Source organism: Gemella sp. GL1, assembly GCF_013415365.1.
Classification (GTDB): Bacteria; Bacillota; Bacilli; order Staphylococcales; family Gemellaceae; genus Gemelliphila.
In genome coordinates this window covers 230,687-281,967 of sequence record NZ_JACBYB010000021.1, presented here as the reverse complement: position 1 = coordinate 281,967, position 51,281 = coordinate 230,687, and the positions used below count along the sequence as shown (strand labels likewise).

Here is a 51,281-nt window from a genome sequence, read left to right as displayed (position 1 = left end):
AGAGTAAAGGTTGTGTAATTTAATAAAGTCAAGATCTTTACTTTCTTGGAAAAGAGAATAGATATGAGCAAATTCATATAAATCAATACCTAATTTTTTAAGTACTAAAAGTAAATTATTTGCAGAAATATCGGATAAACCACGTTCAACTTTAGAGAGAAAGGATACAGTTAAAATATCTTGACAAACATATTCAAGAGCTAAATTTTTTGATTTTCTGAAATATCGTAAAGTTTTCCCTAACATAATTTCTCCTTATTTTTTATACTATATGACAATTTTCATTATAATAATATTATAGTGATATATTATATTTAATACAAGTTATAACTTTTATTAAATATAACTACGGAGGAAAAGGCTATGTTGAAAGAGAAAAAAGTATACTCAGCAAGTATAGCAGGTATCTCATTAGAAGGATAATGAGATTTAGAATTAGTGGAGTATGGGGCTAGGAATGGTTCTATGTTCCATAATTTATAATAAAAGAGAGGAATTAAGCTATATGGACATAATGAATATAAAACCCAAAGTTAAAAAAGCATACCCTGTTGTTTATATGAATAATTCAGTATGTGTAGGGGGATTTGGAAAAATAACAGAATATGCTGATGAAACAGGTGTATTACAACTATTGTTTGAATCTATGAACGGAGAAAATACAATCGGTGAAATTGTATCAATAATACAAAAAGAATACGATGAAAAATTTAGTGAAGAAGAAATTATAGATTCAATTAATGAAATAAGCAAGGAAGGTTTTATAGAAGATATAAATTTTATAGGGTCTGAAATCTTATCCGAATATGAATTATCAAGATATCATAGAAATATAAATTTCTTTTCTTCGTATGCTTCACTATTTGAGAATAAATATAAATATCAAAAAAAATTATCTGATGCCAAAGTTGGGATAATTGGATTAGGTGGTTTGGGGTCACATATTGTATATGATTTAGCAGGTTTAGGTATAGGAACAATCAAAGCAATAGAGTTTGACACAGTAGATATTTCAAATTTAAATAGGCAGATACTTTATAATTTTGAGGATTTAGGCAAAAGTAAAGCAGAATTAGCTAAAAAAAGAATTTATAACTTTAACCCTAAAATAAATTTTGAAGTAGTAGAAAAAAGGTGGAAAAGTCCGAAGATATTATTGAATGTTTTGAAGGATTTGATTTAATAATATTAGTAGCAGATAGACCGAAGGTAAAACTTGCATTGTGGGTTAATGAAGCTATTGTTTCTTTAAACATTCCGCTATTTTGTGCTGGATTAGAAGCACAAAGGGCATTACAGTATACAATAATTCCAGGTGTATCAGGATGCATAGAGTGTTGGAGAAGTACTGTTAAAGAAGAACATCCTGTTTCTTATGAAATGTTAGAAAAAAGAAAAAGTTTAAATTTAACAGGAGATAATACAGCTATAGCACCATTGGTATCAGTTATTACTGGAATTGTTTGTGCAGAAATTGTTAAATACTTAACTGGAATAGGAGAATTAACTACTGTAGGTAATTTAAAATTGATAGATATGGATACGATGACAACGAAAATATCAGAAACTTGGAATAAATCAAGTGATTGTACTATATGTTCATCAATAAATAGGTGAGTTTATGAATAAGAATTATAGATTATTATGGTCAGCTTTTTTGGTGTCGGATATAGGAGATTGGTTACAGAGAATAACTCTGCCTATATTAGTTTTAAATATAACTGGGTCAGCCTTTCACGCAGCAAGTTTATATGGAGTATCATTTTTACCTTGGTTATTTTTCTCTTTACTTGGTGGTATTTTTGCCGATAGGTATAACAAGGTTAAAGTACTGGTCGCAGGAAATATTATAGCGACAATTTTATCGCTAGGATTGGTAGTATCTTTCTTACAAGATGATATAAATTTATTTTACATCTATGTACTAACTTTTTTACTAAGTTCAGTAGAGCCTATAAGTCACCCATCTTTCAATAGTTTAATTCCTAAGATTGTAAGTAAGGACTATTTTGCTAAGGCAAATTCTAATTTACAGTTGGTAGATAATACCTTGAATTTTCTTGCACCACTTTTAAATGGATTTTTATTGTTATGGATTAATCCAATCTTGCTTTTAGTTGTCAATACAGGTAGTTTTTTAGTATCAGCAATCTTACTTATGTTTATTAAAATTACAGATAGTGGTAAAAATTTAGGGCAGAATGTATGGCAGTCGCTTAGAGAAGGTCTAGTATATGTTAAGGGAAATAAAGTAGTTTTATCTGGTTCTATATTATTTTTAGGAACTAATCTAGGAATACATATGTTTCAAGGAATTTTTGTTTACTATATTACAAAAATTTTAAATTACTCTACATTTTCTTATGGAATAATACTATCATCAGCAGGGCTAGGAGCAATACTAGGAGCCTTGTATGCACCTAAGGTTCTGGATAAATTTAAGTCGGGAAATCTAATTGTTTTTAGTACTATGCTTGCTGGTTTAGTAACAATTTTGCTAGTTATGAATAGTAATTTGGTTTTTATTAGTTTGCTTATGGCTATTATGAATTTTTGCGGAAATATAAATGTGATTAGTTACGTTACTCTAAGACAAAAAGTTGTACCCAAGGAAATTTTAGGAAGAGTAGTGAGTGTAACTAGAATGATTTCCTATGCAACAATTCCACTAGGTGCTTATTTAGGTGGTGTCTTAGCTGATAAAGGAATAGGTATAGAGATAGTTATTCTACTTGCAGGACTTATAAGACTATCGGCAGGAGTGTTTGGATATATAAGTCCGTTAAGAAAAGGTAATTAAAAAACTACTTTAGAGTTAATTTCTCTAAAGTAGTTTTTTTTATGTAAGAATTACAAAAATGTGATATAGTAAATAAAAATAAGTAGGAGGCATATGAGAATGAAAGATACAAGAGATTTTAGGGCATCATATAAATTAAATAGAGGCATAGAAGTTTCACATAAACTATTCAGTCTTGATAATACTTCATTAATTTGTCCAAAATATTCAGAGGAAGATTTAAATAAAATTTTAAAAGAAGAATATTTAATTAAAGCAGGAGAGAAATTTGATGACATTATTAATAAGATAGTTGAATATGCTCAAGGTTCATCTAAATTCACTTTTAGTGATGTAAAACAATATTTAAATGAAATTATTAGTATAGATGAATTTGAAACAAAAATAGAGAATAATTATTCATTATTGAAAATAAATAAAGAGGTAAAGCTATATAGAGCAGTACGACTTCTAAATAATAAAGGAGAGACAAATAAAGATTTTAACCCAATTGAATGGAGAAAAATAAATCCTAAACCATCTTTACAGAGATTAAATACAAAAGAAGAGCAAATGTTTTATTTAGCGGGTCATCCCAGAATTGCAATGGAAGAGGTTGGGATAGAAGCAAAAGATGAAAAATTTATTGTATATGAATATAAAATTCTTGATGATTTTTTTGTGATCCCCTTACAGATTAATCCATTTTTAGAAAATAGATTTTCAAATGAATTAAAACAGTATGGTGAAATTATAACAAAGATACTTAATGTAATATTTTCTGTAAAAAACAATATAAATGATCAGGCCTATATTATTTCTAATTATATAAAAGATACTTATTATTCTTTAAATAGACGTGATAAGTACGAAGGTTGGTCTTACGTATCAGTAGCATTTAAGGAAGCTATAAATTATAAACACGAGTATTCTGAAAAAAATATAGGATGGGCATGTGTAGCTTTGCCTAAAGATACATATGAAAAATATATTGATTTAAAAAATGTTACTTGTATAGCATACAATTATACTGCATTAGAATTTAGTAAATTAAAAAAACTGTAGGAAATGAAATGGAAATAGTTAAGGGAAAATTAGTGTAATATTTTTAATGTATGTAAACCTACTTTAGAGGTAAAACTCTAAGGTAGGTTTATTTTTTTATAAAAATATTACTTAAACCATAAAATTTGTCCTTTATCTATTAGGAGGATAGATAAATGGATAAAAGAATAATATTAAGACTAAGAGAGAAAGGTTTAAGTTACAAAGAAATATCAGAAAAACTAGCCCTGTCAATAAACACGGTAAAATCATATTGTAGAAGAAACAAAGAAAATGTAGTAGAAGAAAATACAGAATGTTTAGAATGTCACAGTGAACTGAAACAAACAAAAGGAAAAAAGAAAAGGTTTTGTTCAGACAAATGCAGGAATAAATGGTGGAATAAAAATCTAAATCTAGTAGATAAAAAAACATATTATCAATTTGAATGTACATATTGCAGTAAAGAATTTGAAGCCTATGGAAACAAACATAGAAAATACTGTAGTCATGCTTGTTATATAAACCATAGATTTGGAGAAAAAGATGAGTAGAGAAGAATATAAAAAAGAAATAATCTACCAAATCACGATGAAACAAGCAGACTTACTACTAAAAAACAAGGTACTAGATAAAGAAGACTATCAAGAATTTAAAGATAAAATGCTGAAAAAATATGAACCGAAATTAAGCAAATATATGAGCGAAACACTTGATAAATAAATGCTTTAGAGTGATATATAGTAATACAATAAAGGAGGATACAATATGAAAAAAATAAGATGCATACTGCAAATTCAAACAATAAAAAATGAAAAAATAAAAGTTGCAGCTTATGCAAGAGTATCTCACAATCAATTACTACAATCACTATCAAATCAGGTGAGCTACTACAACAAACTAATTCAAAACAATCCAGATTGGGAATATGCAGGAGTATATGTAGATCAAGCAATAAGCGGTAGAACAACAAAAAGACCAGAGTATCAAAGGTTAATAAAAGATGCAATAGAAGGTAAGATAAACATAATACTCACAAAATCAATATCAAGATTTGGGAGAGATACAGAAGAAACATTAAAAACAATAAGAAACCTAAAAGAAAAATATAAGTATAAGATTTGAAAAAGAAAACATCGATACACTAACTGCAGATGGAGAACTCTTAATAACCCTGCTTTCAGCCTTAGCCCAAGAAGAATCAAAATCAATAAGCGAAAACCTAAAGTGGAAAGTAAAAAAGAAATTTGAACAAGGATTGCCACACAATCCCCAACCACTACTAGGCTATAGATGGGATTATGAAACAAAAGAATACAAGATAAAAGAAGATGAGGCAGATATCGTAAGAGAAATATACAAGCATTATTTAGAAGGAAAAACAATAAAACAGATAATAGAAATACTAGACAAACAAGAGAGAAAAACAAGAAAAGGAAATAAATTCACAAAATCAGTAATACATAGAGTACTAGGACAAGAAGCTTATACAGGGAAACTAATACTACAAAAAACATACAGATCACCAGGAAAAGGAAGGACAATAGAAAATAAAGGAGAAAAAGCAAAATACATAGTAGAAAATGCACACGAAGCAATAATCACAAAAGAACAATACGAAAAAGTACAAGAAGAAAAAAATAAAAGAAACCTACATAACAAGAAAGGAGTAAAAAATGACTAGAAAAGTTATCACAATAGAACCAGCAAAAATAATAAGTCAGAAAAACATAATACCAAGCCTAACAAAAAGAAGAGTCGCAGGATATGCAAGGGTATCTACAGATAACGAAGATCAGGCGAGTTCTTACGAAACACAAATGAACTATTACAAAAACTACATAGAAAGTAGAAGTGATTGGGAATATGTGAAGATGTATTCAGACGAAGGGATAAGTGGAACAAACACAAAGAAAAGATTAGGATTTCAAGAAATGTTAGAAGATGCCTTAAAAGGAAAGATAGATCTAATCATCACAAAATCAGTAAGTAGATTCGCAAGAAACACAGTCGACTCCTTAACAACAGTAAGAAAGCTAAAAGAAGTAGGAGTAGAGATCTACTTTGAAAAAGAAAACATCTGGACACTTGACTCAAAAGGAGAACTACTAATAACAATAATGAGTTCCTTAGCCCAAGAAGAATCTAGGTCAATATCAGAAAACGTAACCTGGTCAAAAAGAAAACTAGCTGCAGAAGGGCAAGTACAATTCAATTACACACTGACACTAGGATTTAAACAAAAGCAAGACGGTGGATTTGAAATAGATGAAGAAGAAGCAAAAATAGTAAGATACATATTTGGAGAATACCTAAAAGGAGAGAATCCAAACAGCATAGCAAAGAAACTAACCGAAAAACAAATACCCACACCAGCAGGTAAGAAAATATGGAGTTACACAACAATAAAAAGAATACTGAGTAATGAGAAGTACAAAGGAGATGCACTACTTCAAAAATCATACACAGTTGATTTTCTAACAAAAACAAGAAAAGAAAATAAAGGGCAACTCCCACAATACTATGTAGAAAATAGCCATGAAGCAATAATAGATAAAACAACATTTGACTTAGTACAAGAAGAACTTAAAAGCAGGGCTAGAAGAATAAAGATAAGCTACGGAGGGAAAATAATATGTGGGGATTGTGGACATAGCTTTGGAAGACACACTTGGCACTCAACAAGTAAATATAAAAGACATATTTACAGATGTAGTTATAAATACAAGGGAAAAGAAAACTGCACAACACCGCATACAACACAAGAAGAAATAGAGGCTTGGATAGTAAAAGCAACAAACAAGTTAATTACAAACAAAAAAGAAATAATAGAAAACCTAAAAGTTCTAACAAACATAATAGAACAAAAACAAACGAAAACAACAGAAGAAATAGAAGAACTAGAACAAAAATTAGAAAATATAGAAATGAAGGTAGAAGAATTGGTAAGGCAAAATAGTAGAAAAATACAGGACCAAGAAGCCTACCAAGAGAAGTACAATAGGTTAGTAAACAAATATAGAAAACTAGAAGAAACTCACATAGAAAAACAAAACCAAAGAATAAAGCAAGAAGAACAGAAACTGCAGATAAAAATATTTATAGAAAAACTAAAAAAACAAAGTGAACTATTAGAAGAGTTCGATGAACAACTCTTTAACACCTTAGTAGAAAAGTTAGTAATAAAACAAGACAAAGAAATAGAAGTACAATTTAAAAGCGGACAAGTCGTATCAATTTAGATGCGACTTTTTTATTTAGTATGATATAATTAAATTGAGAAAGAAGGCGTAAAAAATGAAATTTGAAATAATCGAAATCAACGATACAGCAAGGCTTGAATCATATATATTAAACTCAGAAATTTCATATACATGATAAAAAAGACGAGTGGATGATAGATACTGATAATATATTTATAGTCGGTTTCTCTGTTGGTGGACATAGCAGCCACACTAGGAACAAGGTGGAATGACGATAGCTTACACAGTTTACTACCATTCAAAATAGAAAGAAGTTTATTAAAACCAAAAGGACTGATTTTATCATATCCACAACTAGATAGTGACAATGGAAACTACCTAAAAGAACAAGCAGGAGATAGTGAATTAATAAAACGTCAAATAGATGATATAAACACCTGCCTATATGGAACTACAGATCCAACAGAAGAACTGATAAAAAATAGAGATATAATAGGAAGAGTAGATAAAAACACTCCGCCTACATTTATATGGATGACACTGACAGATGTAGATGATACCCTAGTAAGGAAGATTATCCTGAATGTTAGTGTTTATGATGACCATTTTGTAATATGCTTTAAATCTGGAATTGAAATGGGAGTATGATTTAATACTAATATAAACCGTCAATTAAGAGTTAAGTTCTCTTGATTGGCGGTTTTTGCATTAACTTTTACATGATTTATACATGTTATATTATCAAAAATGCTGTTTATAAGATTATTGATAAGGAGTTGACCACATGAGTGATGTAATAAGCTGTTAGATGAAGCTATTAAAGAAACCGAAAACTTGTACGAAGGTGAAGTCTTTATTTTTAAGGATTTGTTTAAAGGATATGTATGGAACAGGATACCGAGAAAGGAAGGTACTAATGTCTTAGTAGATGTATTTTAGATATATTAAATAATATAAAAAGACCTGAATAAACGCTCATATAACTATTGACACAAGAGAAAAACAATAATATAATAAATATAAATTATATGAATGATTGTTCAAGTATTCAGATGAAATAATTTAAAAAGAGGTGATAATATAACTAAAAAATTTAATTCAATTGAAAGATGTGACTGCAATGTAATTCATGAGGATATTGTAAATCAAGTTAGAGATAAAAGGCCTCAAGAAGAAAGCCTTTATGATCTAGCAGAATTCTTTAAAGTATTTGGAGATTCAACACGAATCAGGATATTATGGGCTTTACATGAAGCTGAAATGTGTGTTTGTGATATCGCTGTATTACTTAACATGACACAATCAGCAATTTCCCATCAGCTGAGAGTCTTAAAACAAGCTAATTTAGTGAAAAACAGAAAAAAAGGCAAAGTAGTATATTATTCATTAGTTGATGATCATGTAAGAGAAATATTTGACAAAGGTCTAATTCATATCAACGAGAAGTAGTAATGCGGTAGAATAGAATATTTTTTGAAGATATTTGGGCATATATTTAAGTCTTCATTTCAAATGAGCAAGCTTCAAGAAAATTTGAAAAAGACTTTTATTATTCAAAATAAAATTACAAATAAAATTTAGGAGGACTTAATAATGAAAAAGAAATTTATACTTGAAGGTTTAGATTGTGCAAATTGTGCGGCAAAAATGGAAAAGGCTATTAATGAGCTTGATGGAGTGAAAGAAGCTACTGTTAACTTTATGACCACAAAACTCGTTATTGATGGTGAGGATGAAAAAATGCCAACAATAATAGAAGAGTCTGAAAAAATAGTTAAAAAAATCGAACCCGATACAACTATGAAAAAGGCTTAAAGGAGGCTATTTAGTATGACTAAACGACTATGGCGAATAATAATTGGTATAGCCGTGTTAGCTACAGCAGTATTGCTTAATTTAAATAACGAATGGTTACAGATTGCTCTCTTTATAATAAGTTACATTATTGTAGGTGGAGATGTTGTAAATAGAGCTGTAAAAAATATTTTTAAAGGTCAAGTTTTTGATGAAAACTTTTTAATGAGTATTGCAACAATTGGTGCATTTTTTATTGGTGAGTATCCTGAAGGTGTTGCAGTTATGCTGTTTTATCAAGTTGGAGAACTTTTTCAAAGCTATGCAGTTGGCAAGTCGAGGAAGTCAATTGCAAGCCTTATGGATATTCGACCAGATTATGCAAATGTTAAAAAAGGTGATGAACTTGTCAAAGTTGACCCAGATGAAGTACAAATTGGAGATATTATTGTAATTAAAGCAGGAGAAAAAATTCCTCTTGATGGCAAGGTAATTGAGGGAAGTTCAATGATTGATACATCAGCACTAACAGGCGAATCTGTTCCTCGCGAAGTAGCAGTTGGAAGTGATGTCCTAAGTGGGTGCATCAACATTAATGGGGTTATTAAAGCAGAAGTTACCAAGGAATTTGGAGAATCTACTGTAAGTAAAATTCTTGATTTAGTTGAAAATGCAAGTAGTAAAAAATCCAATTCTGAACAATTTATTACGAAGTTTGCGAGATATTATACACCAGTTGTGGTTATAATTGCAGTTTTTCTAGCTATTATACCGCCTCTTGTTATAGACGGGGCGACTTTTAGTGATTGGATATATAGAGCACTGACATTCCTAGTGGTATCCTGTCCGTGTGCTTTAGTTATTTCAATTCCTTTGAGTTTCTTCGGTGGAATAGGTGGAGCCTCAAAAAAAGGTATTTTAGTCAAGGGTAGTAACTATTTAGAGGCGTTAGCAGAAACTGAAATTGTTGTTTTTGATAAAACTGGAACACTAACGAAAGGTGTATTTAATGTACAGGAAATCCATCCAGAAGGAGTTTCCAAAGAAGAGCTACTAGAATTAACTGCATATGTGGAAAGCTATTCCAACCATCCGATTTCACTTTCACTGAAACGTGCATATAGTAAAGAAATAGACAATGGACGTATTTCAGATGTAGAAGAGATATCAGGTCATGGTGTTATTGCAACGGTGGATGGCAAAAAGGTAATGGCAGGTAATGTCAAACTTATGAAAATGATGGATATCCCTTATTTCAAGGGAGAGCTGATCGGTACTGTTGTACATGTTGCTGTTAATAACAAATATATAGGTTACATTGTAATTGCCGATGAGGTAAAAGAAGATTCAGCACAAGCAATCAAGGAACTTAAGGCAGCTAATATTAAACAAACAGTTATGTTGACAGGTGATAATAAAAGTGTTGGTTCAAAAGTTGCTAAAGAGCTTGGTCTTGATAAGGTTTATGCAGAACTGTTGCCAGCAGACAAAGTTGAGAAACTAGAAGAATTATTTTCGCAAAAATCTAAAAAAGGTAAACTTACTTTTGTTGGTGACGGAATCAATGATGCACCTGTATTAGCTCGTGCAGACATTGGAATAGCAATGGGTGGTGTAGGTTCTGATGCGGCCATTGAAGCTGCTGATATTGTAATTATGACTGATGAGCCATCGAAAATTGCTACTGCAATGAAGATTTCTAAAAAGACACTTAAAATTGCACATCAAAACATAGTATTTGCAATTGGAATAAAAATAATTGTTCTTATTTTGAGTGCTATTGGAATAACTACTATGTGGGCAGCTATATTTGCAGATGTAGGTGTAACTATCATTGCAGTATTAAATGCTTCTAGAGCTTTGAATGTAAAGAATCTATAAACTTTTTTCCTATTCACCCCTTGAATGATACCGATAATTGAGGATACAAACAAGGGGTATTTTTTAATTTAAAAACTATAAATGAAAATTGGTTGGGATTCACCTTGAATTAAATCGTATTAAAGATACTGATAAAAGATAGAGATATAATAGGAAGAGTAGATAAAAACACTCCGCCTACATTTATATGGATGACACTGACAGATAAAATAGTAAATCCAATATCAACAATGGAATATATAAAAGCACTTCATCAAGCAGGGATTAGTGGAGAATTACATTTATTTGAAACGGGGCAACATGGATTAGCAAGAGCAGATAATTTCGCATCCAAATCAGAAATTGAAATAAATAAAGATGTAGCACAATGGGTCTCATTAGCAACTACATGGATTAAAAAACAAATCACAAAATAATAAAAAACGCATAATAACAAGGTTTGTAGAGTGTCGTTAAAAGATGCACACCCCCTAGGAAAAAACTGGTAAAATGCACACCCCTAGGGTCAAAATGCACACCCCTAAAATTCAAAGGAGAAATTTGTATGATTAAACTAATAGCAACAGATGTTGATATTAATTTATTGATACAATATAACGAAAAAAATAGCGTTCGTATAAGGGGGTTGGACGGTTTTGTTTCATAGAAAGAGTAGAAAAAGTAACAGATAACAATTTTGATAGTACTTGTAATTTTGAAGAATTATTGAAATCGTTAATTAGTTTATTATTGTTAAAACGTATGTAATCGTTAAATGATATGTTTTCTTGTACTTGCCATATGGGGTGTGTGGTACTATTGACTAGAATTTAATAGAGATAAGTGATTTTCTAATGACCGTCAAAGACACAGCTGAACAGTTGGTTTTCATGTACCGCTATCTTCATAACTATTCTTGGTAGCGTGTCGGAGAAGTTCTATTTGCTGATGCAAGAACGGTAAGGAGATGAAATAAAAAGGCACTTGAAACGATAATAGTTCCAGAAAATCCGATTCGAATTATAAATAGTTCTTGAGAATTTCAGTTGTTTGATAAAAAGGATAGATAATGCTTGTACGTCATTCTATAAACTTATATGTTCCATGACATAAGTATGTACATAAATAAAAATTAACATTAATTACAATAATATCGTTGCTTACATTTATAAAAAGGACTTGACATATTTCGTTTACAATGGTAAACTCATTTTAGTTACAGTTGCTTACACTTGTAGATAACTAGGGAGAAAGGAGCGTGAGCACAATAGAACTTAATATTTATATCACAGATGCTGAATGGGAGGTCATGCGTGTAGTTTGGGCAAATGATCGAGTAACTAGTAAAAAAGTCATTTCTGTATTGCAAGAAAAAATGGACTGGACACAATCCACTATCAAAACGCTCTTAGGTCGATTAGTTGAAAAAGGCGTACTAAATACAGAGAAAGATGGTAGTAAGTTTATTTACACTGCCAATATTGTAGAGAAAGAAGCCGTAAGGGATTATGCAGAAGATATTTTTAACCGTATTTGCAAAAAGAAAGTAGGAAATGTGATAGGAAGCATCATTGAAGATCATGTCTTAAGCTTCGATGATATAGATCGACTAGAGAAAATATTAGAGATAAAAAAATCTTTCGCAGTAGAAGAAGTGCCTTGCAATTGTCCAGAAGGACAATGCGAGTGTCATTTACATCATCATTAACATTAGGAGGAATTTAAAATGAATAATGACAACAGATATTCGTCTCATAGTCACCATAATTATGACGACATGGATAATTTAAAACACGAGCATGGAATCACAGATGTACATGGAGACCATAAGGATCAACATCAAGTACATCATGCTGGGCATGATCACAGCGGGCACTGTGGGCATAACCACCATCATGGAAACTTTAAGGAACTTTTCTTAAAGTCATTGCCACTAGGAATCATTATTATGCTCTTATCTCCTATGTTTGGATTTGAACTACCATTCCAGTTTACTTTTCCATATTCTGATATTGTAGTAGCTATTTTATCTACTATATTAATTATTTATGGTGGTCGTCCATTCTATCAAGGCGCAGTTGACGAATTTAAACAAAAAGAACCTGGAATGATGGCTCTAGTTTCTTTAGGTATAAGTGTTTCATATTTATACAGTATTTATGCTGTTATCATTACCTACGTAACGGGTGAACACGTGATGGACTTTTTCTTTGAATTTGCTTCATTATTATTAATTATGTTATTAGGTCACTGGATTGAGATGAAAGCTATTGGAGAAGCAGGAGACGCACAAACAGCATTGGCTAAGTTGGTACCAAAAGATGCTCACGTTGTGTTAGAAGACGATTCAATTGAAACACGTCCAGTTGCTGACTTACAGGTAGGTGATTTAATTCGTGTTCAAGCCGGAGAAAATGTGCCAGCAGACGGAACTATTGAGCGTGGCGAATCACGTGTAAATGAAGCTCTTTTGACTGGAGAATCAAAAGCAGTTAAAAAAGGTCCTGGCGATGAAGTAATCGGAGGCTCAACAAATGGAGAAGGAGTTCTTTATATTAAAGTGAATGAAACAGGTGATCAATCCTTCATCTCTCAAGTTCAGAATTTAATCAGCCAAGCTCAAAGTCAGCCTTCCAGGGCAGAAAATATTGCTCAAAAGGTTGCAGGGTGGCTCTTCTATATTGCGGTCATTGTCGCACTAATAGCTTTTGTAGTGTGGATGGTTATTGGAGATATCCCAACGGCAGTTATCTTTACTATCACGACATTAGTTATAGCTTGTCCACACGCATTAGGTCTGGCTATTCCATTGGTTACCGCCCGTAGCACAAGCTTAGGAGCCAGTCGTGGGTTACTAGTGAAAGACCGCCAAGCCTTAGAAATAGCTCCAGATGCAGATGTGATGATTTTAGATAAAACAGGTACTTTAACAACTGGTGAGTTTAAAGTATTAGACATTGAACTTTTTAATAACAAATATAATAAGGAGGAAATCATTGCCTTGCTTGCAGGTATTGAAGGAGGATCTAGCCACCCTATTGCTCAATCAATTATAAGTTTCGCTAAGCAGCAAGGTATACGTCCAGCATCTTTTGATTCGATTGATGTGATTTCCGGTGCTGGAGTAGAGGGTAAAGCAGGTGAGCACCGTTACCAATTAATCAGTCAAAAAGCTTACGGACGTAATCTTGTTATGGATATTCCAAAAGGAGCAACTCTTAGTGTTTTAGTAGAAAACGATGATGCCATTGGTGCTGTAGCTTTAGGGGACGAATTAAAACCAACGAGTAAAGAGTTAATTAAAGCTCTTAAAAAGAACAATATTCAACCAATTATGGCAACAGGTGATAATGAAAAAGCGGCTCAAGGCGCGGCAGAAGATTTAGGGATTGAATATAGATCAAATCAATCTCCACAAGACAAATATGAGTTAGTTAAAACACTTAAAGATGAAGGAAAGAAAGTTATCATGGTAGGTGATGGTGTTAATGATGCTCCTTCTCTTGCCTTGGCAGATGTTGGTATAGCTGTAGGTGCTGGAACTCAAGTTGCATTGGATTCAGCTGATGTCATATTGACTCAATCCGATCCAGGAGATATTGAATCATTCATTGAATTAGCACACAAAACAACTCGTAAAATGAAACAAAACCTATTTTGGGGAGCTGGTTATAACTTTATAGCTATCCCTTTAGCTGCAGGAATTTTGGCTCCTATTGGCATCACATTTAGCCCTGCATTAGGAGCAATTCTAATGTCTGTGTCAACAGTCATCGTCGCCATTAATGCTATTTTATTAAATTTAGATCCCAAAAATAACGGTTAACAGATCGAATGATTGAAACCCATTAAAGTATCAAGATACAATAGTTTTACAGGATACAAAAAATAAATGTGTAGTTCTTTTAACAGATGAAGGACAAAGATCAAAAGACTTATTAAAATAGATTATTAAAATTTTTAGTCAGCATAAGTCATATCAATAAGATATGGCTTTTTTATTTTTACTTCAAAGAAATAATAATCAATAATTTACTTATTTAATATGTTATAATGAAGTGGAGAGAATACTAATTTTAAAAAAGGAGAAAATTGTATGATTAAAGTAGTAGTAACAGACATAGATGATACATTATTAGATAGTAAGGGTCAGCTTAGCTCAAAAACAAAAGAAGTGATTGAGAAATGTATAGAAAAAGATATTAAAGTAATCTTAGCATCTGGGAGACCAGATTTCGGTATGATGCATTTAGTAAAGGAATTGAGTTTGGATAAGTATGATAATTATTTATTATCCTATAACGGTGCTAAATTATCTAACTTAGCTACTGGAGAAGTTATTTATGATAAGATGCTTGATACAGATAGACTTAAATTTCTAATTAAAAAATCGCAAGAATATGGACTAGATATCTTAACTTACCAAGGAGATGTGGTTTTAACTAATAAATTAAATCCATATGCAGAGTGGGAGGCAAATGCCTTAAGAGTAGATTTAAAAGTAGAAGAAAACTTATTAGACAAAATTAAGGAAAAAGCGGCCAAGGTAATTATGCTTGATAATCCAGAAACAGCTAAAGAAAATAAGGAAAAAGTAAATTTAGATATTGGAGATGAATATGAAGTTGCTATGTCAAAGCCTTTCTTTATAGAAGTTAATGATAAGGGGATTTCTAAAGGTGCAGCCCTAGAGTTCTTATGTAAGAAATTAGGAATTGATAGGTCTGAGATGATAGCCTTAGGTGACGGACTTAATGATTTATCAATGATTGAATTTGCGGGTCTAGGTGTAGCTATGGCTAATGCTAATCAGCAGTTAAAATCAAAAGCGGATTATATTAGTAAAACTAATGATGAAGATGGTTTTGCTTATGCAGTAGAAAAATTTGTTTTAAATGAGTTGTAATTTATTGAAAATTCTGGTCTTAATCTTGAAAAAATAGTTAATATAAGGTAGAATATAAGGCACTATTAAAATTAAATATCTATAGTTAGGAGAAATCGTGGAAAAATTTCATTTTATAGGAATTAAGGGTTCTGGGATGAGTGCATTAGCTCAAGTTTTACATGACTTAGGGCATCTTGTACAAGGTTCAGATGTGGACACTTACTTCTTTACACAAAAAAAATTAGAAGATAGAAATATAAAGATATTATCACATTCAGAAAAAAATATTGAAGAAGGATTTACTGTAGTTTTAGGTAATGCTTTTAACGAAGAACATATAGAATATATTAAGGCTAAAGAACTGGGTTTAACGATTTATACTTACAGTCAATTACTAGGAATACTATCTGAAAAAATTAAGTCGGTAGCTGTAACAGGAGCTCATGGGAAAACTACAACAACTACAATGGCTACAACAGTATTTAAAGATAATATTGGAACAGCCTATTTAATTGGAGATGGATCAGGATTCTCTGTTAAGGATCCAGATATGTTTGTATTTGAAGCCTGTGAGTACAGAAGACATTTTTTAAAGTACAAACCAACATATGCAATTGTTACTAATATTGATTTCGATCACCCAGATTATTTTTCGGATGAAAGAGATGTGTTTGATGCCTTCCAATCTTTTGCTAATCAGGTCAAAGAAGCTGTAGTTTTCTGTGGTGATGATAGATTAGCCTCAGAATTAACTTCTAAATCTGCTAAATTAGTTTCTTATGGTTTTAATGATGGTAACGATTATCAAATTAAAAATCTGAGATCTAATTCAGAAGGTTCAAATTTTGATATCTACAGAAAAGATGAATTACTAGGTAATTTCCAAATGCCAATTTTTGGATTGCATGAAGTGTCAAATGCAGCAGCGGTTATTGCGGTAGGGGATCTAGCAGGCTTAGAAGCTGAAGCTATGAAAAAATCAGTGCTTACTTATCAAAAAGCGGCTAGAAGATACACAGAATATACATATAAGGATAATATTATTGTAGATGACTATGCCCACCATCCAAGAGAAATTGTTGCTACTTTAGACACCTCAAGAAGAAAATATTCTGATAAGGAAGTAGTTGCAATCTTCCAGCCGCATACATTTACTAGAACAGAGGCCCTATTAACAGATTTTGCAGAAGCTTTAGAAGGTGCAGATAAAATTTATCTATATCCGATTTTTGGATCTGCTAGAGAAGAGAAGGGGAATGTAAGTATCGAGGATTTAGCAGAAGCAATTGGCAAGCCGACATCCTTAGTAACAGGAACAGAAGACTTTGAAGAATTAGCAAAAATTGAAAATTCTGTAATTTTATTTATGGGTGCTGGAGATATTAATAAATATCAGAGAAAATTTTTAGATTACTTGGAAGTAAAATAGGAGGATGATAGATTTATGTCAGGAATAAATTGGTCAATACTAGCATATGCAGGAGTATTCTTAATAGGAGTAGGAGTTCTAATTATTGCAGTTGGAGTTTTTAAAACATTAGCAAGTGTAAGGAGAACCTTAGCTTATGCAGAAGAAATAGGTAATGATTTCAAGGATATAGCAGATGATGCTATGAAATTAGCAAATGATTTAAATGGTACGCTTAAGAAGGTTGAAGGAAATGTAGAGCCGATTTTACAAGAATCGAATATTTTATTACAAAATACCAATATTCTTGCTGAAGATATTCAAGGAAAATCTAAAAAATTAGATCCAATCTTTGATTCTACAGATTCAGTAGTTGCAACAATAGCAACAATCAACGACTCAATTGTTAGTATGAAGAATAATGCGGTTAATTTAAAAGATTCTACGGAAGAGAAAATTAGTAACCTTAAAGCCAAGGCTGATGAAAGAATTGTTAGCTTGAAAAATAAAACAGGTCAACTATCAGAGAAAGTTGCAAATTCTAAAGCAAATTCTTTTGTCAAAAAAGTTATAAAGAAAGAAACTGATTTATTAGATGAAGTTACTGAGAAAAAAGTAACTTCAAAGGCTGATGTGGAAGGAAAACTTAGCAACTTAGCATCCAACTCTAAAGAGAAAGCTAATGAACTTTTAAATAAATTCTTAAAAAAATAAGAAGTTAGTGCATAATGCACTAGCTTCTTATTTTTTGTATATTATTTATTATCTTGTTTAAGATATAAGCGGATATTATACTTAGAATTATTACTAAGCAAGCATATATAAAGTCGTCTTTATTATCCTTTCCTAAGATATCTGGTAAGAAATAAATGAACATACCATGTATCAAATATAATTCTAATGAGATATTGCCTATAAAATTAAAGATTTTATTTTTGAAATTTAATTTTAAGGCAAGTAGGATAAAGAAAATAACAAATATTATATTTTTTATGTTTGCTATAAATCCATAATTATAAATATTGTCTTTAATTTCAAATGTCATCAAAATATCTATATAATTGTGGCCTAGATAGATAAGTATAGTAAATAAAATTAATAAAAATTTATATTTATCATTAATTATATTATCTAGATCATCTTTATATATTCCCCAGAAAATTCCTAAGGGAAAAGCAAGCAGGGAATTGTATTCCCAATAACCTATTTCTAAGTACATCATAATGGAAATTACAAGACACACAAGAAATAGATTTAAGAAAGCGGCAATATGTATAGATTTTATAAATCTGAATGAAAGATAGAATGTAAGGTACATTACTATAATTCCTTGTAAAAACCAACCACTAATAATTATTGATTCATGTTTGGTAATTATAGATAGTAGTTCTTCTTTGCTAGTATATTTATTGTAAATAAAATACCAGAATAAAAAGTATAATATACTGAATAATATGTATGGAATAAATAATTTAGCTAACCTTTTCTTTAAAAAATTATCCATATAGTTTTCTTGTCTTTTATATTGGGTTATTAAACTGTAAGCTGATAAGAAGAAGAAAAAGGCTACGGCATATTCACCTACGTATAAAAAGTTATCAAATATTTCACTTTGAGAAATTCTTTGACTTATATGGTGAAAGATAATAAATAAAGCAAAGAATCCTCTTAAATAATTTGTATTTTGTGTATCTAAATAATCTAGGTTAATATGTTTATAGTTCATTACTACTAGTGAAAAAAGTAGTAATATTAGAAGATCGATTAAAACAATCTCAGTCATAATTTTTCTCCTTTCGATATTCTATCTTAATTATATCTTATGGACATATTGTTGACAAGTTAGAGTTAATTTTATAAAATTAAGTTATATTATCATAGGAGGTTTCTACACTAGTTTGTAGGAAAAGAATGTATATGGCAAAGAAAATTTTAGTAACGGGTGGAGCAGGGTACATAGGTTCTCATACTTGTCTTGAGTTATTAAATTCAGGATATGAAGTAGTGGTTGTAGATAATCTGTATAACTCTAATGAAGAGTCTTTAGATGTAGTAAAAAGATTAACAGAGAAAGAATTAAAATTCTATAATGCTGACATTCGTGATGCAGAGGCTTTAGATAAGATTTTTAAAGCAGAAGGTCAGGTTTATGGAGTGATTCATTTTGCAGGACTAAAAGCAGTAGGAGAGTCTGTTCAAAAACCCCTAGCTTATTATGAAAACAATGTAGCAGGGACGGTAAACTTATGCCAGGTTATGGCTGAGAATAATTGTAAGAATATAATATTCTCGTCTTCAGCAACTGTATATGGAGATCCACATGTACTTCCTATTAAAGAAGATTTTCCCTTATCAGCGACTAATCCATATGGGCGTACTAAGTTGATGCTTGAAGAAGTTTTAGGAGATTTATATAAGTCTGATAATGAGTGGAACATAGTAATCTTACGTTATTTCAATCCGATAGGGGCTCATGAATCAGGGGACTTAGGAGAAGATCCGAATGGAATTCCTAATAACCTAGTACCTTATGTTTCTCAAGTAGCAGTTGGAAAATTAGAAAAAGTTAATGTATTTGGTGATGATTATGATACTCATGACGGAACGGGTGTTCGTGATTATATTCACGTAGTCGATTTGGCCCAAGGTCATGTTGCTTCTATTAAGAGATTAGAGCCTAATACAGGCTTATCAATCTATAATCTTGGAACTGGAAATGGATATTCAGTTCTTGATGTGATCAAAAATATGAATAAAGCAGTAGGTAGAGAATTACCTTATGTCATATCTCCGAGAAGAAGTGGTGATATTGCTGCTTGTTACGCTGATGCATCAAAAGCAAAAGCAGAACTAGCTTGGGAAGCTAAATTTGATATTGAACGTATGTGTCAGGATACTTGGCGTTGGCAAAGTAAAAATCCAAATGGATTTAAGAAATAGTAATTAGTTAGAGATAGCCATAAAGCTATCTCTAAAATCTTGTATAAAGGAATATTGTAATGAAATTTATTGATAATATTACAGTTGACAAATATGATGAGTTTGTAAACTCTGCCCCCAATGCGAATATTTTGCAGTCATCTAAATGGGTAGATGTGAAAAAAGAGTGGAATTATAAACGACTTGCTGTTTTAGACGACAATGACAAAGTTATCGCAACAGCACAATTATTAATTAGAAGTGGATTATGGTATTTAAACCGTGGACCAATAATGGACTATTCTAATATAGAACTATTAGAATTTTTCTTAGATAATATCAAAGCATATGCTAGAAAAAATAAGGCAAAAATGCTTAAGATAGATATACCTGAACCTATAAGAAATGCCCAACTTCAAAATTTTAGAAAAAGTGAAGAAGATTCTAAAAAAATGGCTATTTTATCAGCTTTTGAAAAGGCAAAATTTAAGCATAAAGGTTTTACTTCTTATATGAGTGATACTATACAGCCACGTTTTGAAGTTGTTAAGGTATTATCCGATAACTTTATTAATGAACTACCCAAAGATACTCGTAGACTTATTAGAGATGCAGATAAGAAGTTTGTTGTTTCAAGAAGAATCGGTCTAGAAAATCTTGATGATTTTGTTTATGCAATAGAGTGTACAGAAAAAAGAAAGGGTATTTCTTTGAGAAATAAAGAATACTTTGAAAATATGATGAAGGTTTTTGGAGAAGATATTATTCTTTATGTTTCTTATATTGATTTAGATTTAGCCTTAAATGTTTGTAAAGAACGTATTGAAGATTTAAACAAGCAGATAGAGGAAGTTAAAGAAAAGTCACCCAAGAAAGTTCATCAACTCAAAGAACAAGTTGTAAGTAATGAAAAATTAATTGAAGTCTTCAGCAAGTTTGAAAAACAAGGGGATAGGAAAGAGCAAATCATTAGTGGATCTTTTACTGTTCGTTGTGGAAATTATGCGGAGATGATATATGCTGGAATGGATGAACAATTTTTAAAACTTCCAGCTCAATATAAGGTTTATGCAGACTCTATGACAGTGGCTAGAGAGATGGGTGTTGAATTTTTCTCGAGTGGAGGAATTGAAAATTCTTTAGAGGATAGTTTACTATTATTCAAATCAAAGTTTAATCCAAATGTTGTAGAGCACTATGGGGAGTTTGATTATGCTATTAGTAGGTCTTATCAATTTATGTATGATTATGCTCTACCTTTAAGAAGAAAAGTTTTAAAAACTATGAGAAATATTTTCAAGAAGAACTAAGTCTTAGACTAGTTCTTTTTTTGCGTTGTAAAGTAAGTGAAAACTTGTTATAATTATAGCAATAATATTGTGAATGGAGTGTGAAATTAGTGTTTAACCATCTAGAAATTGAAAAAAAATGGCAAAAATATTGGGAAGAAAATAAAACTTTTAAAACAGAAGATGATTTTTCTAATCCTAAAAAATTCTATGCTTTAGATATGTTTCCATATCCATCAGGTGCTGGACTTCATGTTGGGCATCCAGAAGGATATACGGCTACTGATATCTTAAGTCGTTATAAGAGAGCTAAAGGATATAATGTTCTTCATCCAATGGGTTGGGATGCTTTTGGTTTGCCTGCTGAGCAATATGCACTAGATACAGGAAATGATCCAAGAGAATTTACTCAACAGAATATTGATACTTTTCGACGTCAAATTAAGTCCTTAGGATTTTCTTACGATTGGGACAGAGAAGTGAATACAACTGATCCAAATTATTATAAGTGGACACAGTGGATTTTTATCCAGCTTTATAATAAGGGCTTAGCCTATGTTGATGAGGTACCAGTAAACTGGTGTCAAGCGCTAGGAACAGTTCTTTCTAATGAAGAGGTAGTTGATGGAGTTTCAGAACGTGGAGGCTTCCCTGTTGAGAGGCGACCTATGCGTCAGTGGGTTTTAAAAATTACTGACTATGCAGAAAAATTATTAGAAGATCTTGAGGATTTAGACTGGCCAGAGAGTCTTAAAGCAATGCAAAGGAATTGGATTGGAAAATCTGAAGGAGCAGAAGTAACTTTTAAAATTGAAAATATGAATGAAGAGGTAAAAGTATTTACTACAAGACCTGATACCTTATTTGGAGTTACTTACTGCGTTCTTGCACCAGAACATCCACTTGTGGAAAAAATTACAACAGCAGACTGTAGAGAGCAAGTAGATGCTTATATTGATGAAGTTAAGAAAAAATCTGATTTAGATAGAACAGATTTAAACAAGAATAAGACAGGAGTATTTACGGGTGCTTATGCAATCAATCCAATAAATGGATTAGAAATTCCAGTCTTTATTGGAGATTATGTGCTTTATTCTTATGGAACAGGGGCAGTTATGGCCGTACCTGCTCATGATGAAAGAGATTTTGAATTTGCGACCAAATACAAGCTACCAATCCTTCCAGTAATTTTCCCTAAAGAATTAGCAGAAGCTTTAGCTAAACAGTCTGATGAAGATTTTATTAATTCATTAAGTGAAGAAGAACTGAATAAGTTTATGGAGGAAGGTGCAGCGGCTGAGAAAGATTTTAACGAAAAGTTACCATACACAGATCCAGGTTACATAGGAACACTTACTATTAGCACGCAAACTGAAATGACTGACAAAGAAATTGAGGATCTACATAAAAAATATCTATTATTATCAAGTGAAGAAGCTAAAAAAATATTTGTAGCTGATTTAGAAAAAGATGGCCATGCTGTTAAAAAAGTTACTTACAAATTACGTGACTGGTTATTTTCACGTCAAAGATACTGGGGAGAGCCAATTCCAGTGATTCATTGGGAAGATGGAACAATGACAACAGTTCCTAAAAATGAATTGCCATTATTACTTCCAGAAACTGATAATATAAGACCATCTGGTACTGGAGAGTCTCCATTGGCTAATCTTACAGATTGGATAGAGCTTGTAGATCCGGTAACTGGTATGAAAGGTAAAAGAGAAACTAATACTATGCCACAATGGGCTGGATCTTGTTGGTACTATTTACGTTATATTGATCCAAACAATAAAGATGTATTTGCAGATCCAGAGAAATTAAAATACTGGCTACCAGTAGACATCTATATTGGAGGAGCAGAGCATGCAGTCCTTCACTTGCTATATGCTAGATTTTGGCACAAGGTACTATATGATTTAGGATTAGTTCCAACTAAGGAACCTTTCCAAAAATTATTTAACCAAGGTATGATTCTTGCAGAAGGAAAAGATGGGCGTCCAGAAAAAATGTCTAAATCTAAAGGGAATGTAGTAAACCCAGATGCAATTGTTACAGGATATGGTGCTGATACATTACGTGTTTACGAGATGTTTATGGGACCCCTAGATGCTTCTATTGCTTGGTCTACAAATGGTCTGGAAGGTTCTAGAAGATTCTTAGATAGAGTCTATCGTTTACTAGTTAACGAAGAGACAAATCAAGTTTCTGATAAAGTTCAAGATAAAGAAAATCCGGAATTAGAAGTAACTTATAATTTCACTGTTAAGAAAGTTGGAGAGGATATTGAAAACCTACAATTCAACACAGCAATTTCTCAATTAATGGTATTCGTGAATGATGCTAACAAGGCAGAATTTTTACCAAGAAAATATGCTTTAGGATTTATCCAATTAATTGCACCATTTGCTCCGCACTTAGGGGAAGAATTATGGTCAATTTATGGAAATCAAGATACATTATCTTATGAGCCATGGCCAACTTACGATGAGTCTAAACTTGTAAGTGACAGTGTTGAAATAGTAGTTCAAGTATTAGGGAAAGTAAAAGCTAAGATTAAACTAAGAAAAGATTTATCAAAGGATGAGTTAGAGAAAGAGGCATTAGCACATGAAGATGTCCAAGTACTTATTCAAGGAAAAGACTTAGTTAAAGTTATAGCAGTACCAAATAGATTAGTAAACTTGGTTGTAAAATAAGAGGTTGCTTATGATGGAAGAATTAATTTTAAATATAGTGAAGGAAATAGTAGAATATAAGGATGAAGTAAAAGTGGACAAGTATATAAAAAATGCGAGAGAACACTATGTACTATCACTTCATCCCGATGATGTAGGGCGTGTCATTGGAAAAAAAGGAATGACAATTAACGCAATAAGAACAGTTATCAATTCTACAAATTTTTCTAAGAAAGTATATTTAAACATACTTGAATAAGGAAAAACACCCGGTTTTAGCTGGGTGTTTTTTTGTGAATGTACGAAAAATACAAATTAGTATTTTAAAATATTTAAAATAATATGTAATGTAAGGGTATGTTTTGAAAAAACATAGTAAATATGATATAATTTATCCGAAATTAAAATAGAGGTAAGGAAAAATGGATAAAGAGATTTTTGATTTAATCGAAAAAGAAAAAATAAGACAAGAGACAAATATAGAGTTGATTGCATCAGAAAATTTTGTGTCAGAAGATATTTTGAATGCAACAGGATCAATACTTACAAATAAGTATGCAGAAGGATATCCAGGTAAGAGATATTACGATGGATGTGAAGTAGTTGATGAAATCGAGTCTATAGCTATTGAAAGATTGAAAAAATTATTCAATGCAAAATTTGCTAATGTTCAAGCTCATTCTGGTTCAAGTGCCAATATAGCTGTTTATATGGCGCTGTTAAATCCTGGTGATACAGTTTTAGGTATGTCTATGGATGCTGGAGGACACTTAACCCATGGTTCTAAAGTAAATTTTTCAGGGAAAATTTATAATGCGGTATCTTATGGTGTAGATAAAGATACTCATACAATTAACTATGACAATGTATTAGCAATAGCAAAAGAACATAAACCGAAAATGATTATTGCTGGTGCTTCTGCCTATGCTAGAAAGATTGATTTCAAAAAATTTAGAGAAATAGCTGATGAAGTAGGGGCTTATCTGCTAGTAGATATGGCTCATATTGCAGGACTTATTGCGACTGGTTATCACCAAAGTCCAATGGAATATGCTCATGTTGTTACATCAACAACGCACAAGACTTTAAGAGGTCCACGAGGAGGAATTATTTTATCTAATGATGAAGAAATTGCTACTAAGATTAATAAAGTGATCTTCCCAGGTGCACAAGGTGGGCCTTTAGAGCATGTAATTGCAGCTAAGGCAATTTGTTTTGGGGAAGCTCTAAAACCAGAATTTAAAACTTATATTGGACAAGTTCTAAAAAACATACAGGCAATGGTTAAAAGCTTTAAGAAAAATAATGTACCAGTGGTAAGTGATGGAAGTGATAATCACTTATGTTTAATTGATACATATTCAACATACGGTAAGACTGGTCATGAAGCGAGTACACTTTTAAGTGAAGCTGGAATTACATGTAATAAGAATGGAATTCCATTTGATACATTACCACCAATGAAAACAAGTGGTTTAAGATTAGGGGCAGCGGCTATGACTACTAAAGGGTATAATGAAGAAGATTTTGCTTATATTACAGAATTGATTTGTGAATTATTACGAAATGGTGAAGCAAGTTTAGAATCTGTTCGCACAAAAGTTTTAGAACTTACTAAAAAGAAAAATGAATTATTATAAAGTGAAGTCACTAGTTTAACTAGTGACTTCTTTCTAAAAATTGAAAAAATAATAATTTAATGATATTATAGGTAAAGAATTCAGTATATTTTTGATAGTAATGTAGTGTGTTATAAATTAGAGTATATATCTATTGATACTTTATAAAATAAGGTTGAGATAGGGAGGGTTATTGATGATATTAAATATTTTATATGTGGTATTTGCTTATTTAATGGGGAATATCATGGGTGGAAAGATACTTCAATTGATTTATGGAGTTGATATTTCTAAACGTGGTTCTGGGAATGTGGGAGCCAGAAATGCTGGAAAACTTTTGGGTCAAAAAGCATTTGTTTTAGTTGCTACTGTGGATTTATTTAAAGGATTTTTAGTAGTAATATTTTTAAAATTTGCTGGAGTAAATAACTGGGTTATGGGATTATCTATATTGCTAGTTATATTAGGACATATTAGACCGATATTTTTTGATGGTGGAAAAGGAGTTGCTACTTTTATAGGTGCGATTTTAGCTCTATCTCCTAATGTATTTTTTGTATTTTTATTAGGTTTACTTATGATTTCTTTTGTAACTAGATCTTTAACTATAGGTTTTTACATGAGTTTACCTGTTTTAATTGTAATTTATTATTTAGATTTTAAAGATGTATTGGGAACTTTCTTTTTTATGCTGACAATTGTTTTACTTATTTTTGTAGCTTATGAGTCTATTACCAAATCATTTAATAGGTATTTTGCTGTGAAAAAGAGAAGGATTGTAAGGAGAGTGGAAAAAGTTTCTAGAGAAAATAGATGATTGAAATCATCTATTTTTTTGTTTAGTATAATTTTTTAATGGAGTGACAAAGAATCAAGTAATATCCATGACTAGAAGACCCAGATGTTGAATTTCTAATTTTTAATAATATTGGTATAGATAATATTTTAAATACTATATAAGTAGACCGTAGCTAGTGGAATTTAAGGACTATTTTTATATTTGTAACACTTTACAATTTTTAGAAAATTTGTTAAAATATATTTAAAATTGAATTTTAGGAGGATATAAAATGGGAAAATTAACTAAAGGATTTTTATTAGGGGCTGTATCAGCATTAGGTGCATATTACTACAAAAATCCAAAAGAAGCACAAAAGCATAAAGAATTAGTTTTAGAGAATGCAAAAAAACTTTTAGATAAGGTAAATAAAACTGAAACAGAAGTTTTTAATTCAGATGATTTAGAAGAATCTTTAGATTTAGTTGAAGAAAAAGGAATTAAAGTGGAAGTTAAGGATGAAAAACTAGATTCTTTATTATCTGCTTTTGAACCTAAAGATGAAGAATTAAATTTAAAAGAAAAAGCAGAAGAAAAAGTGGAAGATGCAAAAGATTTTGCGGAAGAAAAGACAGAAGCAGCAACAGAAAAAGTAGAAGAGCTGAAAGAAAAAACTGAAGATAAGTTTACTAAAGTAAAAGAAAGTGCAGAAGAAAATCTAGAAGATGCCAAAGGTTTTGCGGAAGAAAAGGCAGAGCTGGCAGCAGAAAAAGCAGAAGAATTAAAAGAATTATCTGAAGAAAAATCAGGTTTGTCTAAAGCAGCTTTGCTAGCGGGAGCTGCAGCAGTAGGCGGAGTAGCGGCAGCTGGAACTGCATTAGCAGGTAAAGCAGGAGAAGATTCAGCTAAAGCAGAAGAACTTGCAGAAAAAGCAGAAGAAAAACTAGCAGATGCAAAAGATTTTGTACAAGAGAAGGCAGAAGCAGAGACAGGAAAAGTAGAAGAGCTTGCAGAAAAAACAGAAGATAAGTTTGCTGAAGTTAAGGAAAGTACAGAAGAAAAAGTAGAAGATGCAAAAGATTTCGTACAAGAAAAGGCAGAAGCAGCGACAGGAAAAGCAGAAGAACTTGCAGAAAAAGCAGAAGATAAGTTTGCTGAAGTTAAGGAAAGTACAGAAGAAAAAGTAGAAGATGCAAAAGATTTCGTACAAGAAAAGGCAGAAGCAGCGACAGGAAAAGTAGAAGAACTTGCAGAAAAAACAGAAGATAAGTTTACTGAAGTTAAGGAAAGTACAGAAGAAAAAGTAGAAGATGCAAAAGATTTCGTACAAGAAAAGGCAGAAGCAGCGACAGGAAAAGCAGAAGAACTTGTAGAAAAAACAGAAGATAAGTTTACTGAAGTAAAAGAAAGTGCAGAAGAAAAAGTAGAAGATGTCAAAGGTTTTGCGGAAGAAAAGACAGAGTTGGCAGCGGATAAAACTGAAGAGATCACAGAAAAAACAGAAGATAAGTTTGCTGAAGTTAAGGAAAGTGCAGAAGACAAGCTAGCAGATGCAAAAGAATTTGTGGAAGAAAAGGCAGAAGCAGCGACAGGAAAAGTAGAAGAACTTGTAGAAAAAACAGAAGACAAATTTACGGAAGTTAAGGAAAGTACAGAAGAAAAAGTAGAAGATGCCAAAGGTTTTGCAGAAGAAAAGACAGAGCTGGCAGCAGATAAAGCAGAAGAACTTAAAGAAAAAGAAGAAGATATGTTTTCGGAAGTAAAAGAAGAATCAAATTCATTTGTAGAAGGAGTTAAGTCTGAATTTGTAAATGAAGAAATTGACTTGGATATAGGAGAATTTTCTTTAGAAGAGGAAGATGAATTAGCTAGGTTAGATAGAGAAATTGCTGAATTAGAGGCTCAAATTAGAGCGGAACAAGAAGATTCAGATGTTCTTCATTCATTTGATTTAAGTGAAGCTAATCTAGAAGAGTATGAAGATCTAGAAGTAGAAATGTATACTCCTGCTGAAGAAGAAACAAGTGACTCAATTTTTGGAAAAATTAAATCGCTAGTTTCAGGAGATGAATCAGCTCAAGCTAAATTAGAGGAGGCGGCTTCTCTAAAAGAAGATCTTGCTAATTTATCTGCTGATGACTTGAAAGCAGAATTAGGAGAATCAACTGGATTAGTTACAGGGCCGGCTGAGAAACTAAAATCTCAAGTAGAAGATAAGCTAGTAGTAGCCAAAGAAGAAATTTTAAGTAGAGCAGGTTTACAAGAAGAGGAATCATTAACTGATAAGTTAAAAACAGACTTGGAAACTGTAGAATCTGATGTGACTGAGAAAGTTGAAGAAAAGAAAAAAGGATTGTTTGGGGCCTTAGGTTCATTATTCACATCTAAAAAATAATTTTTAAAAAAGAGATTAGTAAAATTTGCTAATCTCTTTCTTATTGACAAATATATAAATTTATTATAATATTTATTAGTAATGATAAAGCTTGTATATTAGAAAACATTATTTTCAGAGAGTTAGGTTCAGCGGCTGAAAGACCTAATAGTAATATTGATATACTGAACACTTTATTGTAAAATTGAATACCTAATTATGAGGTACTGTTTATAATAAGATTGTAATAGCAGTATGAATAAGGGTGGCACCACGTATATAATCACGTCCCGTATAAGTAGAGATACTTGTACGGGACTTTTAATATTCTTTGGACAATTTTTCACATATAATTATTTATTTAAATTAAAATTGTTTAAAGAATGCTTTTAAGAAGAAAATAGTATAAAATTTCCAGTTTAGTGGATGTTTTGAGATTAAATTTGTAAATGTATAGTAAATAAAGAGGATTAATGATGAATAATATAATAAGTGTGCCAAGAGGAACACAGGATATTTTACCTGTTGAATCAAGAAAATGGCAATATATAGAAAACAAATTAAGAGAATTATCAAATAATTTCTGTTATGAAGAAATTAGAACACCTATGTTTGAATCAACGGAATTATTTGCAAGAGGTGTTGGAGAAACTACGGATATAGTTTCTAAGGAAATGTATACATTCTTAGATAAGAGTGATAGATCTCTAACTTTAAGGCCAGAGGGAACAGCAGGAACAGTTCGTTCTTATATTGAGAATAAACTTTTCGCAGAAACAATTAAACCACAAAAGTTATTTTATATTGGACCTATGTTTCGTTATGAACGTAAACAAAAAGGTCGTTATCGTCAATTTGTACAGTATGGAGTGGAGGTAGTTGGAGAGGAATCACCTATGATTGATGCTGAGGTAATTTCACTAGCCTACAATATTTATCGCTCATTTGGTATTGAAAATATAAAAGTAGCAATTAATTCATTGGGTAATCCGAGTGAAAGACAAGCATATAATGATGCTATGGTTAAGCACTTTGAAACAAATATTGAAGAATTTTGTTCAGATTGTAAGATAAGGATTCAAAAAAATCCAATGCGTATTCTAGACTGTAAGATTGATGCAGGACGTGAAGAAATTACTACAGCTCCTAAGTTATTAGATTACCTTGGAGAAAAGTCGCGTGCTTATTTTGATGAAGTTACAAAGTATCTAGATAGCCTAGAAGTTAAGTATGAAGTAGATCCTAATCTTGTTAGGGGACTTGATTACTATACTCACACAGCTTTTGAAATTATGATAGATAATCCAGAAGTAGAACTTAAAACACTTTGTGGTGGTGGTCGTTACAATGGTCTTGTGGAAATGCTTGGGGGACCTGAAGGAGAAAAAGGTATTGGTTTCGCCTTAAGTATTGAGCGTCTATTATTGGCCTTAGAGAGTGAGAATATTACTTTACCTTTAGATGATGGAATAGATTTGTTTATAGTTTTTATGGGGAAAGCAACAGATTATGCTGTCAAGTTAACTAATGACTTACGTCTAGCAGGCTTTAAAGTTCAAAGTGATTATTTTGATAAGAAGATGAAGTCTCAAATGAAATTGGCAGATAGATATAAGGCTAGGTATACAATTATTATTGGAGATAAAGAGATTGAAGAAGACAAGTTATTAGTAAAAGATATGGCTAACTTTAGCCAAGAAGAAGTATCTTTAGCAGATTTAGAGTTATATTTAGAAAAACAATTAAGAGGAGAATAAAATTATGTCAGCATACGGAAGAAGTGATTATGCAGGTCTTATTGATGAAAGATATGTAGGACAAAAAGTAACAGTTAAAGGATGGGTAGGAAAACGTCGTGACTTAGGAAATCTAGTTTTTATTGATGTTAGAGACAGAATGGGAGTTGTGCAATGTGTTATATCTGGGGAAAAAAATCCAGAAGCTCACAAGATTGCAGATATGATTAGAAATGAATATGTAGTATCGGTAGAAGGAGAAGTTGTCGCTCGTAGTGAAAGAACTCAAAATGATAAAATTCGTTCTGGTAAAGTGGAACTAATTGTTGAGAAAATTGAAATTTTAGCAGAATCAAAAACTTTACCATTTGTATTGGATGATTCAACATTGTCAAGTGAAGAGTTAAGAATGAAATATCGTTATTTAGATTTACGTCGTTCTGAACTTGCAGATGTAATTCACTTACGTTCAAAAATTACAAAAGCAACACGTGATTATTTAGATAAGCATTTATTTACAGATGTAGAAACACCAATATTAACAAAATCAACACCTGAAGGGGCACGTGATTATCTAGTGCCTAGTCGTGTACATGCTGGAGAGTTTTATGCGCTTCCACAATCACCACAATTATTTAAACAATTACTAATGGTTGCAGGATTTGATAGATATTACCAAATTGCTCGTTGTTTCCGTGATGAGGATTTACGTGCGGATCGTCAACCAGACTTTACTCAAATTGATATGGAAATGTCCTTCATGTCGCAAGATGAAATTATCGAGATGGTTGAAGGATTAATTGCTCATGTAATGAAAGAAGTTAAGGGAATCGAAGTTAAGACTCCATTTGAAAGAATAGACTATGATATAGCTATGGAAAGATTTGGTTCGGATAAACCAGATACTCGATTTGGTATGGAATTGAAGGATGTTTCTGAATTAGTTGCCAATGTAGATTTCAAAGTATTTTCAAATGCAATAGAGCAAGGAGGAGCTGTTAAGGCTATTGTTGCTAAGGGAATTGCGGATAAGTACTCTCGTAAAGATATGGAGGCACTTGGAGAGTATGTTGCAAACTACGGAGCTAAGGGACTTGCTTGGTTAAAAGTTACCGAAGAAGGACTTAATGGACCAATTTCTAAGTTCTTTACAGAAGCAGTAGCGGCAGAACTAGTAGAGAGAGTAGAAGCGGAAGTAGGAGATGTAATCTTATTTGCGGCAGATTCTAAGAAAGTCTGCTATGCCTCATTAGGAGCTTTACGACAAAAGCTTGCTCGTGACTTAGACTTAATAGATCCTAATAAATTTAACTATTTATGGGTTGTTAACTGGCCTTTATTAGAATTTGATGAAGAAAGCGGAAAATATTCAGCAGCACATCATCCATTTACAATGCCTAAAGTTGAAGATATTCCATTATTAGAAACAGCACCGGAAAAAGCATATGCACAAGCTTATGATATTGTATTAAATGGATATGAATTAGGTGGTGGATCAATGCGTATTTACGACAAGGAAGTTCAACAGTCTATGCTTAAAGCATTAGGATTTACAGAAGAATCGGCACAAGAACAATTTGGTTTCTTATTGGATGCATTTGAGTACGGAGTGCCACCACATGGAGGAGCAGCATTAGGATTAGATAGATTTGTAATGCTACTTGCAGGTCGTGATAATCTAAGAGATACAATTGCCTTTCCAAAAACAGCAAACGCATCTTGTCTATTAACAGAAGCACCATCTCCAGTAGACTTGGAACAATTATTAGAGTTAAATATCTCTACACTAAAAAAATAAAATATTTTGAAAAAATCAACCTAGAAATAGGTTGGTTTTTATATTAGAAGATTAATTTTTTATTAATTAACAAAAAATCTTGCTCATATATTTTTTATATGCTAAAATTTATAGGAATTCATAAAGGAGTGGTAGATAAAATGAAAAAGAAAATTTTATTAATTAATACAGGTGGAACTATCTCGATGAGTGAAGATAGAGGGACAGGAAAAGTATCTCCATCAAGTGAAAATCCTATAAATCAAAGTGATTCAATTTTTTCTTATATTGCTGATGTAATAGTAGAAGAATTATATCATCTACCATCACCTCACATTACAATAAAAGAGATGGATGGATTAAGGCAAAGAATAGAAAAAGCTGAAATAGAAAGATACGATGGAGTAGTCGTGACTCACGGAACAGATACATTAGAAGAGACGGCTTATTTTCTAGATTTAACTTTAGATATAAAAATACCTGTAGTAATTACTGGTGCAATGCGTTCTTCTAATGAAATAGGATCTGATGGACTAGCCAACTTAAGATCGGCACTATTAGTTGCGGCCTCGGAAGAAGCTAAAAACTACGGAGTGCTTGTAGTTATGAATGATGAAGTTCATGCAGCTGCTTATGTAACTAAAACTCATACTACAAATGTAGCAACATTTCAGACACCAACATTTGGACCAATAGCTTTGGTATCTAAGAGTGATGTTATTTTCTTTCAAAAATTTTTAAGAAAAGAAACGTATAAAACTAAAAGGTTGGACAAAAAAGTACATTTACTGAAATCCTATGCAGGTATGGATGGAGAATTAATTGATGCAATTAAAAAACTAGGGGCAGATGGATTAGTAATAGAAGCTTTGGGTTCTGGTAACTTACCACCTGCTACAGAAGAATCCATTAAAAGATGTATTGAAGAAGGAATGATAGTAGTTTTTGTTTCAAGAGCTTTTAATGGAGTAACTCGTGATGTCTATGATTATGCTGGTGGAGGAAAGAGATTTAAACAAGATGGTGTAATATTCACTACAGGACTTTCTGGACAAAAAGCAAGATTAAAATTATTGGTACTACTTAACTCAGATGTAGAAAAAGAGGAACTTGCTAAAAAATTTGAAATATAATAAAAAAACTTGTTGACTTTTAGTCAGCAAGTTTTTTATTGTATTATCTATCGCAGCCATCCATTTCGATTGATTTTTTTAATCTTTCGTTCACATACTCCCAGTTAATAACACGGAAGAATTCTTTAATGTATTCTGGACGACGGTTTTGATAGTTTAAGTAGTAAGCGTGCTCCCAAACATCTAATCCTAATAATGGCGATTTTCCATCTAAGACTGGAGAGTCTTGGTTAGGAGTAGAAAGTACTTCTAGTTTCCCTTGGGCGTTAAGAACTAGCCAAGCCCATCCTGAACCGAAACGACTTGTCGCAGCTGCAGTAAATAATTCTAAGAACTTGTCATATCCACCTAAGTCAGCATCAATTTTTTCTTTAATTTCCCCATCGTAAACAGAAGTGTCTGGAGTAGTTAATAATTTCCAAAATAGAAGGTGATTTAAGTGTCCACCTGCATTGTTGATTACAGCTTGTTTAATGTCAGCTGGAATAGTATCTATTGATTTTAGTAATTTAGTAGGACATTTAAAGTCTAATTCTGGATATTTAGCAAGAGCTGCGTTTAAGTTGTTAACATAAGCAGCATGATGTTTAGAGTGATGAATCTCCATAGTTTTTGCATCGATGACTGGTTCTAAGGCATCATAAGCATATTGTAATTCTGGTAATTTGAATGTCATATAAATTCCCTCCTAATATAATATATAATCTTATTATAAGAAAAAATGTAAGTAATTTCAATTTTAAAGAATTTAGGATATAAATTAATTGTAAACAGCAAATTAATTGAAAAAAAAATAAATTTATATAATAATAGGTAATAAGATATAGCAAAATTTAGGGTGATTTTCATGAAAATATTGATACCTACAGCTAAAGAAATGTCCACAAAAAGTAAGGCTAAGTCTGGTAAGGATCTGGGTAATATAAGTAGGGGTATTTTACAGGAATTGAGGAAATTAGATAGTCAAAGCTTGGCAAAACTCTATAAAATCAAAGAAGATCAAGCTGAAAAAGAAGTGAGAAGATGGCAAGAAATAGCCAATAAAACAGCTAAGTCATATAGTGCCTTAAATCTTTTTGATGGATTGATGTATAGAAATATAAAAAGAGAGATTTTGACAAAGACTGAAAGAGAATATTTTATTAAAAATGTATTTATTACTTCATCTTTTTACGGAATTATCAATGTTTTTGATGAAATCTCTGAACATAGACTAGATTTTTTACAAAATATCAAAGTTGAAGATAATTCATTAAAAAAACTGTGGCGTCCAGAATATGATTTATTTTTAGAAGGAGAAGACTTTATAATTTCTTTATTATCCAATGAGTTTGAAGAAGTTTTCTCTAAAGAAATTAGAAATAAATTTATTAAAGTAATTTTTATGGAAGAGAAAGCTGGAGTGAGAAAGAGTCATTCTACAATTTCTAAAAAAGCAAGAGGGAAGTTTTTAACATATCTAGTTAAGAATAATATAGAGAGTTTTGAAGAAATAAAAAAGATAAAATTTGAAAATTATAAACTGGAGAGGAACTTGTCTACAGACAGACAATTAGTTTTTGTAGCACAAGTAGGAAAATAGAATGTACGTTAAAGAAAAATTAGAAATAAACACGGATAAATTATACTATGGATTTCCTGTGGTTTTACTAGGATATAAGGATGATAGATTTAAGTATAATGCAACAACAATATCATCATCATATTCACTGAAAGATACATTAACAATAGGCGTTAAATCTGAAAGTCATTCAGCTGCTAATATAAAAAAATATGGAGAATTTACACTTAATGTGCCTAGTGATAAATTATTAGGTGAGGTAGAGGTATGTGGATTCTTCTCTGGTCATAATAAGTTACAGCAAGCAGATCTTACTTATGAAATTGCTAAGACCATTGATGCTCCTGTAATTGATGATTGTTTTTTAACTTTAGAATGTAAAGTAGTTCATTGTTATGATCATCATGGATATACACACTTTGTAGCAGATATAACTAATAGATTAGTTGATAATGATTTAATTGATGAAGAAGGAAACTTTAGAATTGGTGAAATAGATACTATTCATTTTACAGGCTGTAATGAGTTGAGACAATATAGATTCTTAAAAGAAGAAAAAGCAACAAAAGGAGATTTTATTTATACGTCTGATAATTGTTGTGGATAGGAGATTGGTTTGGCCAATCTCTTTTTTATTTTTAAATACTTATTTATTTATAGTATAATTAAAAAAACTAATGGTTAAGGAGGTAATCAAATGACTTTTTATAATATGCAAATTCATACAGCTTACGATTTATTAAATTCAACAATATCTTTAGATAAATTGTATGAGAAATTAAAGGATGATAATCAGCAGGCTCTTATAATATCAGATCCCAATATGTACGCAGCTATTAAGACTTATAGACTTGCAAAGAAATATGGAATAAAAATAATTCATTCTTTAAATGTTAAAGTAGACTATGATTTAAATTTTTTGAATATCTCCTTAATTGCTAAAAGTAGGAGGATGTTTTATAAATTATTAAAGATATCTAGTGACATTCAAATTCAGGATAAGACTATTTATTTTGAAGATTTATTAAATGATTTATTAGATTATAGAGAAGATTGTGTGATTTTAGTAAATACAGACTTAAATAGTAGGCAGAGTATAGAAAATTTATCCCAGCTTCTAGCCGAATTTGAACATTATTTTTCATATACAGAAAAATCTTTTTATCAAGTATACAAAGGTTTAAATAATATAGTGTATGCAAGTCCTGCCTATTACCTTGATGATGAAGATTATAAAACTAGTCTTGTAGTTAGAGCTATAGCTAATAATAAAAAGTTGAAAATAGAAGATTTGCATATAAGCAGTGGGCCAAACTTTGTAAAAAAACAAGAAGATTTCAAAAAAATAATAGTTGATATAGATAATCCATCGGAAAAAGAGACGATGATTTTTGCCATGAATAGGCAAGAGGATTTAATTAGGTCTTGTAATTATGAATTAGACTTTAGTTCTTATCAATTACCTAAGTATATCTATTCAGAAGAGGAGAGAGCATTTGAACAATATTCAACTTATGACTATTTGAAATATCTTTGTGTTCAAAGTCTTAAGGAAAAGATAAAGAGACCATTAGACTTGTATATAAAGAGATTGGAGAAGGAACTAAAAGTAATACAAGAAATGGGCTTTGAGGATTACTTCTTAATAGTTCAAGATTTTGTTAAATATGCTAAATCACAATCTATAGTTGTGGGTTATGGCCGTGGTTCTGCGGCAGGATCTCTTGTGTGTTATCTTTTAGGTATTACTCAGGCTGATCCTATCAAATATAATCTACTATTTGAAAGATTTTTAAATAAAGATAGAATATCTATGCCGGATATTGATATTGATTTTCAAGATACAAGACGAGATGAAGTAATTAAATATGTGGAAGAAAAATATGGTGTAGATAGGGTCGCACAGATAATAGTATTTGGTAGTTTTCAAGCTAAGGCAGCAGCTAGGGAAACGGCTAGAATATTCAATTTTCATCAAAAAAAATTGGATTTTATTTCTAAAAATGTTTCATCAAGAAGGAGTCTTACAGAGTCCTATGAGGAATCTAAAGAACTAAAAGAATTTGTGAATGCTAGCAAACAACACCAATATTGGTTTTCTGTGGCTAAATCAATAGAAAACTTACCTAAAAATAAATCAGTTCATGCAGCAGGATTGATAATTTCTGGACAAGACATGATATCAGATTATATAGCTTTAGAAAAGGCTAATATTACTAGAAATTTAAGTCAGTGGACTATGGATGATCTAGAATATGTAGGCTTATTGAAGATAGATTTTCTAGGTATAAAATATTTAACTATGTTAGAAAATATTTCTAAAGATATAAGGAAAGAGAATCCCGATTTTGATATTGATAAAGTTTCTTATGACGACCAAAATGTATATAAATTATTTACAAAGGGAGATACAGAAGGTATTTTTCAATTTGAAAATAGAGGATTAAGGGCTTGGTTAAGAGAGCTTAAGCCGACTGAATTTAAGGATATTTATGCCATAACTTCCTTATACAGACCGGGCCCCATGAAGTACGTGGCTTCATATATTGCTAGAAAACATGGTAAGGAGAAAGTAAGTTATCTTCATCCAGTATTAGAAACTATCCTAAAAGAGACTTATGGAATTATAGTTTATCAAGAACAAATCATGCAAATAGCAGTAGCTTTTGCAGGGATGACACTTAACCAAGCGGATACAATGAGAAAGGCTGTGTCCAAAAAGGATAGACTAAAATTACAAGAATATGGAAAAATCTTTATTGAAAAAGCTGTCGCTAAGGGACAGGATGCCAATATAGCCAGTAAACTATATGAACAAATAGTAACCTTTGCTGAATATGGTTTTAATAAGTCTCATGCAGTTGTATACTCTATGTTAGCCTATAAGCTTGCTTATTTGAAAACATATCACAAAAAATATTTTATGACAGAGCTTTTAAATAACGTAATAAGTGATGTTTCTAAAATTAATGAATACAAGAGTGAACTCAATAGAAATAAAATAAGCTTGTTAAGTCCAAATGTAAATGAATCAGATGTGAAATTTTCTGTAGTAAGAAAGGGAATATCTTTTGCTTTATTAGCTATTAAGCATGTGGGATATATGACAGCAGTTTCTATTGTTAATGAAAGAGATAAGTATGGTAAGTTTTTAGATATAGATGATTTTTTAAGAAGATTAGATAAAAAGTTGGATTACCAAGCGGCAAATTTTCTAGTTAAATCTGGGGCCTTAGATTGTTTTGCTTATAATAGAGCAACACTTTTAAATAAAGTGAAAAATTATTATGAAGACGCTAGAGGAAATGTGGGAGATATAAGATTTGCTATAAATTCTTTATCAAGTTTAACTATTAAAGTGGAAGAAGTTGAAGATTTTTCTTTACTGGAAAAAATAAGTATGGAAAAAGAAGCGACAGGAACTTACTTTTTAAAACATCCGGTACAAGTAAAGAAGGAAGAATATTCATATCTACCCTTGGAATATATTTCTAAAAAAAATGTAGATGTTTATGTAGAAATTGTCTCTGTTAAAGAAATTAAAACTAAAAAAGGGGATGCTATGGCATTTTTATCTGTAAATGATGGAAATGAGGACTATGAGATTACAGTTTTTCCAGATACATATAAGTATGCTAGATTATATTTGAAAAATAATTCTTTTTTAGTAATAAGTATAAAACAGCAAGTTAGAGAAGGTAAAATATCTTATATTTTAGAAAAAATTACGGATTTTGAAAGTTATGAAAATTATTGTTTATCTAATATCAAACAGATATCTGTTCTTGTCAATGAAAAAAATAAAAAATTTTTGCAACGCGCTTTACATCCGTCAAATAAAGGGAATGTACACTTATTTAATCAAAAAAACCAAAGTTATAATAAAACATTTATAGTAAAAAACGAACATTTCTTTGTTCGTGAATATTTAAATAAATTCGAAGGGAATAGCATTAAGATAAGCTATAAGACAGTTTAACTATAAAAATAAAACAAACAAAAAATAACAAAAAACACACTTTTACACTAGAAATTTTTGTGAAAGTGTGTTATTCTGTATATAGTCAAATTTTAAAAGAATAAGATTCGATTAAGAGGTAATTTGAAATGAAAAAGATTGCAGTTTTAACAAGTGGTGGAGATGCTCCAGGAATGAATGCTGCTGCTCGTGCAGTAGTAAGAACAGCTATTTATAATGGAATAGAGGTATATGGTATATACCAAGGTTATAAAGGAATGCTTGAAGGAAACATTAAAAAATTAGAAGTTGGTGATGTAGGAAATATCATTAACCGAGGAGGAACTTTCTTAGGATCTGCTCGTCTTCCAGAATTTGCTGATCCAGAAGTAAGAAAGGAAGCCATTAAAAATTTAGAAGAGATAGGTATTGAAGGTTTAGTAGTTATAGGTGGAGATGGATCTTACAAAGGTGCCACAAAACTTAGCCAAGAAATGAATATAAAAACTATAGGTATTCCGGGGACTATTGATAATGATATTTACGGAACAGACTTTACTATTGGATTCGATACAGCTTTAAATACAATTATTGAATCAATCGATAAAATACGTGATACTGCATCAAGTCACGATAGAGTATTTGTTATCGAGGTAATGGGACGCCATGCTGGAGATTTAGCTTTATTCGCAGGTATTGCTGGTGGAGCGGAGTCAGTAATGATTCCAGAACAAAAAGATACACTAGAGCAAGTTATGGAACGTGTAAACAATGCAGAGAAGCGTGGTAAAAAACACTCTATTATCGTATTAGCTGAAGGTGTAATGTCTGGAGCAGAGTTATCGAATAAACTGAAAGAGCAATTCGGATTAGAATCTCGTTATACAACACTAGGGCATGTTCAGCGTGGTGGTTCTCCATCAGCTATGGATAGAGTTCTTGCTTCACGTTTAGGAAACTATGCTGTAGATTTATTAATGGAAGGTATTTCAGGTAAAGCAGTTGGAATTAGAGATAATAAGTTAGTTACAACTGATTTCGAAGACATCTTCAATGCTACTGAACATGAAATTGATTTAAACTTATGTGAAGTATCAAAACAATTAGGAATATAATAAATAAAATTTGAGAGGTTAACAATGAATAAAAAAACAAAAATTATTTGTACAATAGGTCCAGCTTCAGAAGCTAAAGAAACATTAACAAAAATGGTTGAGTTAGGAATGAATGTGACTCGTCTAAATTTCTCTCATGGAAGTTATGAAGAACATGCAGATAGAATTGCTAGAATTAAAGAAGTACGTGAGGAAACTGGAACTAATTTGGCAATACTTTTAGATACTAAAGGTCCAGAAATCAGAACTCATGAAATGGAAAATGGTGAAATCGAACTTGTAAAAGGTAACGACATTATTGTGTCTATGAAAGAAGTATTAGGAACACCAGAAATGTTCTCTATTACTTACTCAGAATTAGTACACGATGTTAAGACTGGAGATACAATCTTATTAGATGATGGATTAATCGGTCTTTTAGTTAATAAGGTAGATGTAGAAGCTGGATTAATCTACACTACAGTCCAAAATGGTGGAATACTAAAAAATAAAAAAGGTGTTAACGTACCAGGAGTTTCAACAAAACTACCGGGAATTACTGAAAAAGATGAGCAAGATATTCGTTTTGGGTGTAAACAAGGTGTTGATTTTATCGCTGCTTCATTCGTACGTACTAAAGAAAATGTATTAGAGGTAAGACGTATTCTTAAAGAAGAAGGATGTGAGCACATTCAAATTGTTCCGAAAATTGAATGTCAAGAAGCAATTGATAATATGGAAGCAATTTTAGAAGTATCTGACGGAATTATGATTGCTCGTGGTGACCTTGGTGTTGAAGTACCAGCTGAGGAAGTGCCTCTAATGCAAAAAAACATTATTAAAATGTGTAATAAAGCTGGAAAATTTGTTATCACAGCAACTCAAATGTTAGATTCTATGCAAAAGAACCCACGTCCAACACGTGCCGAAGTATCTGACGTTGCTAATGCGGTATTTGATGGAACTGACGCAATTATGTTGTCTGGAGAATCAGCTGCAGGTACTTATCCAGTAGAATCTGTAGAAACAATGGCTACAATTGCTGAGAGAGCTGAAGCAACTCAAGATTATTCTTCAATCTTAAAATCACGTGCTAAGAAAACTAAAGAGCACAATGTGACAAATGCTATCGGTATGTCAGTAGGTTACATAGCTCACAACTTAGATTTACACACTATCGTAACTTATACAGAGTCTGGAAACACAGCTAGATTAATCTCTAAATATCGTCCAAATTCATTAGTTTTAGCAGTTACTCCAAATGAAAAGGTAGCTCGTGGATTATCTCTAGTATGGGGAGTTGAAGCTAAAGTTTCTAAACAAGTTGAAACAACAGATGAAATGTTAGAAACAGCAGCAACAATCGCTAAAGAGTCAGGATATGCTAAATCTGGAGATGAAATCATCATTACTGGGGGTATTCCAGTAAATAAAGATGCTTCATCTGTAGGAACAACTAACTTCTTAAAAGTAGAAGTTATAAGATAATTTATTGATAAGTTATAATTTATAAGATTAAGTGTAGGGTAAATTCAATAAAAATATGACTAGTTGATACATTGAACTTAATAAATTATAGTATGGTATATAAAGAGTTATACATAAGACTATATTAAAAGGATAGTGAGTAAGAAAATTACTCACTATCCTTTTAGATTATGTAATCTATGCTACAATAGATACATATATATTGATTGATTGATGATGACTCTGAAGAAGTTAGTAGAAAGTTGTTGTATTTGTTTAAGTCAATTTTATAAATTGGAAAGAAATAGAAGTAAGTATATAAGTGATTATGAAAAAATAAAAATTATTTTTATATTATAGTGATGGACATGTTTTAATAAGTATTTTTGCCAACTATTTAAGTTTTATATTGTATTAATTAAAAAGAAAGGTTAGTAGATAAATGAAAAAAATAATATTGTGGATTTTAGGAATTACATCTCTTATTGTTCTTATAGGGGGAGTTGGTTTTTATTATTATATACAATCTTTATTGCAGGCTAAAGAAGAAAAAATTTCTTATAGAAACGATAAAATTATAGATGCTATTGATAAACAATTAGTAGGAATAGATATAGAGTTAGTGAAATCAATGAAGGGGCAATGGAAGAGGCAAAAGTATTTGACGAGAATAGAGATGATAGACCGCTTGCAGGAATACCAGTATTATTAAAAGAAAATATTAATACAAATAATATGCCAACCAGTGCAGGATCTTATGCTTTAAAAGATTTTATTCCAAATAAGAATGCTCCTGTTGTTGATAAATTAATTGAAAATGGAGCGATTATTTTAGGTAAAACAAATTTATCTGAAATGTCTTATTATATGAGTCAGAAAAATCCAAGCGGTTATAGTTCTAAAAAAGGTCAGACAACCAATCCATTCAATCCTTTGGTATTAAGCCCACTAGGATCGAGTTCTGGTAGTGCGGTAGCCATGGCAACAGACATGGCGGTGAGTAGCTTAGGAACAGAAACAGCAGGGTCAATTGTTGCTCCCGCAAGTATAAATTCAGTAGTAGGTTATAAACCAAGTCGTGGAAATGTTAGTGGGGAAGGAGTTATTCCGATTACTTATTCCCTAGATACGGTAGGGCCTATTACCAAAACAGTTGAGGACGCTCTTCTAACATATAACGCTATAACTGATAAAAAGATAGAGATTGAACTAAATAAAGATGCTCTTAAAGGAAAAAAAGTAGGTGTTGTAAAATCTGATGATGCTTTTGATAAAGCTTTGACAGAGAAGTTAAGAGAATTTGGTGCAGAAGTAGATATAGTAGAAGTGGATATTTCAAAAATTGATTTAGAATTTATTCTAAGTAATGATTTTAAAAAAGACTTAAACCATTATTTAGAGACTTATAATGCTCCTATTAAATCTTTAGATGAACTAGTGGCCTTTAATAAGGAAGATAAAGAAGTTCGAATGAAGTATGGGCAAACATATTTAGAAAATTCTTTAAATCCCAAAAGAGATGATAAAAGAGTAGAAGATATTATTAATTTATCTAAGGATATTTTAAATAAAACAATAGACGATAATAAGTTTGATGTATTAGTATTTAAAGATAATAATATAGCAAGCTTAGCAGCAGGTGCAGGAGCTCCAGAAGTAAGTATTCCATTTGGTTTGATTAATAATGCACCAGTAGGAGCTACTTTCTTTGGAAAAGCGGGAGATGATGCTAATGTGTTAAAACTAGCCTATAGTTTTGAACAATTGACTAAGTTAAGGCAAATTCCTAAATAGATTAGATAGAGAATATTTATTTTATGTTCTTTTATAGCGATTTAATAAAATAATGAGAAAGACAGCTTATAAGCTGTCTTTTTATTTTAGATAATGTCTTATGAATAGATTGTAATTTTAAAATTATGAATTAAATTTTTAGAGTATACGGTATTAACAGGTTTTATTTAAAAAATTATGTTATAATGATGATAATTATATCATATTGAAAGGGTAAAGTATGAACTCAAATTTTGAGATTTTTCCAGAAAAATTAAAAATTTTAGAAACTATTGCCAGAAATGCTGAGAAACTGCAAGTAGATAAATTTTTTAGCAGCTTATCTTGAATTAATTACAAAAATAAGAGGAGAGATAAAAAATTGAAGGAATTGCTAAGGAAGTAAGAATATGGCTAATAATATATATAAATTTTTAAGAATTTGCTACTACATGTTATCCTTTCTATTATCAGGAATATATATTTTATTTATGTTACTTGTATGCATCATACTTTTATGGATATTATATAATTGGATAAAATATATCTATATACTGCCTTGGTTTAGCTAGAAGAAGGAGTGAAATTTATGGTCTTCTCTTATAGTTAAATTTTAATAAAAAACTTAATGTGAAGCAGTATATTTGTGGAATAATATATAGATTTTGTAAGTAATTAGTTATATACTATTTTTATACTTATATTAGTAAAAGCTGTTGTAATAGAAAAATTTTTTATAAAATCTAAATATTGACTTATTTTATTCCAGATGATACAATGTAAACATAAAGTTAACTAGAAAATAGCATATATAAAAAAGACAGGACGGCAATCCTGTCTTTTTCTTTTTCAAGGCTGGTTACTTTTTAAAGTTCTATCCAACCATTTACAAATGTAATATGAAATAACATTTACCATAATAGAACTTGGTAGGGTAACTAGAAATGATAGCATATATTCACCTCCCTCTGTTACAAGTTTAGTGAAAAGTAACAGACTAATTATATCATATAAAATAAAAGCTGTAATTCTTTTCATGCGTGGCGAATATTTTTAAAATATGTAATACATCTAGTCTTTTTAATGAATAGTTTATTGATTTCTATGGCAAGGAAGGATATAAACAATTGATTAAAAAATATTTAAAAATAATATTACCATATTTTTCTAATTTAACAGAGCACACTAATGCTACAATGGGGAAAACATTAAACAAAAAAGATAAGAGATATATTAATCCCTCTACCACCACAGAGCAAAAGAGGATAGTAGCTAAATTTAAACAAATAAGAGAAATTATAGAAGGTTTCTATAATTTGTTAACTATACACTCTAAGTATATATTTTAAGTTATAAAAATGATTATTTCTTCATACAAATTTATTTGATAAAAATATTCATTAAAGAGCATTAATTAATGCTCTTTTTTAGTAACTTTTTATATAGTAAAAAATTATAATTTACTTTGGATAAATATATTATTACTAAAAAGCATCTTGTGCCTAGTAGCTTATTTTTTATCTATTTAGGCACCTATGCTATAATATTAGTGACTTATAACTTAAGGAGCAAATAATGAAAATTCAAGAATTAAATGATAAATTAAAATCAGTAGGATATATTTCAAATAAAAGAATTAACTATGCTATACTTTCAGCTATTGATCATAAGAAACCTTTAATATTAGAAGGTGCGCCGGGTGCAGGTAAAACATCTTTAGCTAAGGCGATATCAGAAGCATTTGACTTACCACTTAAACGTGTACAGTTTTATGAAGGATTAACGGTAGATAAGTTAATTTATGACTATAACTATCAAAAACAATTATTATCAATTGAAGCAATCAAGGCTTCATTAGAGTCGGAACTTCAAGGCAAATCACCAGAGGAAGCTTTAAAACAAGTATCAAAAATTAATTTTTATGGAGAAGATTTCTTAATTGCAAGGCCTCTACTAGAGTCTATTCAATCAGAAAAAGCAACAGTATTATTACTAGATGAGGTTGATAAATCATCAGAAGAAATTGAATATGCCTTACTAGAATTTTTAGAAGATTATGAAATATCTATACCAGAATTAGGAACAGTATCTGCCAAAGTTCCACCAATAGTAATAATTACATCAAACAATTATCGTGAATTATCAGAGCCACTGAAAAGACGTTGTTCTTACCTATACATTGAAAATAAGACAGCAGAAGAAAATGAAGAAATTATTCTTCAAAAGACACAGGTTAGTCAAGAAATTGCAAAATATGTTGCTGGAGCTTTGGAAAAGTTCAGAGATGCTCAGCTAAGACAAGAACCATCTATAGCAGAGGCCATTACTTGGGCAGAGGCTTTATCTCAGCATGCTGTTGAAGATACACTTCACTTAATCGCTAAGAATAAAAAAGATAGAAAAATGATTGAAAGATTATTGTCTGATAGTTTTACTAATTAGGTGATGCTTATGATTAAAAGATTAACAAAATTGGCTGAATATCTAACTAAACAAGGTATAGCAACGACAGAATCTCAAATTTTATCTATTTTGCGTTCAATTTCTGACTGGGACTTAGATCTTACAAGTTCGGATGATATGGCTATGATTTTTGCCTTGCACCTTGCTAAGAATCAGGCTCAGCAAAATTTACTTTCTAATGTAATTCAAGAATATTTTGAGAATAATGAAAAATTAGCTAATCTTGAAAAGAAAATTGCTAAAATCAAGGAACAAAAAGAAGCTATGAAGAGCCCGGGACAGTATCGTGCTGAGCTTGAGAAAAACTCTAAGAAAGCTGAACTTCAGAAAAAATTGGATGACAAGGCTAAGGAAGAAGATCTTCCTAAGGATGAGAATGAACTTAAGAAGATGAAGATAGATTTGGAAAAAGAGGGAAGACAGCATTTATCTAATGGTGATTTAGCTCAGTTTGAGAATGTGAATTCTAAACTTCAATCAATTTCTGAAATGGAAAACTTGATGTCTGAGATCAAGAAGGAGAGAGAATTTATCAATAATGAAATGGAAAATAGAAAAATTCAAGCTAAGGAATTAGATGAAGAGTTGGAAGAGACTTTAAAAGAGATTGAACATATAGATTCTGTTGATCGTAGTCAAGACTTTGTAAATAAAAACAATAGGGCCGTGCAATCTCTAGGACAGGGAAGTCATAAGCTGAGTATTAGTCATGAAAACCTTCCAGAAATAAGTAAGTTTATTAGGGAAAATAAGCAGTCTTTCAAGACTAAGTTTTTACGTATAGTATCGACTGGTGAAAGGCGTAAATTAATGATTCAAAATACTATTAAGTCAGCTTGTAAAACAGGTGGTAAGCCTCTGCACTTAGAGTATGAGAAAAAGAAAAGATCTAAAGCTAATCTTCTATTATTATTAGATATGTCAGATTCTTGTTCTGCATCATCTAGTATACTTCTAACTTTGGCACATTCATTTAAAGAAGTATTTGCAGGTGGGACGCAGGCTTATGCTTTTGTAAATAGACTATACGATATTTCTGATCTTATGGAGGAGACTAGGATAGAAACAGCAATTGACAATGTCTTTAAAAGAATTCCAACAGCGAGAGCCTATACTGATTATCAAAGACCTTTGAGAATGCTTTGGGAAGATTATCAAAGTAAAATTAATAAGGATACTATTGTTATTGTAGTAGGAGATGCTAGAAATAATAGGCTAGATCCAGGAGAAGAATTTTATAGAGCTATTTCTAGGCGAGCTAAGAAGATGGTGTTTTTAAATACAGATCCAAAATCAACTTGGGATACAGGAGATTCTATTATAGGAGTTTATAGTCAGTATTCAAAAGCCTTTGAGATTACAACTTTAGGCCAATTAGAATACGCATTAGTGAATATATAAAACACCAAAAAATTTGGGATTTGAAAGGTCAACTCAAAAAATACAAATAAGTCTTAAAAAATTTGAAGATGTCAAAGCAATATATGTTCGAATAAATGGAGATTATAGCTTGCTGTAATATTAAAATATAATCGACTTTTAGTCGATTATATTTTTTCTTTATTTTCTGGGAAATAATTCTTTACAATTAGCTTAATATAAAGAAATCAATCCTTTATTTTATTGGGAAATATTTTTGACTTGTAAACCTTAGTATGGTATTCTAAAAATAGAAAATATAAAGGGGATGAATGCAATGGCTGACACAGCTAAACCGTTTGACAAATTATATAGTTTAAGTAGACGTGCAGAAAAAGTAGGTATTGCTGACGAGGATATTCTCAAAGATATAGCCTTGTCTAGAATTATTCCCAATAGATATCAACCAAGACGTGAATTCGATGATGGAAAAATTAAAGAACTTGCTGAATCTATAAAACAAAATGGTTTACTCCAGTCAATTACTGTTAGGGATCTAGGTGATGGCTATTTTGAATTGATTGCTGGAGAGAGAAGATTCCGTGCATTGCAAAGTTTAGAGAAAGTATCTACTAAAGCCATAGTTAAGGAACTTACTGATGAGCAAATGGCAACACTGGCCCTAATTGAGAATATTCAGAGAGAAGAACTTAGTCCTATTGAAGAAGCTAATGCTTATATAAGATTATTAGAGATTAATAATATAACTCAAGGAGAACTCGCAAAATCTTTGGGAAAAACTCAGGCAACCGTTGCTAATAAAATAAGATTGTTAAAGTTATGCCCTAAAGTAATAGAGGCCATTTCTTCAAAAAAAATTACTGAAAGACATGGTAGGGCTATGGTTAAGTTAGACCACACTCTACAAGAAAAAATATTAAATCAAATTTTAGTTGCAAACCTAAATGTTCTTCAAACAGAGGAGAAGATTAATCAATATTTAGAACTTAAAAATGAAGATAAACACATGGATATTACGTACGATTCTCAAAAAATAGTTGCCAAGCTATTAAAAGAGATAAGAAAATTAGAAGAAAAGTATGATGTTAGTTTTGATAAGGAAGAAAGTGAAGGAATGGATCATATTGAGATTAGTATAAAGGTTCCAAGATATAAATTTTAGAGGTGAATTATGAAAGTTTTGGCAGTATGTAATCAAAAGGGTGGAGTAGGAAAGACTACAACATCTATAAACTTAGCTGCATCTTTGGCTAAGTTGAAAAAGAAAGTTCTTATTATTGATACAGATCCACAAGCAAATGGTACTAGTGGAATAGGTATAGATAAGAATGATGTAGAAAAATCTATCTATAATATTCTTGTAGATGAAGAAAATATTAATAATGTTATTAAAAAAACAGCATATGAAAATCTTGATATAGTACCCTCTAGTATAGCATTAGCAGGAGCAGAGGTAGAATTAGTTTCAGCAATCAGCCGTGAACAAAGAATGAAAAATGCTATTGCTGAATTAGAAGAAGATTATGATTATATAATCATAGATTGCCCTCCATCATTAGGGCTTATTACCTTAAATTCATTAACGGCAGCTCATGGTGTTCTTATTCCAGTACAAACAGAGTATTATGCCTTAGAGGGATTAAGTCAACTTATGAATACTTTTTCTATTGTTAGAAAGCATCTGAATTCTGACTTAGATATTTACGGAGTTTTATTAACTATGACAGATGCTAGAACTAATATTTCTAATCAAGTAACAGAAGAAGTAAGAAATCATTTTAAGGAAAAGGTTTTTGAAACTGTAATAGCTAGAACAGTACGTTTAAGTGAGGCTCCGAGTTTTGGAGAACCAATTATTGAGTATGCTAAGGCATCTAAAGGTGCCAAGCAGTACTTATCACTTGCGAAAGAGGTGATTGCACGTGGCTAAAGGAAAAGGACTAGGAAAAGGACTAGGTGCTATTTTTCAAACAGAAAATAGTAAAGTAGAAATTAATGAAAATGACAAAATTTTAGAAATTAGTTTGGATAAAATTCAAAAGAATCCATATCAGCCTAGAACAATTTTTGATCAAGATAAAATTGATGAATTAGCTGAATCTATTGAGAAAAATGGATTGTTACAACCCATAATATTAAAGAAAACTTTATCGGGATATTATATCATTGCTGGAGAACGTCGTTATCGTGCTAGTCAGAAATTAGGTCTTGAAAAAATTTCTGCAATAGTTAAGGATATAAGTGATGAGGATATGATGGTCTTTGCTATATTGGAAAACTTGCAACGTGAAGATTTATCAGTGTTGGAAGAGGCATCAAGTTATCAGCAATTAATTGAAAATTTAGGTCTTAAGCAAGAAGAACTTGCTAAAAGATTAGGTAAATCTAGACCCTATGTAGCTAACACACTAAGACTACTAAACTTGCCATTAGAAGTTAAAGAGATGTTAGCAAGTGGTAAAATCAGTGCTGGACATGCTAAAGTATTATTATCAATTAAAGATAAAAATGAATTACTACTAGTAGCTAATAAGTTAGTAAAAGAAAAAATGTCAGTAAGAGCTTTAGAGGAATATTTGGCAAAAGAAGCTAAACCAAAAGTTAAGAAGGTAATTAAAAAAGACGAATATATAGCAGCTGAAGAAGAAAGATTAAAGAAAAGATTAGGAACGAGTATCAATATAAAGCAGGCTAAAAATAATAGTGGAAAAATAGAAATTGAGTTTAAAGATATTGATGAATATCAAAGAATTGTGGATTTACTAGGTTAGTTATATGGTGGATTATTTTAAAGATAAAATTTGGTCTTATATAGGCAACCCTGACTTATACAAGATGCTCTTTGATAAGTTGGCAACAGTAGTAATAATTTTATTTGTTTCTTGGCTAAGTATAAAAATAGTTTTATGGATAGTTGACTATTTATTTGAAGCTAGTAAAAAAGCTAATGATAAGTTTACACTTTCTATTAAAACCAATATTAAAAGGACAGCTACTTTTCATAAATTAGTTAGGTCTATCTTAAGTTACATTATTTACTTTATTGCTATTATTCAGGTTCTTTCTGTTTTCGGTATTAATACAACTGGTATTTTAGCATCTGCCGGAATAGTTTCTGTAGCCATTGGTTTTGGTGCACAGACTTTAGTGAGAGATATTATTACAGGTTTTTTCTTAATTGTAGAAGATCAGTTTGCTGTTGGTGATTATGTGAAAATTTCTAATCAAGCAGCATTTATCGCAGAAGGAAATGTACTTGCCTTAGGTCTTAGATCAACTAAAATTAGATCTACAGGAGGAGAAGTCTATTTTATACCTAACTCCTCAATTAATCAGGTAATTAATTATTCGCAGACATATAACTTAGCTAAGGTTGAATTTCCTATATTTCTAGAAAGTGATTTTGCTGACCTGGAGGAACAAGTGAAAAAACTTTTGGAAAAACTTAATGAAAAAGATGAATATAAAAAACATTTCTATAAAAAAGAAAAGATTGTTTTAAATTATGTAACTAGGATTGAAAATGAGGTGGCTTATTTAGAAATAATGGTTAAAGCTAAGTTAGGTAAGGCACCTTTAATACAAAGTCAATTAAGACAGGATTTTTATGATGAATTTAAGGAGAGAATAAGGGAGGTTAATAAATAATGGAATATGGATTAAATGATATTATTGAAATGAAAAAACAGCACCCTTGTGGGAATAATAAGTGGAGAATTACAAGAATGGGGGCCGATATTAAAATAAAATGTTTAAAGTGTGATAATAATATCATGATGCCTAGAAGAGAATTTAATAAGAAGATTAAGAAAGTTCTTGAAGAGGCTGAGAGGAAATAATTTGTAAGTAGACTAGATTTAGTGTATAATTATGATTAGTCAATAAAAGTATAATTTAATAATTGTAATATAGGTATAGGTTTTTTAAGTGAGTTTCGTTTATTTTATTTATTATCTAAAAGCAAAAGTTATGTTAAGCAAGTAATTGATAATAAATTTAATAGGAGGCCATAGTATGAAACAAGGTACAGTAAAATGGTTTAACGAAGAAAAAGGATTCGGATTTATTGAAGTAGAAGGAGAAAAAGATGTTTTCGTGCACTTCTCGTCAATCAAAAAAGAAGGATTCAAAACACTTAAAGAAGGGGACAAGGTAGAATTTTCTGTAGAAGAAGGTAACCGAGGACCACAAGCTGCTGAAGTAGTAGTTCTTTAAATTTTAAAAACAGGGCTTAGGCTCTGTTTTTTTGTTGAAATTTTTAAAACTAATATTCGAATAAATTTTATCATTTAAAATTAAAAACATA

General features: G+C 31.0%; 44 protein-coding genes and 3 pseudogenes. 44 read left to right on the top strand and 3 right to left on the bottom strand.

Annotated features, from left to right (window positions below):
- The coding region (locus HZY82_RS06440; RefSeq protein ID WP_179939069.1) for a helix-turn-helix domain-containing protein at positions 1 to 246 on the bottom strand (246 nt) is incomplete at its 3' end.
- Positions 247 to 445: 199 nt separating this feature from the next.
- Here HZY82_RS06440 and HZY82_RS06710 point away from each other — a divergent pair.
- From HZY82_RS06710 to HZY82_RS06355, 18 genes and pseudogenes are all read left to right on the top strand, one after another.
- A pseudogene (locus HZY82_RS06710) lies at positions 446 to 1,617 on the top strand (HesA/MoeB/ThiF family protein).
- 4 nt (positions 1,618 to 1,621) lie between these two features.
- Positions 1,622 to 2,800, top strand: a complete 1,179-nt coding sequence (locus HZY82_RS06430) for an MFS transporter (protein WP_179939067.1) — start codon at positions 1,622 to 1,624, stop codon at positions 2,798 to 2,800.
- Positions 2,801 to 2,899: 99 nt separating this feature from the next.
- On the top strand, positions 2,900 to 3,844 hold the full coding sequence (locus HZY82_RS06425; protein ID WP_179939065.1) for a hypothetical protein: 945 nt from the start codon (positions 2,900 to 2,902) through the stop codon (positions 3,842 to 3,844).
- Between the two features lie 155 nt (positions 3,845 to 3,999).
- Complete coding sequence (locus tag HZY82_RS06420; RefSeq protein ID WP_179939063.1) at positions 4,000 to 4,377, top strand: RNA polymerase sigma factor; 378 nt, start codon at positions 4,000 to 4,002, stop codon at positions 4,375 to 4,377.
- Positions 4,370 to 4,546 carry an SHOCT domain-containing protein gene (locus tag HZY82_RS06415; RefSeq protein ID WP_179939061.1) on the top strand — a complete coding sequence of 59 codons (177 nt, stop codon included), beginning with the start codon at positions 4,370 to 4,372 and terminating at the stop codon, positions 4,544 to 4,546. The genes HZY82_RS06420 and HZY82_RS06415 overlap by 8 nt, the downstream gene beginning before the upstream one ends.
- 45 nt (positions 4,547 to 4,591) lie before the next feature.
- A pseudogene (locus HZY82_RS06585) lies at positions 4,592 to 5,021 on the top strand (recombinase family protein); the annotation flags it as partial.
- Positions 5,022 to 5,081: 60 nt separating this feature from the next.
- Positions 5,082 to 5,507, top strand: coding sequence for a recombinase family protein (locus HZY82_RS06575; protein WP_218925264.1), 426 nt, complete (start codon positions 5,082 to 5,084; stop codon positions 5,505 to 5,507).
- On the top strand, positions 5,500 to 7,065 hold the full coding sequence (locus HZY82_RS06405; RefSeq protein WP_179939059.1) for a recombinase family protein: 1,566 nt from the start codon (positions 5,500 to 5,502) through the stop codon (positions 7,063 to 7,065). Before HZY82_RS06575 ends, HZY82_RS06405 begins: the two co-directional genes overlap by 8 nt.
- A 192-nt stretch (positions 7,066 to 7,257) precedes the next feature.
- On the top strand, positions 7,258 to 7,674 hold the full coding sequence (locus HZY82_RS06400) for a hypothetical protein (RefSeq protein WP_179939057.1): 417 nt from the start codon (positions 7,258 to 7,260) through the stop codon (positions 7,672 to 7,674).
- A gap of 153 nt (positions 7,675 to 7,827) precedes the next feature.
- Entirely contained in the window at positions 7,828 to 7,965 is a 138-nt protein-coding gene (locus HZY82_RS06395; protein ID WP_135156386.1) for a DUF1413 domain-containing protein, read from the top strand.
- 141 nt (positions 7,966 to 8,106) lie between these two features.
- Positions 8,107 to 8,475 (top strand): ArsR/SmtB family transcription factor, encoded by a 369-nt coding sequence (locus tag HZY82_RS06390; protein ID WP_135156258.1) that lies wholly within the window; start codon positions 8,107 to 8,109, stop codon positions 8,473 to 8,475.
- A 144-nt stretch (positions 8,476 to 8,619) separates the two neighbouring features.
- Positions 8,620 to 10,701 (top strand): annotated as a pseudogene (locus HZY82_RS06385) (heavy metal translocating P-type ATPase).
- 230 nt (positions 10,702 to 10,931) lie between these two features.
- Positions 10,932 to 11,117 (top strand): hypothetical protein, encoded by a 186-nt coding sequence (locus HZY82_RS06380; RefSeq protein ID WP_179939055.1) that lies wholly within the window; start codon positions 10,932 to 10,934, stop codon positions 11,115 to 11,117.
- Between the two features lie 821 nt (positions 11,118 to 11,938).
- Complete coding sequence (locus HZY82_RS06375; protein WP_135156262.1) at positions 11,939 to 12,388, top strand: CopY/TcrY family copper transport repressor; 450 nt, start codon at positions 11,939 to 11,941, stop codon at positions 12,386 to 12,388.
- 69 nt (positions 12,389 to 12,457) lie between these two features.
- Entirely contained in the window at positions 12,458 to 14,506 is a 2,049-nt protein-coding gene (locus HZY82_RS06370) for a heavy metal translocating P-type ATPase (protein WP_305040839.1), read from the top strand.
- A gap of 270 nt (positions 14,507 to 14,776) precedes the next feature.
- Positions 14,777 to 15,586: a Cof-type HAD-IIB family hydrolase gene (locus HZY82_RS06365; protein WP_135156264.1), complete on the top strand. Its 810-nt coding sequence runs from the start codon at positions 14,777 to 14,779 to the stop codon at positions 15,584 to 15,586.
- A gap of 97 nt (positions 15,587 to 15,683) precedes the next feature.
- On the top strand, positions 15,684 to 16,997 hold the full coding sequence (gene murC, locus HZY82_RS06360) for a UDP-N-acetylmuramate--L-alanine ligase (protein WP_135156265.1): 1,314 nt from the start codon (positions 15,684 to 15,686) through the stop codon (positions 16,995 to 16,997).
- 15 nt (positions 16,998 to 17,012) lie between these two features.
- Positions 17,013 to 17,690, top strand: coding sequence for a DUF948 domain-containing protein (locus tag HZY82_RS06355; protein WP_135156266.1), 678 nt, complete (start codon positions 17,013 to 17,015; stop codon positions 17,688 to 17,690).
- A 19-nt stretch (positions 17,691 to 17,709) separates the two neighbouring features.
- Here the strand turns inward: HZY82_RS06355 and HZY82_RS06350 are convergent, their stop codons facing one another.
- Positions 17,710 to 18,759 carry an acyltransferase family protein gene (locus HZY82_RS06350; RefSeq protein WP_135156267.1) on the bottom strand — a complete coding sequence of 350 codons (1,050 nt, stop codon included), beginning with the start codon at positions 18,757 to 18,759 and terminating at the stop codon, positions 17,710 to 17,712.
- Between the two features lie 134 nt (positions 18,760 to 18,893).
- On the opposite strand from HZY82_RS06350, the gene galE reads away from it, so the two are divergent.
- The 10 genes from galE to HZY82_RS06300 all read left to right on the top strand — a co-directional run bounded on the left by galE (position 18,894) and on the right by HZY82_RS06300 (position 33,279).
- Positions 18,894 to 19,916 (top strand): UDP-glucose 4-epimerase GalE, encoded by a 1,023-nt coding sequence (gene galE / locus HZY82_RS06345; protein ID WP_135156268.1) that lies wholly within the window; start codon positions 18,894 to 18,896, stop codon positions 19,914 to 19,916.
- Positions 19,917 to 19,975: 59 nt separating this feature from the next.
- Positions 19,976 to 21,205, top strand: coding sequence for a peptidoglycan bridge formation glycyltransferase FemA/FemB family protein (locus tag HZY82_RS06340; RefSeq protein ID WP_135156269.1), 1,230 nt, complete (start codon positions 19,976 to 19,978; stop codon positions 21,203 to 21,205).
- Positions 21,206 to 21,294: 89 nt separating this feature from the next.
- Complete coding sequence (gene leuS / locus HZY82_RS06335) at positions 21,295 to 23,883, top strand: leucine--tRNA ligase (RefSeq protein WP_483299224.1); 2,589 nt, start codon at positions 21,295 to 21,297, stop codon at positions 23,881 to 23,883.
- A gap of 10 nt (positions 23,884 to 23,893) precedes the next feature.
- Complete coding sequence (locus HZY82_RS06330; RefSeq protein ID WP_228098258.1) at positions 23,894 to 24,121, top strand: KH domain-containing protein; 228 nt, start codon at positions 23,894 to 23,896, stop codon at positions 24,119 to 24,121.
- 163 nt (positions 24,122 to 24,284) lie between these two features.
- Positions 24,285 to 25,502: a serine hydroxymethyltransferase gene (glyA, locus tag HZY82_RS06325; protein WP_135156271.1), complete on the top strand. Its 1,218-nt coding sequence runs from the start codon at positions 24,285 to 24,287 to the stop codon at positions 25,500 to 25,502.
- 175 nt (positions 25,503 to 25,677) lie between these two features.
- Positions 25,678 to 26,298 carry a glycerol-3-phosphate acyltransferase gene (locus tag HZY82_RS06320; RefSeq protein ID WP_135156272.1) on the top strand — a complete coding sequence of 207 codons (621 nt, stop codon included), beginning with the start codon at positions 25,678 to 25,680 and terminating at the stop codon, positions 26,296 to 26,298.
- Between the two features lie 253 nt (positions 26,299 to 26,551).
- On the top strand, positions 26,552 to 28,654 hold the full coding sequence (locus HZY82_RS06315) for a hypothetical protein (RefSeq protein WP_135156273.1): 2,103 nt from the start codon (positions 26,552 to 26,554) through the stop codon (positions 28,652 to 28,654).
- A gap of 464 nt (positions 28,655 to 29,118) precedes the next feature.
- The gene (hisS, locus tag HZY82_RS06310) at positions 29,119 to 30,390 is read left to right on the top strand and encodes a histidine--tRNA ligase (protein ID WP_368667373.1); all 1,272 of its coding nucleotides are present in this window, start codon (positions 29,119 to 29,121) and stop codon (positions 30,388 to 30,390) included.
- A gap of 4 nt (positions 30,391 to 30,394) precedes the next feature.
- Positions 30,395 to 32,167, top strand: coding sequence for an aspartate--tRNA ligase (aspS, locus tag HZY82_RS06305; RefSeq protein ID WP_135156275.1), 1,773 nt, complete (start codon positions 30,395 to 30,397; stop codon positions 32,165 to 32,167).
- Positions 32,168 to 32,307: 140 nt separating this feature from the next.
- Positions 32,308 to 33,279 (top strand): asparaginase, encoded by a 972-nt coding sequence (locus HZY82_RS06300; RefSeq protein WP_209304971.1) that lies wholly within the window; start codon positions 32,308 to 32,310, stop codon positions 33,277 to 33,279.
- Positions 33,280 to 33,322: 43 nt separating this feature from the next.
- On the opposite strand, the gene HZY82_RS06295 is transcribed toward HZY82_RS06300, so the two are convergent.
- On the bottom strand, positions 33,323 to 33,955 hold the full coding sequence (locus tag HZY82_RS06295) for a superoxide dismutase (protein ID WP_179939053.1): 633 nt from the start codon (positions 33,953 to 33,955) through the stop codon (positions 33,323 to 33,325).
- A gap of 171 nt (positions 33,956 to 34,126) precedes the next feature.
- Between HZY82_RS06295 and yaaA the strand changes: the two genes are divergently transcribed.
- The 16 genes from yaaA (at position 34,127) to HZY82_RS06220 (ending at position 51,190) form a co-directional block, all read left to right on the top strand.
- Entirely contained in the window at positions 34,127 to 34,861 is a 735-nt protein-coding gene (gene yaaA, locus HZY82_RS06290; protein WP_179939051.1) for a peroxide stress protein YaaA, read from the top strand.
- Between the two features lies 1 nt (position 34,862).
- A complete protein-coding gene (locus tag HZY82_RS06285; RefSeq protein ID WP_135156279.1) occupies positions 34,863 to 35,447 on the top strand; it encodes a flavin reductase family protein in 585 nt (194 codons plus the stop codon).
- Positions 35,448 to 35,537: 90 nt separating this feature from the next.
- A complete protein-coding gene (locus tag HZY82_RS06280; protein ID WP_179939049.1) occupies positions 35,538 to 38,819 on the top strand; it encodes a DNA polymerase III subunit alpha in 3,282 nt (1,093 codons plus the stop codon).
- Between the two features lie 128 nt (positions 38,820 to 38,947).
- Positions 38,948 to 39,913, top strand: coding sequence for a 6-phosphofructokinase (gene pfkA / locus HZY82_RS06275; RefSeq protein ID WP_135156281.1), 966 nt, complete (start codon positions 38,948 to 38,950; stop codon positions 39,911 to 39,913).
- Between the two features lie 24 nt (positions 39,914 to 39,937).
- Complete coding sequence (gene pyk, locus HZY82_RS06270) at positions 39,938 to 41,380, top strand: pyruvate kinase (protein WP_135156282.1); 1,443 nt, start codon at positions 39,938 to 39,940, stop codon at positions 41,378 to 41,380.
- A gap of 421 nt (positions 41,381 to 41,801) precedes the next feature.
- Positions 41,802 to 42,071: a hypothetical protein gene (locus HZY82_RS06570; protein WP_218925263.1), complete on the top strand. Its 270-nt coding sequence runs from the start codon at positions 41,802 to 41,804 to the stop codon at positions 42,069 to 42,071.
- Complete coding sequence (locus tag HZY82_RS06265) at positions 42,002 to 43,153, top strand: amidase family protein (RefSeq protein WP_218925262.1); 1,152 nt, start codon at positions 42,002 to 42,004, stop codon at positions 43,151 to 43,153. Before HZY82_RS06570 ends, HZY82_RS06265 begins: the two co-directional genes overlap by 70 nt.
- 1,106 nt (positions 43,154 to 44,259) lie before the next feature.
- Positions 44,260 to 44,481 carry a restriction endonuclease subunit S domain-containing protein gene (locus tag HZY82_RS06260; protein WP_179939047.1) on the top strand — a complete coding sequence of 74 codons (222 nt, stop codon included), beginning with the start codon at positions 44,260 to 44,262 and terminating at the stop codon, positions 44,479 to 44,481.
- A 226-nt stretch (positions 44,482 to 44,707) separates the two neighbouring features.
- Complete coding sequence (locus tag HZY82_RS06255; protein ID WP_135156285.1) at positions 44,708 to 45,574, top strand: AAA family ATPase; 867 nt, start codon at positions 44,708 to 44,710, stop codon at positions 45,572 to 45,574.
- Between the two features lie 9 nt (positions 45,575 to 45,583).
- A complete protein-coding gene (locus HZY82_RS06250) occupies positions 45,584 to 46,996 on the top strand; it encodes a VWA domain-containing protein (RefSeq protein ID WP_179939045.1) in 1,413 nt (470 codons plus the stop codon).
- A 295-nt stretch (positions 46,997 to 47,291) separates the two neighbouring features.
- A complete protein-coding gene (locus tag HZY82_RS06245) occupies positions 47,292 to 48,137 on the top strand; it encodes a ParB/RepB/Spo0J family partition protein (protein ID WP_228098257.1) in 846 nt (281 codons plus the stop codon).
- Between the two features lie 6 nt (positions 48,138 to 48,143).
- On the top strand, positions 48,144 to 48,905 hold the full coding sequence (locus HZY82_RS06240; RefSeq protein ID WP_179939077.1) for a ParA family protein: 762 nt from the start codon (positions 48,144 to 48,146) through the stop codon (positions 48,903 to 48,905).
- Complete coding sequence (locus tag HZY82_RS06235) at positions 48,898 to 49,746, top strand: ParB/RepB/Spo0J family partition protein (protein WP_135156288.1); 849 nt, start codon at positions 48,898 to 48,900, stop codon at positions 49,744 to 49,746. The genes HZY82_RS06240 and HZY82_RS06235 overlap by 8 nt, the downstream gene beginning before the upstream one ends.
- A gap of 4 nt (positions 49,747 to 49,750) precedes the next feature.
- A complete protein-coding gene (locus HZY82_RS06230; RefSeq protein ID WP_135156289.1) occupies positions 49,751 to 50,623 on the top strand; it encodes a mechanosensitive ion channel family protein in 873 nt (290 codons plus the stop codon).
- The gene (locus HZY82_RS06225; RefSeq protein ID WP_179939043.1) at positions 50,623 to 50,814 is read left to right on the top strand and encodes a DUF951 domain-containing protein; all 192 of its coding nucleotides are present in this window, start codon (positions 50,623 to 50,625) and stop codon (positions 50,812 to 50,814) included. Before HZY82_RS06230 ends, HZY82_RS06225 begins: the two co-directional genes overlap by 1 nt.
- Before the next feature lie 175 nt (positions 50,815 to 50,989).
- Complete coding sequence (locus HZY82_RS06220; protein ID WP_135156291.1) at positions 50,990 to 51,190, top strand: cold-shock protein; 201 nt, start codon at positions 50,990 to 50,992, stop codon at positions 51,188 to 51,190.
- The last annotated feature ends 91 nt before the right edge of the window (positions 51,191 to 51,281 follow it).

Excerpts from the sequence above, each read along its gene's own strand:
- HZY82_RS06430 (WP_179939067.1), top strand. The coding sequence starts at position 1,622 with ATGAATAAGAATTATAGATTATTATGGTCAGCTTTTTTGGTGTCGGAT.
- HZY82_RS06425 (WP_179939065.1), top strand. The coding sequence starts at position 2,900 with ATGAAAGATACAAGAGATTTTAGGGCATCATATAAATTAAATAGAGGC.
- HZY82_RS06420 (WP_179939063.1), top strand. The coding sequence starts at position 4,000 with ATGGATAAAAGAATAATATTAAGACTAAGAGAGAAAGGTTTAAGTTAC.
- HZY82_RS06415 (WP_179939061.1), top strand. The coding sequence starts at position 4,370 with ATGAGTAGAGAAGAATATAAAAAAGAAATAATCTACCAAATCACGATG.
- HZY82_RS06405 (WP_179939059.1), top strand. The coding sequence starts at position 5,500 with ATGACTAGAAAAGTTATCACAATAGAACCAGCAAAAATAATAAGTCAG.
- HZY82_RS06380 (WP_179939055.1), top strand. The coding sequence starts at position 10,932 with ATGGAATATATAAAAGCACTTCATCAAGCAGGGATTAGTGGAGAATTA.
- HZY82_RS06370 (WP_305040839.1), top strand. The coding sequence starts at position 12,458 with ATGGATAATTTAAAACACGAGCATGGAATCACAGATGTACATGGAGAC.
- HZY82_RS06365 (WP_135156264.1), top strand. The coding sequence starts at position 14,777 with ATGATTAAAGTAGTAGTAACAGACATAGATGATACATTATTAGATAGT.
- HZY82_RS06355 (WP_135156266.1), top strand. The coding sequence starts at position 17,013 with ATGTCAGGAATAAATTGGTCAATACTAGCATATGCAGGAGTATTCTTA.
- HZY82_RS06350 (WP_135156267.1), bottom strand. The coding sequence starts at position 18,759 with ATGACTGAGATTGTTTTAATCGATCTTCTAATATTACTACTTTTTTCA.
- galE (WP_135156268.1), top strand. The coding sequence starts at position 18,894 with ATGGCAAAGAAAATTTTAGTAACGGGTGGAGCAGGGTACATAGGTTCT.
- HZY82_RS06340 (WP_135156269.1), top strand. The coding sequence starts at position 19,976 with ATGAAATTTATTGATAATATTACAGTTGACAAATATGATGAGTTTGTA.
- HZY82_RS06330 (WP_228098258.1), top strand. The coding sequence starts at position 23,894 with ATGATGGAAGAATTAATTTTAAATATAGTGAAGGAAATAGTAGAATAT.
- glyA (WP_135156271.1), top strand. The coding sequence starts at position 24,285 with ATGGATAAAGAGATTTTTGATTTAATCGAAAAAGAAAAAATAAGACAA.
- HZY82_RS06320 (WP_135156272.1), top strand. The coding sequence starts at position 25,678 with ATGATATTAAATATTTTATATGTGGTATTTGCTTATTTAATGGGGAAT.
- HZY82_RS06315 (WP_135156273.1), top strand. The coding sequence starts at position 26,552 with ATGGGAAAATTAACTAAAGGATTTTTATTAGGGGCTGTATCAGCATTA.
- aspS (WP_135156275.1), top strand. The coding sequence starts at position 30,395 with ATGTCAGCATACGGAAGAAGTGATTATGCAGGTCTTATTGATGAAAGA.
- HZY82_RS06300 (WP_209304971.1), top strand. The coding sequence starts at position 32,308 with ATGAAAAAGAAAATTTTATTAATTAATACAGGTGGAACTATCTCGATG.
- HZY82_RS06295 (WP_179939053.1), bottom strand. The coding sequence starts at position 33,955 with ATGACATTCAAATTACCAGAATTACAATATGCTTATGATGCCTTAGAA.
- yaaA (WP_179939051.1), top strand. The coding sequence starts at position 34,127 with ATGAAAATATTGATACCTACAGCTAAAGAAATGTCCACAAAAAGTAAG.
- HZY82_RS06285 (WP_135156279.1), top strand. The coding sequence starts at position 34,863 with ATGTACGTTAAAGAAAAATTAGAAATAAACACGGATAAATTATACTAT.
- HZY82_RS06280 (WP_179939049.1), top strand. The coding sequence starts at position 35,538 with ATGACTTTTTATAATATGCAAATTCATACAGCTTACGATTTATTAAAT.
- pfkA (WP_135156281.1), top strand. The coding sequence starts at position 38,948 with ATGAAAAAGATTGCAGTTTTAACAAGTGGTGGAGATGCTCCAGGAATG.
- pyk (WP_135156282.1), top strand. The coding sequence starts at position 39,938 with ATGAATAAAAAAACAAAAATTATTTGTACAATAGGTCCAGCTTCAGAA.
- HZY82_RS06570 (WP_218925263.1), top strand. The coding sequence starts at position 41,802 with ATGAAAAAAATAATATTGTGGATTTTAGGAATTACATCTCTTATTGTT.
- HZY82_RS06265 (WP_218925262.1), top strand. The coding sequence starts at position 42,002 with ATGGAAGAGGCAAAAGTATTTGACGAGAATAGAGATGATAGACCGCTT.
- HZY82_RS06255 (WP_135156285.1), top strand. The coding sequence starts at position 44,708 with ATGAAAATTCAAGAATTAAATGATAAATTAAAATCAGTAGGATATATT.
- HZY82_RS06250 (WP_179939045.1), top strand. The coding sequence starts at position 45,584 with ATGATTAAAAGATTAACAAAATTGGCTGAATATCTAACTAAACAAGGT.
- HZY82_RS06245 (WP_228098257.1), top strand. The coding sequence starts at position 47,292 with ATGGCTGACACAGCTAAACCGTTTGACAAATTATATAGTTTAAGTAGA.
- HZY82_RS06230 (WP_135156289.1), top strand. The coding sequence starts at position 49,751 with ATGGTGGATTATTTTAAAGATAAAATTTGGTCTTATATAGGCAACCCT.
- HZY82_RS06225 (WP_179939043.1), top strand. The coding sequence starts at position 50,623 with ATGGAATATGGATTAAATGATATTATTGAAATGAAAAAACAGCACCCT.
- HZY82_RS06220 (WP_135156291.1), top strand. The coding sequence starts at position 50,990 with ATGAAACAAGGTACAGTAAAATGGTTTAACGAAGAAAAAGGATTCGGA.